At 61.2% G+C, this 56,061-nt stretch carries 59 protein-coding genes and 1 pseudogene (2 of these 60 only partly in view); 50 read left to right on the top strand and 10 right to left on the bottom strand.

The genetic code is table 11. The features are described from left to right. The 33 genes from flgK to E1K68_RS19400 form a co-directional block, all read left to right on the top strand. A protein-coding gene (gene flgK / locus E1K68_RS19560) for a flagellar hook-associated protein FlgK (RefSeq protein ID WP_032895936.1) crosses the window boundary here: on the top strand, window positions 1-1,552 show its 3' portion. The gene continues 494 nt to the left of window position 1, outside the view; only the last 1,552 of its 2,046 coding nucleotides appear in the window; its start codon lies beyond the left edge, outside the window; it ends in the stop codon at window positions 1,550-1,552. Window positions 1,553-1,566: 14 nt separating this feature from the next. Beyond that, window positions 1,567-3,177 carry a flagellar hook-associated protein 3 gene (locus tag E1K68_RS19555; protein ID WP_034136121.1) on the top strand — a complete coding sequence of 537 codons (1,611 nt, stop codon included), beginning with the start codon at window positions 1,567-1,569 and terminating at the stop codon, window positions 3,175-3,177. Window positions 3,178-3,453: 276 nt separating this feature from the next. Then, window positions 3,454-4,383 carry a ketoacyl-ACP synthase III gene (locus tag E1K68_RS19550; RefSeq protein ID WP_032895938.1) on the top strand — a complete coding sequence of 310 codons (930 nt, stop codon included), beginning with the start codon at window positions 3,454-3,456 and terminating at the stop codon, window positions 4,381-4,383. Between the two features lie 399 nt (window positions 4,384-4,782). Continuing rightward, complete coding sequence (locus E1K68_RS19545) at window positions 4,783-6,507, top strand: flagellin (protein WP_212614564.1); 1,725 nt, start codon at window positions 4,783-4,785, stop codon at window positions 6,505-6,507. 76 nt (window positions 6,508-6,583) lie between these two features. Then, on the top strand, window positions 6,584-6,931 hold the full coding sequence (locus tag E1K68_RS19540; RefSeq protein ID WP_032895940.1) for a flagellar protein FlaG: 348 nt from the start codon (window positions 6,584-6,586) through the stop codon (window positions 6,929-6,931). Between the two features lie 82 nt (window positions 6,932-7,013). Further along, window positions 7,014-8,381 (top strand): flagellar filament capping protein FliD, encoded by a 1,368-nt coding sequence (gene fliD, locus E1K68_RS19535; RefSeq protein ID WP_212614563.1) that lies wholly within the window; start codon window positions 7,014-7,016, stop codon window positions 8,379-8,381. A gap of 128 nt (window positions 8,382-8,509) precedes the next feature. After that, on the top strand, window positions 8,510-8,899 hold the full coding sequence (fliS, locus tag E1K68_RS19530; protein ID WP_014719355.1) for a flagellar export chaperone FliS: 390 nt from the start codon (window positions 8,510-8,512) through the stop codon (window positions 8,897-8,899). Between the two features lie 25 nt (window positions 8,900-8,924). Continuing rightward, window positions 8,925-9,221, top strand: a complete 297-nt coding sequence (locus tag E1K68_RS19525) for a hypothetical protein (protein ID WP_003192968.1) — start codon at window positions 8,925-8,927, stop codon at window positions 9,219-9,221. A 169-nt stretch (window positions 9,222-9,390) separates the two neighbouring features. Then, a complete protein-coding gene (locus E1K68_RS19520; RefSeq protein ID WP_003192966.1) occupies window positions 9,391-10,863 on the top strand; it encodes a sigma-54 dependent transcriptional regulator in 1,473 nt (490 codons plus the stop codon). 110 nt (window positions 10,864-10,973) lie between these two features. Continuing rightward, window positions 10,974-12,185, top strand: a complete 1,212-nt coding sequence (locus E1K68_RS19515) for an ATP-binding protein (RefSeq protein ID WP_057709780.1) — start codon at window positions 10,974-10,976, stop codon at window positions 12,183-12,185. Window positions 12,186-12,189: 4 nt separating this feature from the next. Then, window positions 12,190-13,569, top strand: a complete 1,380-nt coding sequence (locus tag E1K68_RS19510) for a sigma-54 dependent transcriptional regulator (RefSeq protein WP_212614562.1) — start codon at window positions 12,190-12,192, stop codon at window positions 13,567-13,569. A 282-nt stretch (window positions 13,570-13,851) separates the two neighbouring features. Further along, the gene (gene fliE / locus E1K68_RS19505; protein WP_003192959.1) at window positions 13,852-14,181 is read left to right on the top strand and encodes a flagellar hook-basal body complex protein FliE; all 330 of its coding nucleotides are present in this window, start codon (window positions 13,852-13,854) and stop codon (window positions 14,179-14,181) included. A 16-nt stretch (window positions 14,182-14,197) separates the two neighbouring features. Continuing rightward, window positions 14,198-15,973: a flagellar basal-body MS-ring/collar protein FliF gene (gene fliF / locus E1K68_RS19500; RefSeq protein ID WP_014719351.1), complete on the top strand. Its 1,776-nt coding sequence runs from the start codon at window positions 14,198-14,200 to the stop codon at window positions 15,971-15,973. Then, the gene (gene fliG / locus E1K68_RS19495) at window positions 15,966-16,982 is read left to right on the top strand and encodes a flagellar motor switch protein FliG (RefSeq protein WP_003192957.1); all 1,017 of its coding nucleotides are present in this window, start codon (window positions 15,966-15,968) and stop codon (window positions 16,980-16,982) included. The genes fliF and fliG overlap by 8 nt, the downstream gene beginning before the upstream one ends. Window positions 16,983-16,992: 10 nt before the next feature. Then, a complete protein-coding gene (fliH, locus tag E1K68_RS19490) occupies window positions 16,993-17,757 on the top strand; it encodes a flagellar assembly protein FliH (protein WP_003192956.1) in 765 nt (254 codons plus the stop codon). Continuing rightward, a complete protein-coding gene (fliI, locus tag E1K68_RS19485; protein WP_003192955.1) occupies window positions 17,747-19,105 on the top strand; it encodes a flagellar protein export ATPase FliI in 1,359 nt (452 codons plus the stop codon). The genes fliH and fliI overlap by 11 nt, the downstream gene beginning before the upstream one ends. A gap of 3 nt (window positions 19,106-19,108) precedes the next feature. Further along, window positions 19,109-19,558, top strand: a complete 450-nt coding sequence (gene fliJ, locus E1K68_RS19480; RefSeq protein ID WP_003192954.1) for a flagellar export protein FliJ — start codon at window positions 19,109-19,111, stop codon at window positions 19,556-19,558. A gap of 183 nt (window positions 19,559-19,741) precedes the next feature. After that, window positions 19,742-20,047: an STAS domain-containing protein gene (locus E1K68_RS19475; RefSeq protein ID WP_094773729.1), complete on the top strand. Its 306-nt coding sequence runs from the start codon at window positions 19,742-19,744 to the stop codon at window positions 20,045-20,047. Next, window positions 20,044-21,762: a fused response regulator/phosphatase gene (locus E1K68_RS19470; RefSeq protein ID WP_057709782.1), complete on the top strand. Its 1,719-nt coding sequence runs from the start codon at window positions 20,044-20,046 to the stop codon at window positions 21,760-21,762. The genes E1K68_RS19475 and E1K68_RS19470 overlap by 4 nt, the downstream gene beginning before the upstream one ends. A gap of 30 nt (window positions 21,763-21,792) precedes the next feature. Beyond that, window positions 21,793-22,149, top strand: a complete 357-nt coding sequence (locus E1K68_RS19465) for an Hpt domain-containing protein (protein ID WP_057709783.1) — start codon at window positions 21,793-21,795, stop codon at window positions 22,147-22,149. A gap of 161 nt (window positions 22,150-22,310) precedes the next feature. Then, a complete protein-coding gene (locus E1K68_RS19460; RefSeq protein ID WP_057709784.1) occupies window positions 22,311-23,594 on the top strand; it encodes a flagellar hook-length control protein FliK in 1,284 nt (427 codons plus the stop codon). Window positions 23,595-23,856: 262 nt separating this feature from the next. Then, entirely contained in the window at window positions 23,857-24,357 is a 501-nt protein-coding gene (fliL, locus tag E1K68_RS19455) for a flagellar basal body-associated protein FliL (RefSeq protein WP_003192946.1), read from the top strand. Between the two features lie 9 nt (window positions 24,358-24,366). Continuing rightward, window positions 24,367-25,335, top strand: coding sequence for a flagellar motor switch protein FliM (gene fliM, locus E1K68_RS19450; protein WP_003192943.1), 969 nt, complete (start codon window positions 24,367-24,369; stop codon window positions 25,333-25,335). A 43-nt stretch (window positions 25,336-25,378) separates the two neighbouring features. Continuing rightward, window positions 25,379-25,846, top strand: coding sequence for a flagellar motor switch protein FliN (gene fliN, locus E1K68_RS19445; protein WP_003192941.1), 468 nt, complete (start codon window positions 25,379-25,381; stop codon window positions 25,844-25,846). 1 nt (window position 25,847) lies between these two features. Continuing rightward, complete coding sequence (gene fliO / locus E1K68_RS19440; protein ID WP_212614561.1) at window positions 25,848-26,282, top strand: flagellar biosynthetic protein FliO; 435 nt, start codon at window positions 25,848-25,850, stop codon at window positions 26,280-26,282. After that, the gene (gene fliP / locus E1K68_RS19435; protein WP_003192937.1) at window positions 26,282-27,025 is read left to right on the top strand and encodes a flagellar type III secretion system pore protein FliP; all 744 of its coding nucleotides are present in this window, start codon (window positions 26,282-26,284) and stop codon (window positions 27,023-27,025) included. Before fliO ends, fliP begins: the two co-directional genes overlap by 1 nt. Before the next feature lie 4 nt (window positions 27,026-27,029). Then, entirely contained in the window at window positions 27,030-27,299 is a 270-nt protein-coding gene (fliQ, locus tag E1K68_RS19430; protein ID WP_003192936.1) for a flagellar biosynthesis protein FliQ, read from the top strand. 4 nt (window positions 27,300-27,303) lie between these two features. Continuing rightward, the gene (gene fliR / locus E1K68_RS19425; RefSeq protein ID WP_003192935.1) at window positions 27,304-28,089 is read left to right on the top strand and encodes a flagellar biosynthetic protein FliR; all 786 of its coding nucleotides are present in this window, start codon (window positions 27,304-27,306) and stop codon (window positions 28,087-28,089) included. A gap of 3 nt (window positions 28,090-28,092) precedes the next feature. Continuing rightward, window positions 28,093-29,229: a flagellar biosynthesis protein FlhB gene (flhB, locus tag E1K68_RS19420; protein ID WP_003192934.1), complete on the top strand. Its 1,137-nt coding sequence runs from the start codon at window positions 28,093-28,095 to the stop codon at window positions 29,227-29,229. A gap of 114 nt (window positions 29,230-29,343) precedes the next feature. Next, window positions 29,344-29,520 carry a cold shock domain-containing protein gene (locus E1K68_RS19415; RefSeq protein WP_122993370.1) on the top strand — a complete coding sequence of 59 codons (177 nt, stop codon included), beginning with the start codon at window positions 29,344-29,346 and terminating at the stop codon, window positions 29,518-29,520. A 145-nt stretch (window positions 29,521-29,665) separates the two neighbouring features. Further along, window positions 29,666-29,896, top strand: coding sequence for a hypothetical protein (locus E1K68_RS19410; RefSeq protein ID WP_094773733.1), 231 nt, complete (start codon window positions 29,666-29,668; stop codon window positions 29,894-29,896). An 11-nt stretch (window positions 29,897-29,907) separates the two neighbouring features. Further along, window positions 29,908-30,111: a cold-shock protein gene (locus E1K68_RS19405; protein WP_034136111.1), complete on the top strand. Its 204-nt coding sequence runs from the start codon at window positions 29,908-29,910 to the stop codon at window positions 30,109-30,111. A gap of 371 nt (window positions 30,112-30,482) precedes the next feature. After that, on the top strand, window positions 30,483-30,692 hold the full coding sequence (locus tag E1K68_RS19400; RefSeq protein ID WP_034136110.1) for a cold-shock protein: 210 nt from the start codon (window positions 30,483-30,485) through the stop codon (window positions 30,690-30,692). A gap of 156 nt (window positions 30,693-30,848) precedes the next feature. Here the strand turns inward: E1K68_RS19400 and E1K68_RS19395 are convergent, their stop codons facing one another. Then, the gene (locus tag E1K68_RS19395) at window positions 30,849-31,103 is read right to left on the bottom strand and encodes a DUF6124 family protein (RefSeq protein ID WP_034136109.1); all 255 of its coding nucleotides are present in this window, start codon (window positions 31,101-31,103) and stop codon (window positions 30,849-30,851) included. A 554-nt stretch (window positions 31,104-31,657) separates the two neighbouring features. Here E1K68_RS19395 and flhA point away from each other — a divergent pair. The 15 genes from flhA to yegS all read left to right on the top strand — a co-directional run bounded on the left by flhA (window position 31,658) and on the right by yegS (window position 47,100). Further along, entirely contained in the window at window positions 31,658-33,772 is a 2,115-nt protein-coding gene (gene flhA / locus E1K68_RS19390) for a flagellar biosynthesis protein FlhA (RefSeq protein WP_137205363.1), read from the top strand. A gap of 11 nt (window positions 33,773-33,783) precedes the next feature. Beyond that, window positions 33,784-35,100, top strand: a complete 1,317-nt coding sequence (flhF, locus tag E1K68_RS19385; protein ID WP_003192914.1) for a flagellar biosynthesis protein FlhF — start codon at window positions 33,784-33,786, stop codon at window positions 35,098-35,100. Between the two features lie 105 nt (window positions 35,101-35,205). Next, window positions 35,206-36,039: a flagellar synthesis regulator FleN gene (gene fleN, locus E1K68_RS19380; protein ID WP_003192912.1), complete on the top strand. Its 834-nt coding sequence runs from the start codon at window positions 35,206-35,208 to the stop codon at window positions 36,037-36,039. Further along, a complete protein-coding gene (fliA, locus tag E1K68_RS19375; protein ID WP_003192909.1) occupies window positions 36,036-36,776 on the top strand; it encodes an RNA polymerase sigma factor FliA in 741 nt (246 codons plus the stop codon). The genes fleN and fliA overlap by 4 nt, the downstream gene beginning before the upstream one ends. 167 nt (window positions 36,777-36,943) lie before the next feature. Beyond that, window positions 36,944-37,318, top strand: a complete 375-nt coding sequence (locus E1K68_RS19370) for a chemotaxis response regulator CheY (protein ID WP_003192908.1) — start codon at window positions 36,944-36,946, stop codon at window positions 37,316-37,318. Window positions 37,319-37,336: 18 nt separating this feature from the next. After that, complete coding sequence (locus E1K68_RS19365; protein WP_212614560.1) at window positions 37,337-38,125, top strand: protein phosphatase CheZ; 789 nt, start codon at window positions 37,337-37,339, stop codon at window positions 38,123-38,125. 11 nt (window positions 38,126-38,136) lie between these two features. Next, on the top strand, window positions 38,137-40,341 hold the full coding sequence (locus tag E1K68_RS19360; RefSeq protein WP_003192905.1) for a chemotaxis protein CheA: 2,205 nt from the start codon (window positions 38,137-38,139) through the stop codon (window positions 40,339-40,341). A gap of 48 nt (window positions 40,342-40,389) precedes the next feature. Then, complete coding sequence (locus E1K68_RS19355; RefSeq protein ID WP_212614559.1) at window positions 40,390-41,520, top strand: chemotaxis response regulator protein-glutamate methylesterase; 1,131 nt, start codon at window positions 40,390-40,392, stop codon at window positions 41,518-41,520. Continuing rightward, window positions 41,520-42,260 carry a flagellar motor protein gene (locus E1K68_RS19350; RefSeq protein WP_003192902.1) on the top strand — a complete coding sequence of 247 codons (741 nt, stop codon included), beginning with the start codon at window positions 41,520-41,522 and terminating at the stop codon, window positions 42,258-42,260. The genes E1K68_RS19355 and E1K68_RS19350 overlap by 1 nt, the downstream gene beginning before the upstream one ends. A 16-nt stretch (window positions 42,261-42,276) precedes the next feature. Then, window positions 42,277-43,164, top strand: a complete 888-nt coding sequence (gene motD / locus E1K68_RS19345) for a flagellar motor protein MotD (RefSeq protein ID WP_034136106.1) — start codon at window positions 42,277-42,279, stop codon at window positions 43,162-43,164. Window positions 43,165-43,215: 51 nt separating this feature from the next. After that, the gene (locus E1K68_RS19340; protein WP_003192898.1) at window positions 43,216-44,004 is read left to right on the top strand and encodes a ParA family protein; all 789 of its coding nucleotides are present in this window, start codon (window positions 43,216-43,218) and stop codon (window positions 44,002-44,004) included. Next, a complete protein-coding gene (locus E1K68_RS19335; RefSeq protein WP_003192897.1) occupies window positions 44,004-44,795 on the top strand; it encodes a CheW domain-containing protein in 792 nt (263 codons plus the stop codon). The genes E1K68_RS19340 and E1K68_RS19335 overlap by 1 nt, the downstream gene beginning before the upstream one ends. 79 nt (window positions 44,796-44,874) lie before the next feature. After that, a complete protein-coding gene (locus E1K68_RS19330) occupies window positions 44,875-45,357 on the top strand; it encodes a chemotaxis protein CheW (protein WP_003192896.1) in 483 nt (160 codons plus the stop codon). Next, entirely contained in the window at window positions 45,358-45,750 is a 393-nt protein-coding gene (locus tag E1K68_RS19325) for a DUF2802 domain-containing protein (protein WP_003192894.1), read from the top strand. Window positions 45,751-46,179: 429 nt separating this feature from the next. Continuing rightward, the gene (gene yegS, locus E1K68_RS19320) at window positions 46,180-47,100 is read left to right on the top strand and encodes a lipid kinase YegS (protein ID WP_034136104.1); all 921 of its coding nucleotides are present in this window, start codon (window positions 46,180-46,182) and stop codon (window positions 47,098-47,100) included. On the opposite strand, the gene E1K68_RS19315 is transcribed toward yegS, so the two are convergent. From E1K68_RS19315 to E1K68_RS19305, 3 genes are all read right to left on the bottom strand, one after another. Continuing rightward, window positions 47,059-47,718, bottom strand: a complete 660-nt coding sequence (locus E1K68_RS19315) for a response regulator transcription factor (RefSeq protein WP_094773739.1) — start codon at window positions 47,716-47,718, stop codon at window positions 47,059-47,061. The two genes, yegS and E1K68_RS19315, sit on opposite strands and share 42 nt — an antisense overlap. Next, a complete protein-coding gene (locus tag E1K68_RS19310) occupies window positions 47,715-48,608 on the bottom strand; it encodes a sensor histidine kinase (RefSeq protein WP_003192890.1) in 894 nt (297 codons plus the stop codon). Before E1K68_RS19310 ends, E1K68_RS19315 begins: the two co-directional genes overlap by 4 nt. Before the next feature lie 258 nt (window positions 48,609-48,866). After that, window positions 48,867-49,313, bottom strand: coding sequence for a hypothetical protein (locus E1K68_RS19305; RefSeq protein ID WP_003192888.1), 447 nt, complete (start codon window positions 49,311-49,313; stop codon window positions 48,867-48,869). A 549-nt stretch (window positions 49,314-49,862) separates the two neighbouring features. On the opposite strand from E1K68_RS19305, the gene E1K68_RS19300 reads away from it, so the two are divergent. Further along, entirely contained in the window at window positions 49,863-50,798 is a 936-nt protein-coding gene (locus tag E1K68_RS19300; protein WP_003192887.1) for a chemotaxis protein CheV, read from the top strand. A gap of 38 nt (window positions 50,799-50,836) precedes the next feature. Continuing rightward, window positions 50,837-51,643, top strand: a complete 807-nt coding sequence (locus tag E1K68_RS19295; protein ID WP_003192885.1) for an MOSC domain-containing protein — start codon at window positions 50,837-50,839, stop codon at window positions 51,641-51,643. Between the two features lie 49 nt (window positions 51,644-51,692). Here E1K68_RS19295 and E1K68_RS19290 read toward each other — a convergent pair whose 3' ends face one another. From E1K68_RS19290 to atuD, 6 genes and pseudogenes are all read right to left on the bottom strand, one after another. Then, a complete protein-coding gene (locus E1K68_RS19290) occupies window positions 51,693-51,977 on the bottom strand; it encodes a pyrimidine/purine nucleoside phosphorylase (protein WP_003192883.1) in 285 nt (94 codons plus the stop codon). 38 nt (window positions 51,978-52,015) lie between these two features. Next, a pseudogene (locus E1K68_RS27900) lies at window positions 52,016-52,105 on the bottom strand (outer membrane lipoprotein carrier protein LolA); the annotation flags it as partial. A 62-nt stretch (window positions 52,106-52,167) separates the two neighbouring features. After that, the gene (locus tag E1K68_RS19285) at window positions 52,168-52,710 is read right to left on the bottom strand and encodes an exonuclease domain-containing protein (RefSeq protein WP_003192881.1); all 543 of its coding nucleotides are present in this window, start codon (window positions 52,708-52,710) and stop codon (window positions 52,168-52,170) included. A gap of 74 nt (window positions 52,711-52,784) precedes the next feature. Next, window positions 52,785-54,668, bottom strand: a complete 1,884-nt coding sequence (locus E1K68_RS19280) for an acetyl/propionyl/methylcrotonyl-CoA carboxylase subunit alpha (protein ID WP_212614558.1) — start codon at window positions 54,666-54,668, stop codon at window positions 52,785-52,787. A 109-nt stretch (window positions 54,669-54,777) separates the two neighbouring features. Continuing rightward, window positions 54,778-55,539, bottom strand: coding sequence for an enoyl-CoA hydratase-related protein (locus tag E1K68_RS19275; protein WP_120248406.1), 762 nt, complete (start codon window positions 55,537-55,539; stop codon window positions 54,778-54,780). Continuing rightward, a protein-coding gene (gene atuD, locus E1K68_RS19270) for a citronellyl-CoA dehydrogenase (protein WP_032895979.1) crosses the window boundary here: on the bottom strand, window positions 55,536-56,061 show its 3' portion. Its footprint extends 632 nt past the window's final position; 526 of the gene's 1,158 nt are visible here — the last part of the coding sequence; its start codon lies beyond the right edge, outside the window; it ends in the stop codon at window positions 55,536-55,538. The genes E1K68_RS19275 and atuD overlap by 4 nt, the downstream gene beginning before the upstream one ends.

Genomic DNA, 56,061 nt, shown 5'->3' with positions numbered 1-56,061 from the left:
TGACCAGGTCAACCAATTGACCGCCTCGATTGCCTCCCTCAACCAGCAGATCTCCCAGGCCCAAGGCAGCTCCAACAGCGCCCCGGCCAACCTGCTGGACTCGCGTAACGAGGCAGTACGTTCGCTCAATGAGTTGATTGGCGTGACGGCCACCGAGAAAAACGGCCAGTTCAGCGTGACCACCGGCAGCGGCCAGTCCCTGGTGGAGGGCGGGATCTCCAACAAGATTTCCGCCGCGCCAAGCAAAACCGATAACAGCCAGTACACCATCCAGCTGGACATGAACGGCACCACCCTGGACCTGGGCTCGGTGATCAGCGGCGGCAGCATCGGCGGCCTGTTGCGCTATCGCAGCGATGCCCTGATGCCGGCCATCAATGAGCTGGGCCGTATCGCCATCGCCACGGCAGACACGCTCAACAACCAACTGGGCCAGGGCCTGGACCTCAACGGTGACTTTGGCGTTTCGCTGTTCAAAGACATCAACAGCGCCGCCGCCATTGCCTCGCGCAGCCAGGGTGCCTCGGGCAACAGCGCCGGCGCGGGCAACCTGAACGTGACGATCAAGGACAGCAGTCAGTTGTCCACGTTTGACTACACCGTGACCTTCAGCGACAAGACCGATCCTAACAAGATCACGGTGTTGCGTTCGGACGGCAAGGCCATGGGCACCTTCGACATGAGCTCAACACCGCCGCCGACCCTGGATGGCTTCACCCTGGCGCTGGACGGCAAGGGCACCATGGCGTTTGGCGACAGTTTCAAAGTCAGCCCCACCGCCACGGGCGCCAGCGGTATTGGCGTGGCGCTCACCGATGCGAACAAACTGGCGTTCGCCGGCCCGTTGGCAGGTACCAGCAGCACGACCAACAGCGGCACGGGCACCTTTACCCAGCCGGCCTTGACGGTGCCTCTGGATATCCATGGCGGCACCGACACCGCGCAGCTGCGCGCTGGTATTGAAAACTCGATGCCGGTGAAGATGGTGTTCGGCAAGCCCGCCGCCGACGGCACGCAGTCCTATACCATCAACGATTCCAAGGGCAACCCGATTGGCACTGGCTCGATCATTCCGGGGCAGGGCAACAAGATCACCGTGGACGTGCCGATGCGCGACGCCAGCGGTGCCGCCATTCCCGGCAAGAGCTTCAAGTTCGACACCACCGTCAACGGCTCGCCGGCAGACGGCGACAGCACCACCTTTGCCTTCAACAGTGGCGGCAAGTCCGACGGCCGCAATGCCCAGGAACTGCTGAACCTGCAAACCAAGGCCACTGTCGGCATGGGCGATGGCAACGCGGGCACCAGCCTGGTGGGTGCCAACAGCAAGCTGGTCTCGACCGTGGGGGCCAAGGCCAGCCAGGCCGGGGTCGACACCGCCGCCACCGGCGCGTTGCTCAGCGCCAACAAGGAAGCACGCAACTCGGTATCCGGGGTCAACCTGGATGATGAAGCGGGCGACATGATCAAGTTCCAGCAGTACTACACCGCGTCGTCGCAGATCATCAAGGCTGCGCAGGAAACCTTCACCACACTGATGAATGCTCTTTAAGGGAGGCTGGGACGATGCGTATTTCTACACAGCAGTATTTTGAGACCAGCTCTGCCAAGTACCAGAGCAACTATTCCAGCGTGGTCAAGGCCCAGGACCAGGCCAGCTCCGGTGTGCGCGTGCAGACCGCCGCGGATGATCCGGTGGCGGCGGCGCGGTTGTTGATGCTGCAGCAGCAGAAAGACATGCTGGCGCAGTTCAATGGCAACATCGACACCCTGAAAAACTCGCTGACCACCCAGGACGGCGTGCTGGAAAATATCAATATCGCGATTCAACGGGCCAGTGAGTTGGCGCTCAAGGCGGGTAACGTCGGCATCAGCGACGCTGACCGCAAGTCGACGGCCGCCGAGATTGGCGCCATTGAAGACCAGGTCCTGGGCCTGCTCAATACCAAGGACGCCAGCGGCAATTACTTGTTCTCCGGCAGCAAGACCGATACGCCGCCCTACGCCCGCAACAATGACGGCACCTACAGCTACCAGGGCGATGACACGCCGCTGAGCTTGAAGATCGCAGAGAACCTGTCGGTTGCCATGGGCAATACCGCCAAGAGCATGCTTGAAAGCTCGGCGAATACGGGCCGTACGCAAACCGCGCCAATCCTCGTGCCGCCAGCAGTCGACGATGGCAAGGTCACCGTATCTGCCGGGCTGATCGCGGCCAACAGCAGCTATAACAGCAGTTTTTCCGATGGTCAGCCGTATAAGCTGACCTTCACCAGCAGCACCCAATACGTCGTCACGGACAATGCCGGCAAGGACATCACCTCGGAGATTCCGGGCAACGGCACTTTCGACGCTACCAAGGAAGGCGGTTCGACTATCAGCCTGCGCGGGGTCAAGTTCGACATTGGCTTGAACCTGGGCAAAGACGCGCTGGGCAAAGACATACTGCCAGGCGCGCCGTCGGACGCCATCGTCAAGGACCGCGAATTCAGCCTGTCGGTCAAACCAGACACCTTCAGCGTTTCGCGCACCCCGAGCAATCCGTCAACCGCGCAACTGAGCGGCGGCACGGTGAGCGATCCGGCGGCTTACGCCAGCACCTTTCCCAATTCGGGCGTGATCGTGAAGTTCGGGGCCGCTGGCGCCTATGACCTGTATGCGCAGCCGTATAGCGCAGACAGCAAATCCATCGCCAGTGGCACCCTGGCGGCCGGCGCAACCACCATCACGGCGGCAGGGGTGACCTTTGATGTCACCACCGCACCGGCGCCGGCAGCCGGCGACCAGTTTGCGATCAGTGCCACCAGCAACAAGAACGAGAACGTCCTCGACACCCTCAGCCATCTGCGCAAAATTCTGGAAACGCCGTCAGACGGCAATCCGGCGGCGCAGAAGGAGCTCAAGGATGTGGTAGCCAAGTCGATTGGCAACTTGACCAATGCCTACGGGCAGATCGACCAGGCACGCGGCTCACTGGGCGCGCGCCTCAATGGCCTGGATATTCAGTCCAAGGAAAACGTCAGCCTGGACCTGGCCAATACCACCACCATGAATGCCCTGGGCAATGTCGACTTCGCCGAAGCCGCCGTCAACCTGAGCTTGCAGCAAACCATGTTGCAGGCTTCGCAACTGGCCTTCGTGAAAATCTCGCAGTTGAGCCTGTTCAACAAGATGTAAACGGCGTTCAGTCAAGCGGCCCGCTCTGGAAACAGGGCGGGCCGTTATCGTTTCTGGGGCTAAATTGTTGAAACGTTTTGCATAAACCACGCAAAATTGAGTGACCTGTGAGTCATAAAGCGCATCTTCACTGTATCGTGTGAAAAGGATAAGTCGTCACAGGGCCTTCATCGGGCGGCTTTCAGCGAGATTTTCATGGGGTTATCCCCTTTATTGTCAGCACTCCCGGCGTAGCCCGAGGGGTGTTCTCCAGCTATTTAGTATTGGGAAGCCACAATGATTGGCATAAAAAGCATCGCCAGTTACGTGCCGGCAGACGGGATCGATAACTACGCCCAGGGTGCCAAATTCGCCAAGGATGAAGAGTTCATCATCGGCAAGATCGGTTCGGCGTTTCTGCCGCGCAAGGAAGCTGCACAGGAAACGTCCGACCTGTGCGTCGAAGCCGTCAACGCATTGTTCGCCAATAACCCGGATTTGAAGCGCGAGTCCATCGACGCGCTGATCGTCGTCACCCAGAACGGCGATGAAGAGGGCTTGCCCCACACCGCCGCTATCGTCCAGGACAAACTGGGCCTGCCGACTCACGTGGCCGCCTTCGATATCTCCCTGGGCTGCTCCGGCTACGTCTACGGCATCTACGCGATGAAGGGCTTCATGGAAGCCGCCGGCCTGAAAAACGGCCTGCTGATCACCGCCGACCCGTATTCCAAAATCGTCGACCCGGAAGACCGCAACACCACCATGCTGTTCGGTGATGCCGCCACCGCCACCTGGATGGGCGAGGACGCGCCATGGCTGCTGGGCAAATCCAAGTTCGGTACCGACGGTTCCGGCGCACCGCACCTGAAGGTCAGCGATGGTGTGTTCTTCATGAACGGCCGCCAGGTGTTCAACTTCGCCTTGCTCAAGGTGCCAGCGCACTTGCACGAGCTGCTCAAAGAGTCGGACCTCAAGGCTGATGATATCGACGCGTTCTGCATCCATCAGGGCAGCGCGGCCATCGTCGACGCCGTGGCGCGCCGCTTTGAAGAAGCGCCGGTGGACAAGTTCATCAAGGACATGGTCGAGACCGGTAACACCGTGTCGTCGAGCATCCCGCTGCTGCTGGAAAAGCACGTGATGGACGCCACCTGGAAGCGCGTGGCAATCAGCGGCTTTGGCGTGGGCCTGTCGTGGGGCTCGGCGATTCTCTATCGTCCGTGATGCTTTAGCCGCTGCACAAAAAACGCCGATGATCCCACGATCATCGGCGTTTTTTTTGCGCCCCCCCTGTAGGAGCGAGCTTGCTCGCGAAGAACGTTAACGATAACGCGGGCATTCAGAATGCACGCGGCGTTCTCAGGTTCTTCGCGAGCAAGCGCGCTCCTACAAGGGGGGATGTCTTGAAGGCGAAGTTTTGGCGCCAGTAACCCGTGATTACGGGCGTTTCACGCCTCTATAAGCCCTTGAAATACAAGGGCTGGCACAGGGCTACTAAAAAAAATCAAAAAAATCCTCAAGCAACCGGCTACCACGACGATAACTATTACGTAGGTTCTCTAGGCCACACCCGGCGGTCGCCAGGGCCGGAAGCCGCAGTATCCAAACCACGAGGATTTCGTCATGGCATTATCAGTAAACACCAACATCACCTCCCTGGGTGTCCAGAAGAACCTGAACAAAGCTTCCGACGCTCTGAGCCAGTCGATGAACCGTCTGTCCTCCGGCCTGAAAATCAACAGCGCCAAAGACGACGCTGCCGGCATGCAGATCGCTAACCGTCTGAACAACCAGGTCAAAGGCCTGAACGTTGCCATCGCCAACGCCAACAACGGCGTGTCGATTGCCCAGACCGCTGAAGGCGCGATGCAAGAATCCACCAACACCCTGCAGCGTCTGCGTGAACTCGCCCTGCAAGCGGCCAACGGTGATAAAAGCGACGCTGACCGTGTTTCCCTGCAGCAAGAATTCACCGCTAAAGTGGGCGAACTGAACCGTATCGCCAGCACCACCACCTTCGGTGGTCGTAACCTGCTCGACGGCTCGTTCAGCAACGTAGCGTTCCAGATCGGCGCCAACGCCAACGAGACTATCTCGTTCGGTATGACCGACATCAGCTCGACTGCGCTGAAGGGTAACTACAAAGAAGCTGCTGTAAACGGCACTGCGATGTCTGGTCTGGCAGCTACTTCGACTGGCTCCGTGTTGGGCGGTACTAAGGCCACGGCAGTCGGTGGTGCCGCAGCACTGGCAACTGTTGCAACTGACGCGTTCACTATTAACGGTACTGAAATTACTCTGGGTGTTGCCGCTGCTGGTGCAGCAGCCGGTACTGCTGCCGTTACTGCTATCAACGCTCAAACAGCTACCACTGGTGTTACTGCAAGCGCTGATGCTGCCGGTGTCGTTACTCTGACCTCGAAAAGTGCTATTACCCTGGGCGCTTCCGCTACCGGCGGCGCAACACCTGGCCTTGCTAAACTCGGTCTGACTGCAGGTGCTACTCCAGCTACCAACAGCACCCCTACCGGCACCACCGCAATGGGTGTGACTGGCGGTATCTCGGTTAACGGCACTGCTGTCGCCTGGACTGCCACTGATACAATGGCTGACGTGCTGACTGACATCGCTGCTGCTGCGGGTACTGGTGCAACCGCTACCTTGGTTGATGGTCGTGTCAAAGTGACCTCCGGTGGTGGCCAGGACATCAAGCTGTCCAACACCTCTGCGGGTTCGCTGTCGCAACTGGGTCTGTCCGCGGGCACCTCCCAAGCCAAACTGACCGCTGACACCTCCATTGACGTGAACGGCGTTGAAGTCAAGTTCAAGAAAGGTGACACCGCTGACGCGATCGTTTCTTCGATCAACAGCGCCAGCACCGGTGTTCAAGCCAGCAAAAACGCTGACGGCACCCTGAACTTGTTCGCTGACAAAGACATCACCATCAAGGATGGTAGCGCCGGTACTGGCCTGGCTGCACTGGGTCTGACCGCTGTTGCAGCGGCCGGCACCAAAACCGCCGTCACCATGGAAACCAGCGTTTCCGACCTGAACATCCTGACTGCCGCTTCTTCGCAGCAGGCCATCCAGGCTCTGGACGACGCCATGCAGCAGATCGACAGCCAGCGTTCGCAGCTGGGTGCCGTACAAAACCGCTTCGCCAGCACCGTGGCCAACCTGCAGAGCATTTCGCAGAACTCCTCCGCTGCCAAAGGCCGCGTAGAAGATGCTGACTTCGCTTCTGAAGCCGCTGAGCTGACCAAGCAACAAACCCTGCAACAGGCTTCCACTGCGATCCTGTCCCAGGCCAACCAACTGCCATCGTCTGTTCTGAAGCTGCTTCAGTAATAGCGCTAGCGGTTAAATAACGGGAGGGTGCGTTTAACAACGTGCCCTTCCGTTTTTTCAGTTTGGAGGTGGTGACATGGACATGAGCATCAAGCTGACCTCGTCTTACCCCGCAGCCCCGGCCCCGGCCAACCTTGGCGCAGTGGTGACCCAGGCCAAGCCTGTGGCCAGCAATGAGCCGATCAAAAGTGAAGAGCCTCAGCGCGTTGCGCTGGAAAAGGCTGTTACCGATATGCGTGAGTTTGTGCAGGCTTCACAGCGCAACCTGGATTTTTCCATCGATGACTCTACCGGCAAGGTAGTGGTCAAGGTGATCGCCACTGACAGTGGTGAAGTGATTCGACAGATACCATCGGAGACCGCGCTGAAATTGGCGCAGAACCTGAGCGATGCCGGCAGCCTGTTGTTTGATAGCAAGGCTTGAGTTGGCACGAAACATGTTTCTGATTGCGGTCTAGGCGTATAAGCGCCAAAAAACGGCCGCTGCAGGACAAGGAGAATGGCAAATGGCTAGTTCAACGATTTCCGGCCCAGGTTCGGGCTACGACACCCAAGCAATCGTCAAGGCGCTGGTCGGGGCCGAGCAGGCACCCAAGCAGGCTCAGATCACCAACGAGCAGAAGAAAGCCACCGTGCAGTTGTCTGCCGTGGGCTCGGTCAAGACGGCGTTGGAAGCCTACCAGGCGGCGATCACCAAGTTGAACAATGCCTCGGCCTTCAACGGGCTGGCGGCGACTTCTTCGGAAGAGAAAAACGCCAAGGTCACCCTGACTGACGGTGCATCCAGCGGCAAGTACCTGTTGAAGATCGCCAACCTTGCGACCGCCTCGAAAGTCACCACGGCGGTGAACGCGGAGGGCGCGTCGGGCAAGGCCAACAGCACCGACGAAGACCAGACGCTGACCATCAACCAGTCGGGCAAAAGCTACGACGTGGTGATCCCTGGTGGCGCGACCTTGCAACAGGTGCGCGAGTCGATCAATACCCAGCTCTCGTCCCAAGGCATCAGTGCCAACGTACTGAGTGACTCCAATGGCGCACGGCTGGTACTCACCTCGACCAATATGGGTGAAGGCACCGACATCACCCTCAGCGGTGATTCGCAACTGGCTACCGGGTACGACAAAGGCACGCCGCCGACCAACGCCAAGTACTCCATTGATGGCATTGAAATGTCATCGACCAGCAACAAGATCACCTCGGCGATCAGCGGCGTGACCCTGGACCTGTTGGACACGGTAGACATCACCAAGCCGACCACCATCACCGTGGCCAGCAACACCGACACGCTGAAAACCTCGGTGCAGTCCTTCGTCAGCGCCTACAACACGCTGATGACGGCGATCAATAGCCAAACCAAGGTCACTGCCACCGGTGATGCTTCCACCACTACCGCAGGTGCGTTGACAGGCGATGCGTCGATGCGTCAATTGGTGAACAGCCTGCGTTCCGAATTGGTCAACGGCTCCGGCGCGGGCACCATGACCAGCCTGGCGCAGATGGGCATTACCACCGACCAGAAAACCGGCCTGCTGAGCCTGGATGACAAAACCTGGGACAAGGCCGTGGTCAAGGGCGCTGGCGACATTGCCAAGCTGTTCACCGGCGACTCGGGCTTGATCACCCGCATGAACAAGGCGACCAACAGCTATGTCGGCACCACCGGCACCCTGGCGACCCGGGCCACCGATCTCAACAACAAGTTGACCGACTTGACCAAAGAGACCGATGACCTCACGCGGCGCATGGATGCCTTGCAGAAGTCCCTGACCGCCAAGTACACGGCGATGGACACCATGATTGCGCAGATCAACGCCAGCAGCTCCAGCATCCTGACCACCCTCAACTCGCTGAACAATCCTAAGTCGAACTGATGAGCGGTGCGCGCCAGGGCCCTGTCCAGGGGCTCTCGCGCAGGGTGCTGGATTAAAGTTTTTATCGCCGTGGTCGAAAAACTGGTTAAGCAAACCTATTCGATTGTCGCCAGTAACGAGGTAGCAACATGAACCCGATGAGAGCCCTTCGCCAGTACCAGAAGGTCAATGCCCACGCTCAGGTCTCCGAAGCCAGCCCGCACCGCCTGGTGCAGATGCTGATGGAAGGTGGCCTGGATCGCATGGCCCAGGCCAAGGGGGCGTTGAGTCGCGGGGACATCGCGCAAAAGGGCCTGATGCTGGGCAAGGCGATCGAAATCATTTCGGGCCTGCGCGATGGCCTGGAGCCGGAAAAAGCCGAAGATCCGGCCGCGATCCAGCGTCTGGATGCCTTGTATAACTACATGGGCAATCGCCTGGTCGAGGCCAACCGAGTCAATGATGTCGAGATGATCGACGAAGTCGCCCGTCTGCTGATCACCGTCAAGACCGGCTGGGATGCCATCGCTCCACAATAAGGCCGATCGCCTTGAGGTACACATCATGAGCCACGCACTGCAACGCATCGACGAAACCCGCGAAGCCCTGATCGGCGCGCTGGCCGAGCGCAACTGGGAAGCTGTCGGCGAGTTGGACCTGGGGTGTCGAGCGGTGATTGATGAGGTGCTCAGCGAGGCGCCGGTAGATGAGGATGCACTGCGCGAAAAGCTGGAAAGCCTGCTGGTGGTGTATCGGCAGTTGCTGGAGGTGACGACCGGCGAGCGCCAGGCGATTTTCGAAGAGATGTCGCAGATCAACCAAGCGAAAAATGCGTCAAAGGTTTACCATCTGTTCGGTTGAGCGGGCGCAGTTAATCCGAACGGCGCGTCATATATTTGACTGTGCCAACATTTTTGACTTAACTAGTGCTGTTTTCAGATTTCAGACGTCTAGAAGGTAAGAAATCTTACAGACGTCTAGATTGCCCTCATTCCGGGGCAGGAAGTTTTACTAGGGAAGTTGCTATTGCATGTGGCGTGAAACCAAAATTCTGCTGATCGATGACGATAGCGTCCGCCGCCGCGATTTAGCGGTGATTTTAAATTTTCTCGGTGAAGAAAATTTACCCTGCGGCAGCCACGATTGGCAGCAGGCGGTCAGCTCGTTGTCGTCGAGCCGTGAAGTCATTTGCGTATTGATCGGGACGGTAAACGCTCCTGGCGCAGTTCTGGGCCTGTTAAAGACACTGTCTACCTGGGATGAGTTCCTTCCGGTGTTGCTGATGGGCGATATTTCTTCCGTGGACCTGCCGGAAGACCAGCGCCGCCGCGTGCTTTCCAACCTGGAAATGCCGCCCAGCTACAGCAAATTGCTCGATTCCCTGCACCGCGCCCAGGTCTATCGCGAGATGTACGACCAGGCCCGCGAGCGCGGCCGTCACCGTGAACCCAACCTGTTTCGCAGCCTCGTCGGCACCAGCCGTGCCATCCAGCACGTGCGCCAGATGATGCAGCAAGTGGCCGACACCGACGCCAGCGTGCTGATCCTCGGCGAGTCAGGCACCGGCAAGGAAGTGGTCGCGCGCAACCTGCACTATCACTCCAAGCGCCGCGACGGGCCCTTTGTGCCGGTCAACTGCGGGGCGATCCCGGCAGAGCTGCTGGAAAGCGAATTGTTCGGCCACGAGAAGGGCGCCTTTACCGGGGCGATCACCAGCCGTGCCGGGCGCTTTGAGCTGGCCAATGGCGGCACCCTGTTCCTCGACGAAATCGGCGACATGCCGTTGCCGATGCAGGTCAAGCTGCTGCGCGTATTGCAGGAGCGCACCTTCGAGCGCGTGGGCAGCAACAAGACCCAGAGCGTGGACGTGCGCATCATTGCAGCCACCCACAAGAACCTCGAAAGCATGATCGAGGTCGGCAGCTTCCGCGAAGATCTGTACTACCGCCTCAACGTATTCCCTATCGAGATGGCCCCGCTGCGCGAGCGCGTCGAAGACATCCCGTTGCTGATGAACGAACTGATCTCGCGCATGGAGCACGAAAAGCGTGGCTCCATTCGCTTCAACTCCGCGGCAATCATGTCCCTGTGCCGCCACGGCTGGCCGGGCAACGTCCGCGAACTGGCCAACCTGGTGGAGCGCATGGCGATCATGCATCCGTACGGGGTGATCGGCGTGGTCGAGTTGCCGAAGAAATTCCGCTACGTCGACGACGAAGACGAGCAGATGGACAGCCTGCGCAGCGACATGGAAGAGCGCGTGGCGATCAACGGGCATACCCCGGACTTCGGCGCCACCGCGATGTTGCCGCCCGAAGGCCTGGACCTCAAGGACTACCTCGGCAACCTGGAACAAGGGTTGATCCAGCAGGCCCTGGACGATGCCCATGGCATCGTGGCCCGCGCCGCCGAGCGCCTGCGCATCCGTCGTACCACCCTGGTGGAGAAGATGCGCAAGTACGGTATGAGCCGCAAAGAAGGTGATGAACAGGCGGATGATTGACGCCTGTTTTTCAACTACTTGATTTATAGCTAGATTTTTTTCGGCACGGGTATTGCTACAGCCCTCGCAACGTTCCGTTTAACTGACGGTCAGCCAAGCGAGAGAGCATCATGCCCCACGCCGCCCAACTATCTTCGGCCCCTGCCATCCAGGGGCTGGTTTCGCCTGTAGAACCGCCAACCCGCCAGGGCCTGGAGCACGCGTTCTCGCAGTTCAACCAGATGTCGAGCCAGCTGACCGACTCCTACAGCCTGCTTGAGGCTCGGGTTTCCGAGCTTAAAGGCGAATTGGCGGTGGTCAGCGCCCAGCGTATGCAAGAGCTGGCCGAGAAAGAGCGCCTGGCCAACCGCCTGCAAAACCTGCTCGACCTATTGCCCGGTGGCGTGATTGTCATCGACGACCAGGGCCGTGTGCGCGAAGCCAACCCGGCAGCCTGCGACCTGCTCGGCCTGCCGCTGGAAGGCGAGCTGTGGCGTGAAGTCATCACCCGCTGTTTTGCCCCCCGTGAAGACGACGGCCACGAAGTCTCCCTCAAGGACGGGCGTCGGCTGTCCATCGCCACCCGTTCCCTGGACGCCGAGCCGGGCCAGCTTGTGCTGCTCAATGACCTGACAGAAACCCGGCACCTGCAAGATCAACTGGCGCGCCATGAGCGGCTGTCGTCCCTGGGGCGTATGGTCGCTTCCTTGGCCCATCAGATTCGTACGCCGTTGTCGGCGGCATTGATCTACGCCAGCCATTTGACTGACGAGCAATTACCGGCGGCCACCCACCAACGCTTTGCCGGGCGCCTCAAGGAGCGCCTGCATGAGTTGGAGCACCAAGTGCGCGACATGCTGGTGTTTGCCCGTGGCGAACTGCCGCTGACCGATCGCGTTACACCTGCCGGCTTGATGCAGTCCCTGCAAGCGGCAGCGGCGATCCATGTGCAGGAGGCCAACCTGCGCTGGCAGTGCGACAGCCATCAGGGCGAATTGCTGTGCAACCGCGACACCCTGGTGGGCGCGCTGCTCAACCTGATCGAAAACGCCACCCAGGCCAGTGGCCCCGGGGCGCGCCTGAAAGTGCACCTGTACACCCGCGGGCAAACCCTGCGCCTGTGCGTCAGCGACAGCGGCAGCGGTATCGCCCCGCAGGTGCTGCAACGTCTGGGCGAGCCGTTTTTTACCACCAAGACCAACGGCACTGGCCTGGGCCTAACGGTGGTCAAGGCCGTGGCCCGTGCCCATCAGGGACAATTGCAGCTGCGTTCCCGCGTGGGGCGTGGCACCTGTGCATTGATGAGCTTGCCGCTGTTTACCAGTGCGGCAAGCGCGGAGTAAGAGGATGAAAACTATCAAGGTTTTATTGGTGGAAGACGATCGCGCCCTGCGTGAAGCATTGGCTGACACGCTGCTGCTAGCGGGCCATGACTACCGTGCGGTCGGCTCTGCCGAGGAAGCCTTGGAGGCGGTCGAACAGGAAACCTTCAGCCTGGTGGTCAGCGACGTCAACATGCCCGGCATGGACGGCCACCAGTTGCTCGGCCTGCTGCGGGTGCGCCAGCCGCAACTGCCGGTGCTGCTGATGACCGCCCATGGCGCGGTGGAGCGGGCGGTGGATGCCATGCGTCAAGGCGCAGCCGATTACCTGGTCAAGCCGTTCGAACCCAGGGCGTTGATCGAGCTGGTGGCCCGGCATGCCCTCGGCGTGATGCCCGCAGCCGACGGCGATGGCCCGATTGCCTTTGAACCGGCCAGCGCGCAATTGCTGGAACTGGCAGCGCGGGTAGCGCGCAGTGATTCCACCGTGCTGATTTCCGGCGAGTCCGGCACCGGTAAAGAAGTGCTGGCGCGGTATATCCACCAGCAATCGGGCCGTGCCAAGCAACCGTTCATTGCGATCAACTGCGCGGCGATCCCCGACAACATGCTCGAAGCTACCTTGTTCGGCCATGAAAAGGGCTCGTTCACCGGCGCCATCGCGGCCCAGGCCGGCAAGTTCGAACAGGCCGACGGCGGCACCATCCTGCTCGACGAAATCTCGGAAATGCCCCTGGGCCTACAAGCCAAGTTGCTGCGCGTATTGCAGGAGCGTGAAGTAGAGCGCGTGGGTGCACGCAAGCCGATCCAGCTGGATATCCGCGTGGTCGCCACCACCAACCGCGACCTCGCGGGCGAAGTAGCGGCGGGGCGCTTTCGTGAAGACCTGTTCTACCGGCTGTCGGTGTTCCCGCTGGCCTGGCGCCCATTGCGCGAGCGCCCGGCGGATATCATCCCCTTGGCCGAGCGCCTGCTGAACAACCACGTCAAAAAAATGAAGCATGCCCAGGCGCGTTTATCACCCGAGGCCCAGGCGTGCCTGGTCAGTTATCCATGGCCGGGCAACGTGCGCGAGCTGGACAATGCGATCCAGCGTGCGTTGATTTTGCAGCAGGGCGGTTTGATCCAGCCGCAAGACTTTTGCCTGGCCATGGGCAATGGCGCTGCGCCGCTGCCGAGCCTGGCCCCGACTCCCGTGGTCGCCGAGGCAGAATCGGCCGGAGCCCTGGGCGATGACCTGCGCCGCCGTGAATTCCAGATGATCATCGACACCCTGCGCGCCGAACGCGGCCGCCGCAAAGAAGCGGCCGAGCGCCTGGGCATCAGCCCGCGCACCTTGCGCTACAAGCTGGCGCAGATGCGCGATGCCGGGATGGACGTGGAAGCCTATCTTTTCGCCACCTGACCTCGCGCCAATCCCGTGTGTAGGAGCGAGCTTGCTCGCGAAGAATCCATAGGCGCCGCGGGCATTCTGGAAGCGCGCGTTATCGTTGACGTTTTTCGCGAGCAAGCTCGCTCCTACAAAAAACGTGCGGGAAGAAGGGCGCAAAAAACTTGCGGTAACAAGTTCGACAAGCTTTGTCGCCTTTTCTTACGAGTTGCTCCAGAGCTGGCACCCTTGTTGCTACCACCCCTGGTAACCGCTGCGTAGTGTCAAAAAATTGCGGGTCGTCGGAGAGAGAAGGTCATGAGCCAGGGTATTGAGTTCAATCGGTTGATGTTGGATATGCGCGCCATGCAAATGGATGCCATGGCTCAACCGAAATCCGTCGCGCCAGCGCCGGAATTGGGCCAAAGCAATTTTGCCGACATGCTCGGTCAGGCAATCAATAAAGTCAGCGATACCCAGCAGGCGTCCAGCCAGTTGGCGACGGCCTTCGAGATCGGTAAAAGCGGCGTGGACCTCACCGATGTGATGGTCGCTTCGCAGAAGGCCAGCGTGTCCTTCCAAGCCTTGACCCAAGTGCGTAACAAGCTGGTTCAGGCGTATCAAGACATCATGCAGATGCCGGTTTAAGGACGAGATTTAAGTCATGGCTGAAGCAGTCTCCGACAACCTCCCCGCCAAGGCCGACGGCAAGCCGCCGTTGTTTGGCCTGTCGTTCCTGGAAAACCTCTCGGAAATGACCATGCTGCGTCAGGTGGGCCTGATGGTGGGCCTGGCAGCCAGCGTGGCGATTGGTTTTGCCGTGGTGCTGTGGTCGCAGCAACCCGATTACCGCCCCCTGTACGGCAGCCTGTCGGGCATGGATTCCAAGCAGATCATGGAAACCCTCGCCGCCGCCGACATCGCCTACACCGTGGAGCCCAACTCCGGCGCCTTGCTGGTCAAGGCCGATGATGTGGCCCGTGCACGGATGAAGCTGGCCGCCGCTGGCGTGGCGCCGTCCGACAGCAATATCGGTTTTGAAATCCTCGACAAAGACCAGGGCCTGGGCACCAGCCAGTTCATGGAAGCCACCCGTTATCGTCGTGGTCTGGAAGGCGAACTGGCGCGCACCATTTCCAGCCTGAATAACGTCAAGGCTGCCCGTGTGCACCTGGCGATTCCGAAAAGCTCGGTGTTCGTGCGTGACGAACGCAAGCCCAGCGCCTCGGTCTTGGTCGAGTTGTTTGCTGGCCGCTCCCTGGAGCCTGGTCAGGTACTGGCGATCGTCAACCTGGTGGCCACCAGTGTTCCCGAATTGAGCAAGTCGCAAATCACCGTGGTGGACCAGAAGGGCAACCTGCTGTCCGACATGGCCGAAAACTCCGCGCTGACCCAGGCCGGCAAGCAATTCGACTACAGCCGCCGCATGGAAAGCATGCTCACCCAGCGCGTGCATAACATCCTGCAACCGGTACTGGGCAACGACCGCTACAAGGCTGAAGTGTCGGCCGATGTGGATTTCAGCGCCGTCGAGTCCACTTCCGAGCAGTTCAACCCCGACCAACCGGCCCTGCGCAGCGAGCAGTCCACCAGCGAACAACGCACTGCCAGCAATGGCCCCCAAGGTGTGCCGGGCGCTCTGAGCAACCAGCCGCCTGCGCCGGCCTCGGCACCGCAGACCACCGGTGGCGCCGCCGCTACCGCTGGCGCGATCCAGCCTGGCCAGCCGTTGCTGGACGCCAACGGCCAGCAGATCATGGACCCGGCCACCGGCCAGCCGATGCTTGCGCCGTACCCTGCGGACAAGCGTAACCAGTCCACCAAGAACTTCGAACTCGACCGTTCCATCAGCCACACCAAGCAGCAACAGGGCAAGATCAATCGCCTGTCGGTGTCGGTGGTGGTCGATGACCAGGTCAAGGTCAACCCAGCGGACGGCGCGGTGACCCGTGCGCCGTGGACGGCTGACGAACTGGCCCGTTTCACCCGCCTGGTGCAGGACGCCGTTGGCTTCGACGCCAGCCGTGGCGACAGTGTCAGCGTGATCAACATGCCGTTCTCCGCCGAGCGCGGTGAAGTCATCGCTGACCCGGCGTTCTACACCCAGCCGTGGTTCTGGGACATCGTCAAGCAAGTACTGGGCGTGTTGTTTATCCTGGTGCTGGTGTTTGGCGTATTGCGCCCGGTGCTCAACAACATCACCGGTGGCGGCAAGAAGCAACTGGCACTGGCCGGTGGCGACGTCGAGTTGGGTGGCATGGGCGGCCTGGACGGCGAACTGGCCAACGACCGGGTCAGCCTCGGCGGCCCGCAAAGCATCCTGTTGCCAAGCCCGAGCGAAGGCTATGACGCTCAGTTGAACGCAATCAAGAGTCTGGTGGCAGAAGACCCGGGCCGTGTGGCCCAGGTCGTGAAAGAGTGGATTAACGCAGATGAATGATCGAGCCGCTGTGGCCAAGCTGTCCCGGGTCGACAAAGCCGCCGTGCTGCTGCTGTCCCTGGGTGAAACCGACGCGGCCCAAGTGCTGCGCCACATGGGCCCCAAAGAGGTCCAGCGTGTCGGCGTGGCCATGGCGCAGATGCGCAATGTGCACCGCGAGCAAGTCGAGCAGGTGATGAGCGAGTTCGTCGAGATCGTCGGCGACCAGACCAGCCTGGGCGTCGGCTCCGACAGCTACATTCGCAAGATGCTCACCTCGGCCCTGGGCGAAGACAAGGCCAACGGCCTGATCGACCGCATCCTGCTGGGTGGCAACACCAGCGGCCTGGACAGCCTCAAGTGGATGGAACCGCGGGCAGTGGCCGACGTGATCCGCTACGAGCACCCACAGATCCAGGCGATCGTGGTGGCCTACCTGGACCCGGACCAGGCCGGCGAAGTGCTCGGCCACTTCGACCATAAAGTGCGCCTGGACATCATCCTGCGCGTGTCGTCGCTCAACACCGTGCAGCCGGCGGCGCTCAAAGAACTCAACACCATTCTGGAGAAGCAGTTCTCCGGCAATTCCAACGCCTCGCGCACCACCCTGGGTGGCATCAAGCGCGCGGCCGACATCATGAACTTCCTCGACAGCTCGGTGGAAGGCCAGTTGATGGACTCGATCCGCGAGATCGACGACACCCTGTCCGGCCAGATCGAAGACCTGATGTTCGTGTTCAACAACCTGGCCGATGTCGACGACCGTGGCATCCAGGCGCTGCTGCGCGAAGTGTCCTCGGACGTGCTGGTGCTGGCGCTCAAGGGCTCGGACGAAAACGTCAAAGAAAAGATCTTCAAGAACATGTCCAAGCGCGCCTCGGAGCTGTTGCGCGACGATCTGGAAGCCAAGGGCCCGGTGCGCGTCAGCGACGTGGAAACCGCCCAGAAGGAAATCCTCACCATTGCCCGCCGTATGGCCGAAGCCGGAGAAATCGTTCTCGGCGGGAAGGGCGGCGAAGAAATGATCTAAGGCGCCTTGCATGTCGAATAAAGATGAGGCGCCTAGCGATCTGATTCGCGCGCGGGATGTCGGCGGCTTTGACATCTGGTCGCTGCCCAGCTTCGACCCCCATGTGCCGGAGCCCGAGCCTGAACCGGTGGAGGAACCACCGGCGGAAATGGAAGAAGTGCCGCTGGATGAAGTCCAGCCACTGACCCTCGAAGAGTTGGAAACCATCCGCCAGGAGGCCTATAACGAAGGCTTTGCGGCGGGGGAAAAAGACGGCTTTCGCAGCACCACCCTCAAGGTTCGCCAGGAAGCCGAGGCGGCGCTGGCCACCAAGCTGGGTAGCCTGGAGCGCCTGATGGGTAACCTGTTCGACCCTATCGCCGAACAGGACTCACAGCTGGAAAAATCCATGGTCGGCCTGGTGCAGCACATCGCGCGCCAAGTGATCCAGCGCGAACTGGTGCTCGACTCCAGCCAGATCGAAGCGGTGATGCGTGAAGCCCTCAAGCTGCTGCCCCTGGGCGTCGGCAATGTGCGGCTGTACATCAACCCCCAGGATTTCGAACAGGTCAAAGCCCTGCGCGAGCGCCATGAAGAAACCTGGCGCATCGTCGAAGACGCTTCGTTGCAGCCCGGCGGTTGCCGCGTCGAGACCGAACACAGCCGCATCGATGCGACGGTGGAAACCCGCATCAGCCAGATCATGGCCAAGTTGTTCGATCAACTGCATGAACAAGCCCTGCACCCCGCCGAACCGGATCTGAGCGTTGACCTGGACGCCACCGATGCGCCTTGATCGCACCAGCTTCGCCAAGCGCCTGGGCAGCTACGCCGAGGCCACCGAGTTGCCCGGCCAGCCGATCCTCGAAGGGCGCCTGTTGCGCATGGTCGGCCTGACCCTCGAAGCCGAGGGCCTGCGCGCCGCCATGGGCAGCCGCTGCCTGGTGATCAACGACGACAGCTACCACCCGGTGCAGGTCGAAGCCGAGGTGATGGGCTTTTCGGGCAGCAAGATCTTCCTGATGCCGGTCGGCAGCCTCGCCGGCATTGCCCCTGGCGCCCGCGTGGTGCCGCTGGCCGACACTGGCCGCCTGCCCATGGGCATGAGCATGCTGGGCCGCGTACTCGATGGTGCCGGTCGTGCGCTGGACGGCAAGGGCGGCATGAAGGCCGAAGACTGGGTGCCGATGGACGGCCCCACCATCAACCCGCTCAAACGCAACCCCATCAGCGTGCCGCTGGACGTGGGCATTCGCAGCATCAACGGTTTATTGACGGTCGGTCGCGGCCAGCGCCTGGGCCTGTTCGCCGGTACCGGCGTGGGTAAGTCGGTGTTGCTGGGCATGATGACGCGCTTTACCGAGGCCGACATCATCGTGGTGGGGCTGATCGGCGAGCGGGGCCGCGAAGTGAAGGAGTTCATCGAGCACAGCCTCGGTGAGGAAGGGCTCAAGCGTTCCGTTGTCGTCGCTTCTCCGGCAGACGATGCACCGCTGATGCGATTGCGCGCGGCGATGTACTGCACGCGCATCGCCGAATATTTTCGCGACAAGGGCAAGAACGTCCTGTTGCTGATGGACTCGCTCACGCGTTTCGCCCAGGCCCAGCGCGAGATCGCCCTGGCCATCGGTGAACCGCCCGCGACCAAAGGTTACCCGCCGTCGGTATTTGCCAAGTTGCCCAAGCTGGTGGAGCGTGCCGGTAATGCCGAAGCCGGCGGTGGCTCGATCACCGCGTTCTATACCGTGTTGTCTGAAGGCGACGACCAACAGGACCCGATTGCCGACTCGGCCCGGGGCGTGCTCGACGGCCACATCGTGCTGTCGCGGCGCCTGGCGGAAGAGGGGCATTACCCAGCCATCGATATCGAAGCGTCCATCAGCCGGGTGATGCCGGCGGTGGTCACGCCGGAGCATATGGCTCGTGCCCAGCAGTTCAAGCAGCTGTGGTCGCGCTACCAGCAAAGCCGTGACCTGATCAGCGTCGGCGCCTATGTGGCCGGTGGCGACCGCGACACCGACCTGGCCATCGCCTTGCAGCCGCAACTGGTGACCTACCTGCGCCAGGGTCTCAACGACAAGATCACCATGGGCGAGAGCCAGTCGCACTTGCAGTCCATCTTCGCCCCGGCGCCGGGCGGCTAAGCCATGGCCAACAGCCGCGCCGCGCGCCTGGCCCCAGTGGTGGACATGGCCGAAAAGGCCGAGAAAGCCGCCGTACAGCGCCTTGGCTACTTCCAGGGCCAGGTGCGTTTGGCCCAAAGCAAGCTGGGCGACCTGGAGCGCTTTCGTGGCGAGTACCAGCAACAGTGGATCGAGCGCGGCAGCCAGGGTGTGTCCGGCCAGTGGCTGATGGGATACCAGGGCTTTCTCAATCAGCTTGAAACCGCCGTTGGTCAGCAACGCCAGAGCCTGGCCTGGCACGAGGCCAACCTCGACAAAGCCCGCGAGGCCTGGCAACAGGCGTTTGCCCGGGTCGAGGGGCTGCGCAAACTGGTGCAGCGCTACATCGACGAAGCGCGCGCCATCGAAGACAAGCGCGAGCAAAAGCTGCTCGATGAATTGTCCCAACGCCTTCCCCGACCAGAACAGTTCTAATCGGCACTACAAACCCAGTGTGGGGGCTGGCTTGCCTGCGAAAGCGGTGGTTCAGTTAAAGATTCCGTGGCTGACACGCCGCCATCGCAGGCAAGCCAGCTCCCACAGTTGATTCACTGTGTTGCTCAGATGCTCTTCAGCTGCTACACCTTGTGTCTAGTGCAACGACAAGGAAGCAGTCACATGACAGTCGAGTCAGAAGTATCCCTGGATGGGAAGAAGTTGACGATCGCAATCAGGGGCCGGTTCGATTTCGGCAGCCACCAGGCGTTTCGGGAGGCCTACGAGCGTTTCTACAAGGTCCCCGAGATCTATATCGTCGATCTCAAGGAGGCCACCTACATGGACAGTTCAGCCCTCGGCATGCTGCTGTTGCTACGTGATCATGCCGGCGGCGATGACGCCGAGGTCCGCGTGACGAACAGCAACTCCGACGTTCGCAAGATCCTCGCCATCTCCAACTTCGACAAGCTGTTCGACATCAGTTGAGCGCCCTGGCCCCGGTCCTGGAAGCGCTGACCATCCTGATCGCCGAAGACAGCGCCGCCGACCGCCTGTTGCTGGCGAGCATCATCCGCCGCCAGGGCCATCAGGTGCTGACTGTCAGCAATGGCGCCGAAGCGATTGAGGTGTTTGCCCGTGAGCGCCCGCAACTGGTGTTGATGGACGCGCTGATGCCGGTGATGGACGGCTTTGAAGCCGCGCGGCAGATCAAGCAATTGGCGGGGGAGGCGCTGGTGCCGATCATCTTCCTCACCTCGCTGCGCGAAAGCGAAGCCCTGGCCCAGTGCCTGGACGCCGGTGGCGATGACTTTTTGCCCAAGCCCTATAACCCCTTGATCCTGGCGGCGAAGATCAACGCCATGGACCGCCTGCGCCGCCTGCAGGCCACGGTTTTGCAACAGCGTGACCTGATCGCCAAGCATCACGAACACCTGATGCATGAACAGCGGGCGGCCAAGGCGGTGTTCGACAAGGTCGCCCATTCCGGTTGTATCAACGCCGCGCCGAATATTCGCTACCTGCAATCGCCTTATGCGCTGTTCAACGGTGACTTGTTGCTGGCGGCCTACACGCCATCGGGTGACATGCACGTGCTGCTCGGGGATTTCACCGGCCATGGCTTGCCGGCCGCCATCGGCGCCATGCCCCTGGCCGAAGTGTTCTACGGCATGACCGCCAAGGGCTACGGCCTCACGCAGACCCTGCGGGAAATGAACGCCAAGCTCAAGCGCATCCTGCCGGTGGACATGTTCTGCTGCGCCACCTTGCTGTGCCTGAGCGCCCAGCGGCGGGCGGTGGAAGTGTGGAACGGCGGCATGCCCGAAGGCTATGTGCATGAAGTCGCCACCGGCAGGCGCACGCCGTTGATGTCGCGGCACCTGCCCTTGGGGGTGTTGTCGGCAGAGGCGTTCGATGACAGTACCGAGGTCTGGCCCATGGCGTTGGGCGACCGGGTGTTTTTGCTCTCCGATGGTGTGCTGGACACCGCTGACGCCAACGATCAACTGTTCGGCGCCGAGCGCTTGCAGCAGGTGTTCGCCGCCAACCGCGAGCCTGACCGCCTGTTCGAGGACATCGAGCAGGCCCTGGCGGCCTTTCGCGGCCAGGCGCGCGATGACGTCAGCATGGTCGAGATCACGTTGCAGGCAGGCCAGCCCTTGCGGGCGGCCGAGCCGATGTATGCTGACAGCGGCCAGTCGTGCCCGCTGGATTGGTCGGTGAGTTTCGAATTTCGCGCCCAGACCCTCAGAACCTACAACCCGCTGCCGTACCTGCTGCAACTGCTGCTGGAGATCCACGGCCTGCGTGAGCAGAGTGGGGCGCTTTACAGCGTGATGGCCGAGTTGTATTCCAACGCGCTGGAGCATGGCGTGCTGGGCCTGGACTCACGGCTCAAGCGCGATGCCCAGGGGTTTGCGCAGTATTATCGCCAGCGCCATGAGCGGCTGGCGCAGTTGGACAGCGGTTACGTGCGCGTGCATGTGCAGGTGGTACCCACCGACAAGGGCGGCAAATTGACCTTGCGCGTCGAAGACAGCGGGCAGGGTTTTGATGTGGAACAGGAGCTGGCCCGCCCCGTGGACATCGACCGTCTGTCTGGTCGGGGTCTTAGCCTGGTGCGTCAACTGAGCAGCGCTGTAGGCTGGTCCGATGGCGGGCGCAGTGTCTGCGTGGAGTTTTGTTGGGAGGCTCTGGCATAATCCGCCGATTCTTGATCAAGGAGCGAGCAAGTGGCTGAGATTCATTTGGACCCCGACGTGTTGTCGGACTTGCAGGAAGTAATGGAGAGCGAGTACCCGACGTTGCTCGACACCTTTATCGAGGACTCGCAAGAGCGCGTCGCAGCACTGCGCAAGGCTGGAGGCGACGCCAAAACGTTGGGGCGGATTGCCCACAGTTTCAAAGGCAGCAGCGGCAATCTAGGGGCGGTGCGTTTGGCCCAATTGTGTGAGTTGCTGGAGGCCGAGGCCGTCGAGGCGGCCTCGGATCTAAGTGCACTGGTTGATCAGATTGATCATGAGTTCGCGCTGGTCAAGCCACTGTATGAATGTAGGAGCGAGCTTGCTCGCGAAAAACGTCAACGATAACGCGTACTTCCTGGATGAATGCGGCGCCTGTGAGTTTTTCGCGAGCAAACTCGCTCCTACATTGAATCGGATATGTCCAGGCATTTTGTAAACCTGGCCCGACTCTTGCTCTACCTCCATAGACTGCATCCCCGACCCCCATGCAGTGGAGACCCTTACTTATGCCAGTCGCCCCCCATTCGCTCCTTCAGGCTGCCACCGCGGCCAAGCCTCAAGCGCCGGCCGCCACGCCTGCGGTAGCGCCTGCGGCCCCGCGGGACAAGGGCGCTGGCTTCGCTCAAGTGTTTGCCAAGCAAGCTGCCAAACCGCAGGCCAAGAGCGACGACGCGCCAGCCAAACCCGTGCGCGACAAAGCGGCTGAAGCCAGCGATAAACCTGCCGCCAGCGCGCCAGCGGTTGCCGATAGCGGCAATCCCTTGCCTGCCAAGCCGGCCAAGAGCGACGACCACGCCGACAGTGAAGGCGAGCCACCGGCCGACCCGTCCCTGGCGCAGCAACCGGTGGCCGACCCGGCGCTGGTTGCCACCGTAACGCCGGTGGCGGTCCCTGTGCCCGTACAAGCGCCTGCCGTCGCTGCCGAAGATGACCAGGCCCTGCCGCTCATCGCGGTGACCGAGGAGCCCAAGCAGCCGGCCTTCGACCCCGAGGCTGACCCGCTGGATTCGATGCCGGCCGTGCGCCTGGCGATGGAGCAGGGCGGTCACGTCTCGGCCAGCAGCCAGGCGCCGCAGAAAGCCGCGCCCACCACCCAGGACCAACCGACCGCTGCGCAGAACTTTGCCGCTGGCCTGGCCAACATGGTTGACCAGCAAGCCACCAAGGACAGCACCGACCAAGGCGGTGACAAGGCCTTCGGCGCGCTGATCGATGACGGCCTCAAGGACCTCAAGAACGCCAGCAGCGACACCCGTGTGGACGACTTCGCCAACCGCCTGGCCGCGCTGACCCAGGCGGCCACACCGAAAACCGCGAATGCCTTGCCGCCCGTCACCAATGCGCCCCTGGCCATGCACCAGAGCGGCTGGACCGAAGAGGTGGTCAACCGCGTGATGTACCTGTCCAGCGCCAACCTCAAGTCGGCCGAGATCCAGTTGCAGCCCGCTGAGCTGGGGCGCCTGGATATCAAGGTCAACATGACGGCGGATCAGCAAGCCCAGGTCAACTTCATGAGCGGCCATGCGGTGGTGCGTGAAGCGCTGGAGAGCCAGTCGGGGCGTTTGCGCGAGATGTTTGCCCAGCAGGGCATGGGGCAGGTGGATGTGAATGTCTCCGACCAATCGCGGGGGCAGGACCAGCAGCAACAGCAGGGCCAGGCGCGGGGCGTCAGTGGCAGCGGCAGGCGTGCTGACAGCGGCGACGCCGGTGGCCCTGTGGACGTGGCCGAAGTGGCGGCGCCAGTGAGTCAGAGCGTGATTGGCTCCAGCGCGGTCGACTACTACGCCTGACTTCCTGTTCAAACCCGGTCAGTGTGGGAGCTGGCTGATCGTTCCCACGCTCTGCGTGGGAATGCCACCCCGGACGCTCCGCGTCCCGAAGTCGGCGATGTTTTCGACCGTTGCGCACGGTGACGCGTAGCGTCACAGGATGCATTCCCACGCAGAGCGTGGGAACGATCATCTTCCTGCGCCTGCCAGCCAACTCTGGCATAACACTTGCTCTTGCCTTGCCATAGATCTACGAATCCCCGAATAGTGACGGATTATTGGCATGGCGAAGAGCGACGACGCAGCAACTCCCCCCGCAGGCAAAGGCAAGCTCAAGCTGATCCTGTTGATTGTGCTGGGCCTGCTCCTGGCCATCGGCGCCTCGGTGGGCGGCACCTGGTACATCATGCACAGCAGTGCGAGCAAACCGGCGCCCGCCGCCGAAGCTGCCACCAACGTCAAGCAACCGGCAATCTTCGAGCAGATGCTTCCGGCCTTTGTCGCCAACTACAACCAGAATGGTCGCCAACGCTATCTGCAGGTGAGCATCACCTTGCTGGCGCGCAACCAGGCGGACCTCGATGCCCTCAAGGTGCATATGCCGGTGATCCGCAACAACCTGGTGATGCTGTTCTCCGGGCAGAGCTTCGACAGCCTGGCCACGCCAGTCGGCCAGGAAATGCTGCGCCAGAAGGTCACTGCCAGCGTGCAGGAAGTGGCCCAGAAAGAACTCGGCAAAGTCGTGGTCGAGCAGGCGCTCTTCACTAACTTCGTATTGCAGTAGGATCACGACATGGCCGTGCAAGACCTGCTGTCCCAGGATGAAATCGACGCGCTGTTGCATGGCGTGGACGATGGTCTGGTACAGACCGAAATGGCTGCCGAACCCGGCAGCGTCAAAAGTTACGACCTGACCAGCCAGGATCGCATCGTACGGGGACGCATGCCGACCCTGGAGATGATCAACGAACGCTTTGCCCGCTACACCCGCATCAGCATGTTCAACATGCTGCGCCGCTCGGCGGACGTGGCCGTGGGCGGTGTGCAGGTGATGAAGTTCGGTGAATACGTGCACTCGCTGTACGTGCCCACGAGCCTCAACCTGGTCAAGATCAAGCCATTGCGCGGCACTGCGCTGTTTATCCTCGACGCCAAACTGGTGTTCAAGTTGGTGGACAACTTCTTCGGTGGCGACGGCCGTCACGCCAAGATCGAAGGGCGTGAATTCACCCCCACCGAACTGCGCGTGGTGCGCATGGTGCTGGAGCAGGCCTTCATCGACTTGAAGGAAGCCTGGCAGGCGATCATGGAAGTCAATTTCGAGTACATCAACTCGGAAGTGAACCCGGCCATGGCCAACATCGTCGGCCCCAGCGAAGCCATTGTGGTGTCGACCTTCCACATCGAACTCGATGGCGGTGGCGGCGACCTGCACGTGACCATGCCGTATTCGATGATCGAGCCGGTGCGCGAAATGCTCGACGCCGGTTTCCAGTCCGACCTCGACGACCAGGACGAACGCTGGGTCAAGGCCCTGCGCGAAGACCTGCTGGACGTCGACGTGCCGCTGAGCGCCACCGTGGCCCGCCGCCAGTTGCGCCTGCGGGATATTTTGCACATGGCGCCTGGGGACATCATCCCCGTCGACTTGCCGCAAGAGCTGATCATGCGCGCCAACGGCGTGCCGTCATTCAAGGTCAAGCTCGGTTCCCACAAGGGCAACCTGGCGCTGCAAGTGGTTGAGCCGATCAACCGCCGCTGATTCAACCCTAATTCATGATTGTTTGCTGCGCCGAGGACATGTAATGGCTACCGAACACGAAAACACTTCCGCCGAAGACCAGGCCCTGGCTGACGAGTGGGCTGCGGCCCTGGAAGAAACCGGCGATGTTGGCCAGGACGACATCGACGCGCTGCTGGCCGCCGACGCCGCCACCGCGCCGGCTGGCAACCGCCTGGCCATGGAAGAATTCGGCAGCGTGCCGAAGAACAACGACCCGGTGAGCCTCGACGGCCCGAACCTGGATGTGATCCTCGACATCCCGGTGTCGATTTCCATGGAAGTGGGCAGCACCGAAATCAACATCCGCAACCTGTTGCAGCTCAACCAGGGCTCTGTGATCGAGCTGGACCGCCTGGCCGGCGAGCCGTTGGACGTGCTGGTCAACGGCACCCTGATTGCCCATGGCGAGGTGGTGGTGGTCAACGAGAAGTTCGGCATCCGCCTGACCGACGTGATCAGCCCGAGCGAACGCATCAAGAAGTTGCGCTGAGATGAAGTACTCGATGGCGGGACTGTTGCTGGCGCTGCCATTGAGCGCCCTGGCGGCGGAGCCGGTGGCGCAGGTGGCTGCGGCGCCAGCGGTCGGTAGCGTCAGCGGGCAGTTGACGCAACTGGTGCTAGGCCTGTTGCTGGTGATCGGCCTGATTTTCCTGCTGGCCTGGTTGATGCGCCGCGTACAGCGCATCGGCCCGGGCAACGGCCAGGTGATCGAGCTGGTGGGCTCGCGCGCCCTCGGCCCGCGTGACCGGCTGGTGCTGGTGCAGGTGGGCGAGGAGCAAATCCTGCTCGGCATCACCCCTGGCCGCATCACCCCGCTGCATGTACTCAAGACCCCGGTGGATGCGGTCAAGACCGAAGCCGCCACGCCAGAATTCGCCCAGCGCCTGATGGAGTTGCTGGGCAAGGATCAGAAGGATAAGAAGTAATGCGCGTTTTGTTGACGCTCATGCTGTTGCTGGCCGCACCGATGGCCCTGGGCGCCGACCCGTTGTCGATCCCGGCGATCACCCTGGGCACCAACGCGGCGGGCGCGCAGGAATATTCGGTCAGCCTGCAGATCCTGCTGATCATGACGGCGCTGAGTTTTATCCCGGCGTTCGTCATGCTGATGACCAGCTTTACGCGGATCATCATCGTCTTCTCGATCCTGCGCCAGGCCCTGGGCCTGCAGCAGACGCCGTCGAACCAGATCCTCACCGGCATGGCGCTGTTTTTGACGCTGTTCATCATGGCGCCGGTGTTCGACAAGGTGAACCAGCAAGCCCTGCAACCTTATCTGGCAGAAAAGCTCACGGCCCAGGATGCCATCGACAAGGCCCAGGGCCCGATCAAGGACTTCATGCTGTCGCAAACCCGCTCCAGCGACCTTGAGCTGTTCATGCGCCTGTCCAAGCGCACCGACATCGCCACCCCGGACCAGGCACCGCTGACCATCCTGGTGCCGGCGTTCGTCACCTCTGAACTGAAGACCGCGTTCCAGATCGGCTTCATGATCTTCATCCCGTTCCTGATCATCGACCTGGTGGTGGCGAGCGTGTTGATGGCCATGGGTATGATGATGCTGTCGCCTTTGATCATCTCGTTGCCGTTCAAGATCATGCTGTTTGTGCTGGTGGACGGCTGGGCGCTGATCATTGGCACCCTGGCCGGCAGTTTCGGAGGGGTATAGCGCTATGACGCCAGAAGTCGCCGTCGACCTGTTCCGTGAAGCGCTGTGGCTGACCACCCTGATGGTTGCCGTGCTGGTGGTGCCGAGCCTGTTGGTCGGCCTGCTGGTGGCGATGTTCCAGGCGGCCACCCAGATCAACGAACAAACCTTAAGCTTCCTGCCGCGCCTGCTGGTAATGCTGGTGACCCTGATTGTCGCCGGCCCATGGCTGGTGCAAACCTTCATGGAATACATCCTGCAGTTGTACGGCAGTATTCCGCAGTTGATCGGCTGAGCCGATGCAATCCTTGCTGGCCTTGACCGACACCCAGATCAGTACCTGGGTGGCCTCGTTCATCCTGCCGCTGTTTCGCGTCACGGCCATGCTGATGGCCATGCCGGTGTTCGGCACCACCCTGGTACCGCGTCGCGTGCGTTTGTATTTTGCCGTGGCGATCACCGTGGTGATCGTGCCTGGCCTGCCGCCGATGCCGCCGGTGAACGCCCTCGACCTGAGCGCCTTGCTGCTGATTGCCGAGCAGATCCTGATCGGCGCCATGCTGGGGTTTTCCCTCACGTTGTTCTTCCAGGCGTTTGTGATCGCCGGGCAAATCATCTCGATCCAGATGGGCATGGGCTTCGCGTCCATGGTCGACCCTACCAACGGGGTGTCGGCGGCGGTGATCGGGCAGTTTCTGACCATGCTGGTGACCTTGCTGTTTCTGGCCATGAACGGTCACCTGGTGGCGTTCGAAGTCTTGACCGAAAGCTTCACCACCTTGCCGGTGGGCTCGGGGTTGGTGGTCAACCATTTCTGGGAGCTGGTGGGGCGCCTCGGTTGGGTGTTGGGCGCAGCGCTGTTGCTGGTGCTGCCGGCGATCACGGCGCTGCTGGTGGTCAATATCGCGTTTGGCGTGATGACCCGTGCGGCGCCGCAACTGAACATCTTCTCGATTGGCTTCCCCTTGACCCTGGTGTTGGGCATGGGGATTTTCTGGGTCGGCCTGGCTGACATTCTCAATCAGTATCAACCGCTTGCGAGCGAAGCCTTGCAGTTCTTACGTGATCTGGCACGGGCGCGCTGAGCCATGGCCGAGAGCGAGAGTGGTCAGGACAAAACAGAAGACCCCACGGAGAAACGTAAAAAGGACTCCAGGGAAAAGGGCGAGATCGCGCGCTCCAAAGAGCTCAACACCTTCGCCACCATGATCGCTGGCGCCGGCGCCTTGCTGATCTACGGCGGTGGCCTGGCGCTGGACCTGCTGGAGATGATGAAACATAACTTCAGCCTGCCGCGCGAAGTGTTGCTCAACCCCGACGCCATGGCCCAGTACCTGCTGCACTCGGGCAAGATCGCGTTGCTGGCGGTGCAGCCGATTCTGATCACCTTGTTGCTCGCCGCGCTGATCGGCCCGGTGGCTCTGGGCGGCTGGCTGTTTGCTGCGGGCAGCATGGCGCCCAAGTTCAGCCGCATGAACCCCGGGGCGGGGCTCAAGCGCATGTTTTCGGTCAAGGCCCTGGTGGAATTGCTCAAGGCCCTGGCCAAGTTTTTCCTGATTCTGTTCGTGGCCCTGGCGGTGTTGTCGTCCGACATCGATGATTTGCTGCGCATCGCCCATGAGCCGCTGGAGTCGGCGATCATCCACAGCGTGCAGGTGGTGGGCTGGAGCGCGCTGTGGATGGCGCTCGGGCTGATCCTGATCGCCGCCGTGGATGCGCCGATCCAGTTGTGGGAAAGCCACAAGAAACTGCTGATGACCAAGCAGGAAGTGCGCGACGAACACAAGGACCAGGAAGGCCGCCCCGAGGTCAAGCAACGCATCCGCCAACTGCAGCGGGAAATGTCTCAGCGCAAGATGATGGCCTCGGTGCCCGACGCCGACGTGGTCATCACCAACCCGACCCACTACGCCGTGGCCCTCAAGTACGACCCCGAGAAAGGCGGCGCGCCGATGCTGCTGGCCAAGGGCAGCGACTTTACCGCGTTGAAAATCCGCGAAATCGCGGTGGCCAACGACATTCTGTTATTGGAGTCGCCAGCATTGGCGCGTTCGATTTTCTACTCCACCGACCTCGACCAGGAAATCCCGGCCGGCCTGTACCTGGCGGTGGCGCAGGTGTTGGCCTACGTGTACCAGATCCGCCAATACCGCGCCGGCAAGGGCAAGCGGCCTGATCCGCTCAAAGACCTGCCGATCCCGCCAGACCTGCGCCGCGATTCCTGACCGCTCCTACAGAAAGGGCCGTCTACCTGTCAACTTTGACAGTAGCCATTACGCCGCCTTCACTGTTTGATACAGCGATGAGGCGCGCAACCGTGCGCGGCTCGGGAGGCGGTGATGGATAGGGGTACGGTCAAGTGGTTTGATGCGGTCAAAGGCATCGGCTTTATTGCCCGGGATCGCGATGGCAACCCGGTTGCCGTCCAATCGGCAGGCACGCAATGCAGTGACTTGCCACCCACCCCTGCCAAGCCGCGAAAACCCCGCAAGCGCAAGAAATCATCGGATGCATGAATCGTCTGCTGTTCCACCGCTACCACCCATCGGCAGCTCGCGTCTACCTGTCAACTCTGACAGTAGCCAAACCACGTTTCCCATTGTTTTATGGATGAACCAAACACTGCACGTATGTAGTCAACGAGAGGCAGGGAGAGCGGGATTGAGCGAGGTCAAAGGGACTGTCAAATCCTACGACTGGATCAGGGGCGATTGGCTGGTCGAATTGGATGAGGGGACAGAAGAGGTATTTATCAATCGCAAGGATTGGCGCTGCACCGCGCTGTCGGTGGGTAAGCGTCTGAGGTTTCAAATGGTCCATCGGCCCAAGGGCATCTATGCGGTGCCCGTCAGAGGGCATGATCGAGGTGGATTGGGTTCTGAGGAAGGGTAAGGAGAGCGGCAATGGCAACGGGTACTGTGAAGTGGTTTAGCACGGAGAAGGGGTTTGGTTTTATTACCCCGGAGGATGGAGGGGCGGACGTGTTCGCCCATCACTCGGCAATTGCGTCGAGTGGGTTTCGATCTTTGGAAGAGAACCAAAAAGTAGAGTATGACCTCACACAAGGTCCAAAAGGCCCACAAGCTGAGAATATACGGCCAGTTTAAAAACTGAATCACATGTGGGAGCTGGCTTGCCCGCATTATCCGCTGCTTGCGTTTGATCGTTCCCAGGCTCCCGCGTGGGAAGGCATCGCGTGACGCTCTGCGTCACCCTTGCGCAGAGCTCAAGTCGTACGTCTGGCTCGAGACGCGGAGCGTCCCAGGCGGCATTCCAGCGCGGGGCGTGGGAATGATCGAGGGGGCCGCGTTATTGAAGAGGTATTTATCAATCGCAAGGATTGGCGCAAGACGGCGCTGGCGGTGGGGAGGCGTCTGAGGTTTCAAATGGTCCATCGGCCCAAGGGTATCTATGCGTTGCCCGTCAGAGGGCATCATCGAGGTGGGTTGGGTTCTGAGTAAGGGTAAGGAGAGCGGCAATGGCAACGGGTACGGTCAAGTTCTACAACAAACCCAAAGGGTATGGGTTTATTACTCCGGACGACGGTGGAAATGACGTTTTTGTGCATGTTTTAGTAGTTGAACGTTCGGGTTTGCGAGAGCTTTCAGAAGGGCAAAAGGTGCAATACGATCTCGTAGTTGGGAGGGATGGAAAGGTCACTGCGGAAAATCTTCAAAGCTTGACGTAAATATTATTGATCGTTCCCACGCTCCCGCGTGGGAATGCATTGCGTGACGCTCTGCGTCGCCCTTGCGCAGTGCTCAAGTCGCGCGCCTGGCTCGGGACGCGGAGCGTCCCAGGCGGCATTCCCACGCGGAGCGTGGGAACGATCGAGGGGGCTGCGTTATCCGCTGTGTGCGGTGTCCAACATTCCGCCTTCACCGTGCAAGCGATCAGCCAGTAACTGCGCCAGTTCGATCAACTGCGCAACACCGAGCAATTCCTCTCGTTTCGAACCTTCCAAGTCAAAGGCCAGGTCACAGCTCAAGGCATTGGCCGAAGCGAGTGTTTCGCTGAGGTTGACCAGCAGGTCTTCGCTGCTGATGCCGTCGGCTACGGTAAACAGCCGGGTGGGGGGATTTGGGGTAGGTTTGATCACTGTGAAGCTCCTTATGAAAGTGAAGCCGCCACTGATCGCCGCGACGCGATGGAGGGTGGCAGCTGTACGCAGGTTCGCGGACCGGTGAAGGAGCAACCCGGCATACCCGAAGGTATCCCGCGCACAGCCGCCATAGCGCCGCACAGTAGACGATAAAAAACCGCTTACTGAAAGGGAGATGGTGCTTTTGCTCCGTTGTGAACCGGGCCGCGACGCCCGTCCGCTGCGTTTGCAGCGGTGTACGGAGACTAGAGATCACATTTCCTAGGGGCAACCCCAAATCCATGTCGGAAATTTCCTCGATATCCACGATGCACACAAATCCAAATGTGGGAGCTGGCTTGCCTGCGATGGCTGACTCGCAGCCACTATCCCAGTGGCTGACACACCGCAATCGCAGGCAAGCCAGCCCCCACACTCGAATCGGTTACCACCCGACGATCACTCCAAAAGCAAAGTTGGAAGGCTTCTTGCAACCCCGCCTCCAAGTCGCCCTCCAGCGTCAAAACTTTGCTTCAAGGACCCGAGGAATACCGGTGGTAGATCGCTCTCAAATGCTCAACACGGCCCGTGGCACCCTGACTGACTTGTCGCGGGGCAATCTGGGTGTGCCGTTGTTGTTGCTGGTGATGCTGGCAATGATGATGTTGCCGATGCCGCCGTTCCTGCTCGACGTGTTCTTTACCTTCAACATTGCCCTGTCCGTCGTAGTCCTGCTGGTGTGCGTGTACGCCCTGCGGCCGCTGGATTTTGCGGTATTCCCGACGATTCTGCTGGTGGCTACCCTGTTGCGCCTGGCATTGAACGTGGCTTCCACGCGGGTGGTGATGCTCCACGGCCAGGACGGCCACGCGGCCGCCGGTAAGGTGATCCAGGCGTTCGGTGAGGTGGTGATCGGCGGTAACTACGTGGTTGGTATCGTGGTGTTTGCGATCCTGATGATTATCAACTTCGTGGTGGTGACCAAGGGCGCTGGGCGAATTTCCGAGGTGAGCGCGCGGTTTACCCTCGACGCCATGCCCGGCAAGCAGATGGCCATCGACGCCGACCTCAACGCCGGCCTGATCGACCAGAACCAGGCCAAGTCGCGCCGGGCCGAAGTTGCTCAGGAAGCCGAGTTCTACGGCTCCATGGACGGCGCCAGCAAATTTGTGCGCGGTGACGCCATCGCTGGCCTGTTGATTCTGTTTATCAACCTGATCGGCGGCATGGCGGTCGGTATCTTCCAGCACGGGATGACCTTCGGTGATGCCGGCAAGGTGTACGCCTTGCTGACCATCGGTGACGGTTTAGTGGCGCAATTGCCATCACTGTTGTTATCCACAGCGGCGGCCATCATGGTTACCCGTGCTTCGGGCTCCGAAGACATGGGCAAGCAGATCAGCCGGCAGATGTTCGCTTCGCCCAAGGCCCTGGCCGTGGCGGCGGGCATTATGGCGATCATGGGTATCGTGCCGGGCATGCCGCACTTCTCGTTCCTGAGCATGGCGGCCCTGGCGGGTGGCGCGGCGTACCTGTTCTGGAAGAAGCAGAACCAGGTCAAGGTCCAGGCCGAGCAGGAGATCGCGCGTCAACAGGAGCTGCTGCCATCCCCGGCCCGTGCCCAGGAAACCAAGGAACTGGGCTGGGATGACGTTACGCCCATCGACATGATCGGCCTGGAAGTCGGCTACCGCCTGATCCCACTGGTCGACCGCAACCAGGGCGGGCAACTGCTGGCGCGAATCAAGGGCGTGCGCAAGAAGCTGTCCCAGGACTTGGGCTTCCTGATGCCCACCGTGCATATTCGCGACAACCTCGACCTGGCCCCCAGCGCCTATCGCCTGACGCTGATGGGGGTGATCCTGGCCGAAGCCGAGATCTACCCAGACCGCGAACTGGCGATCAACCCAGGGCAAGTGTTCGGTACGCTCAACGGCATCACCGCCAAAGATCCGGCTTTCGGCCTGGAAGCGGTGTGGATCGAAGTGAGCCAGCGCAGCCAGGCGCAGTCTTTGGGTTACACCGTGGTGGATGCCAGCACCGTGGTCGCCACGCACCTCAACCAGATTCTCTACAAGCACTCCCACGAGTTGATCGGTCACGAGGAAGTCCAGCAATTGATGGGCTTGCTGGCCAAATCGTCGCCGAAACTGGCCGAAGAACTGGTGCCGGGCGTGTTGTCGCTGTCGCAGTTGCTCAAGGTGTTGCAAGCGCTGTTGGCCGAACAGGTGCCCGTGCGCGACATTCGCAGCATTGCCGAGGCCATCGCCAACAATGCCGCCAAGAGTCAAGATACTGCCGCTCTGGTGGCGGCGGTGCGTGTCGGCGTGTCCCGCGCAATCGTGCAAAGCATTGTAGGGACTGAGTCCGAGCTGCCTGTGATCACCTTGGAACCCAGGTTGGAACAAATATTGCTCAATAGTATTCAGAAGGCAGGGCAAGGCCAGGAAGAGGGCGTTTTACTGGAGCCAAGCATGGCTGAAAAGCTGCAGCGTTCGTTGATCGACGCCGCACAGCGCCAGGAAATGCAGGGCAACCCGGTGATCCTGCTGGTGGCCGGCCCGGTTCGCGCGATGTTGTCGCGGTTTGGACGCCTGGCTGTACCGAATTTGCACGTGTTGGCTTACCAGGAAATTCCTGACAATAAGCAAGTGACTATCGTCGCGACAGTTGGGCCCAATGGCTGAGGTAGTGGGTTATGCAAGTTAAGCGTTTTTTCGCCGCCGATATGCGTCAGGCCATGAAATTGGTCCGCGATGAGCTGGGCGCCGATGCCGCGATTATCGGTAACCGTCGGATTGCCGGCGGTGTCGAGCTGACGGCTGCCCTGGATTACACACCCCAGGCGCTGGCCCCGCGCGTACCGAACATGGAACTCGAAGACGAGCTGCGCAAGACCGCCTCGCGCATTGTGTCGGCCCAGGCTGAACTGAGCATGCGTGGCGACAGCGATGCCAGCACCAATCGCCAGTTGTTTGCCGGCCTGCCGCTGACCGCCGCCGAGCCGCTGGTTGAGCCCACCTTTGTCGAACCGCCGCGTCCTGCAGCGCCTGCCCCGGCTGCCGCAGTTGACCAGCGCGTGATCGACTCGATGCGTTTTGAACTCAACGGCCTGCGTGAATTGCTCGAAGTGCAGCTGGGCTCGCTGGCCTGGACCCAACTGCAAGGCAGCAAGCCGCAGCAAGCCAACCTGTGGCGTCGCCTGCAGCGTATCGGCCTGTCCGGCCCGTTGTCCCGCGACCTGCTGGCCTTGACCGCTGAAGTCGAAGAGCCCCGCCAGGCCTGGCGCATGCTGCTGGCGCACTTGGCGCGCATGATCGCCACGCCGGAAATCGAACCCCTGGAAGAGGGCGGTGTGATCGCCATGGTCGGCCCCGCCGGCATGGGCAAGACCACCACCCTGGCCAAGCTGGCTGCCCGTTATGTGCTCAAGTACGGCGCGCAGAATATCGCGCTGGTGAGCATGGACAGTTACCGCATCGGCGCCCAGGAGCAGCTCAAGACCCTGGGTCGCATCCTCAACGTGCCGGTGACTCATGTCGACCCGGGCCAGTCCCTGGCCAATGCCCTCGACCCGCTGCTGCGCAAGCGCGTGGTGCTGATCGACACCGCCGGCCTGCAAGCCAGCGACCCGGCCCTGCGCATGCAACTCGAAAGCCTGGCCGGCCGTGGCATAAAATCGAAAAATTACCTGGTGCTTGCAACCACCAGCCAGAAACAGGTTCTTACCGCTGCCTATCACAGTTACAAGCGTTGCGGCCTGGCCGGTTGCATCCTCACCAAGCTCGACGAAACCGCGAGCCTGGGCGAGGTATTGAGCCTGGCCATCAGCCATGAATTACCGGTTGCCTACCTCACCGACGGGCCGCGGATCCCGGATGATTTGCATCTGCCGCGCCGTCATCAGTTGGTCAGCCGTGCCGTGAGTGTGCAAATGCAAGACGAGCCTAGCGAGGAAGCGATGGCCGATATGTTCGCCGACCTTTACCACCACCCGGCTAAACGGGTGGGTTGAGGCAGGATGAACACCGTGAAATGTACCTACATCGATGGTCTGCAAGCGATTCACGCGGCCAAGCCATGTAGCCTGCGTCTAAGCAAGACAAGGTAAAGAAATAAAATGGGCAGCATGCATCCCGTACAGGTGATCGCGGTGACCGGCGGCAAAGGTGGCGTCGGGAAAACTAACGTGTCAGTGAATTTGTCCCTGGCCCTGGCAGAGCTTGGCCGTCGCGTCATGCTGCTGGATGCTGACCTGGGTTTGGCGAACGTGGACGTTCTGCTGGGGCTGACACCCAAACATACCCTGGCCGATGTAATCGAGGGCCGCTGTGAGCTGCGCGATGTGCTGCTCCAGGGCCCCGGAGGCATCCGCATCGTGCCGGCGGCCTCGGGCACCCAGAGCATGGTGCACCTGAGCCCCGCGCAGCATGCCGGGTTGATCCAGGCGTTCAGCGACATCGGCGACAACCTCGACGTGCTGGTGATCGACACCGCCGCCGGCATTGGCGAATCCGTGGTCAGCTTTGTGCGCGCTGCGCAAGAAGTGCTGCTGGTGGTGTGCGACGAACCCACCTCGATCACCGATGCCTACGCGCTGATCAAACTGCTTAACCGTGACTACGGCATGAACCGCTTTCGCGTGCTGGCCAACATGGCCCAGAGCCCGCAGGAAGGGCGCAACCTGTTCGCCAAGTTGACCAAGGTCACGGATCGCTTCCTCGATGTGGCTTTACAATACGTCGGCGCAGTTCCCTATGACGAGTGTGTGCGCAAGGCCGTGCAAAAGCAGCGTGCGGTCTATGAAGCGTTCCCTCGTTCGAAATGTGCACTGGCGTTCAAGGCCATTGCCCAGAAGGTCGATACCTGGCCGTTGCCCGCCAACCCGCGGGGGCATCTGGAGTTTTTCGTCGAGCGTTTGGTGCATCAGACGAGCGCAGGACCGGTGCTATGACATCCAGCGGCTACAACCTTTACAAAAAGTCGGCACGTGACAGCCAGGGCGAATTGATCGAGCGCTATGCGCCGTTGGTCAAGCGCATTGCCTATCACCTGTTGGCGCGCCTGCCCGCGAGTGTGCAGGTCGAAGACTTGATCCAGGCCGGCATGATCGGCTTGCTTGAAGTGTCGACCAAATACGACGCCAGCAAGGGTGCCAGTTTCGAAACGTATGCGGGTATCCGTATCCGTGGCGCGATGCTCGATGAAGTCCGTAAAGGCGATTGGGCGCCGCGTTCGGTACACCGCAATACGCGCATGGTCAGTGATGCAATTCGTGCAATTGAAGCAAAAACCGGTCGTGACGCTAAAGATCATGAAGTTGCGGCCGAACTCCAATTGAGTCTCGACGATTACTACGGGATTTTGAACGATACCTTGGGCAGCCGCCTGTTCAGTTTCGACGACCTTTTACAGGACGGCGAACACGAAGGGCTGCACGAGGACGGCGCGAGCGCGCATACGGAGCCGTCGCGCGACCTGGAAGACGAACGTTTCCAGGGCGCGTTGGCCGATGCAATCGCCAATCTGCCGGAGCGTGAGCGGCTGGTGCTGGCGCTGTACTACGACGAAGAGCTGAACCTCAAGGAAATCGGTGAGGTCCTGGGGGTCAGCGAATCGCGTGTCAGCCAGTTGCATAGCCAGTGCGCAGCCCGCTTGCGGGGGCGATTGGCCGAGTGGCGCGCGCGCTGACAGGCAGTGTGGGGACACTGCAGACGCTACCGTGAAACCGCAGGGTTTTGCGGGTGAGTACCGTGGTGCCCTGGGCAGTCCTTTTTGTGTAATGCCTGTTGATTGAAATGGCGCGTCCAGGTGCTGGGCGCGTTTAAGACTGCTTGGAGGTCGAATTGGACAAGAACATGAAAATCCTCATCGTTGATGACTTCTCAACGATGCGGCGGATCATTAAAAACCTGTTGCGTGACCTTGGGTTCACCAACACGGTCGAGGCGGATGACGGCCTGACGGCCATTCCGATCCTCAACAGCGGGAGCATCGACTTTCTGGTAACCGACTGGAACATGCCGGGCATGACCGGTATCGACCTGCTGCGCCATGTGCGCGCCGATGAAAAACTGCGCAGCCTGCCTGTGCTGATGGTGACCGCCGAAGCCAAGCGCGAACAGATCATCGAAGCCGCCCAAGCCGGGGTCAACGGTTACGTGGTCAAGCCATTCACGGCACTGGCCTTGAAAGAGAAGATCGAGAAAATCTTCGAACGCATCCACGGCTAATGCCATCGCGGGGGAGCTATGGAGCATAACGAAACGTCACAGGGCGACTTTGAGTCGACCCTGAAAAAACATGCTCACCAGTTGGTCGACAGCCTGGAAAAAGGCCAGTTCGCCGATGCGGTGCAGTTGATCCATGAGCTTAACCAGACCCGTGACCGCGGCCTGTACCAGGAAGTGGGCAAGCTCACACGCGAGCTGCACAGCGCAATCGTCAATTTCCAGATTGACCCGCGCATGCCCCAGGCCGAAGAAATTTCCCAGATCACTGATGCCACTGAGCGCCTGTCCTATGTGGTCCGGCTGACTGAAGCGGCGGCCAACCGCACCATGGACCTGGTGGAAAACGCCACGCCCCTGGTCAACGGCATGGCCACCGAAGCCCAGGCCTTGAGCCAGGACTGGGGCCGCTTCATGCGCCGCGAAGTCGGTGCTGAAGAGTTTCGTGAATTGGCGCGTCGCGTCGACGGGTTCTTGTCGCGCAGCGAACAGGAAAACCGCACGGTGGCCAGCAACCTCAACGACATCCTGCTGGCCCAGGATTACCAGGACCTTACCGGCCAGGTGATCAAGCGCGTGACCCAGTTGGTCACCGAAGTGGAAAGCAACTTGCTCAAATTGGTGCTGATGGCCGGCCAGGTCGATCGTTTTGCCGGCATCGAACATGACCGCGAAGCGATCCTCTCGGAAAAAGATCCACAAAAACATCTCGCCAAGGGTGAAGGTCCGCAGATTCATGCCGATAAACGTGAAGACGTTGTGTCAGGTCAGGATGACGTAGATAACCTGTTATCCAGTTTAGGCTTCTAAGGAGCACCCACATGAGCTTCGGCGCCGATGAAGAAATCCTTCAGGATTTCCTTGTAGAGGCCGGCGAAATTCTAGAGCAACTGTCCGAACAACTGGTCGAGCTGGAAAGCCGACCGGATGATGCGAACCTGCTCAATGCAATTTTTCGCGGTTTTCACACTGTAAAAGGGGGCGCCGGCTTCCTCCAGCTCCATGAGCTGGTGGAGTGCTGTCACATCGCCGAGAACGTGTTCGACATCCTGCGCAAGGGTGAGCGTCACGTCGACTCGGAACTGATGGACGTGATTCTCGAAGCACTGGATGCGGTCAACGGCATGTTCAGCCAGGTGCGTGAACGTGCGCCTATCACCGCCGCCACACCGGAACTGCTGGCCGCCCTGGCGCGCCTGGCCGAACCTGCCGACACCGCGGCTGCGCCGGTGGTCGAGGCCGCGCCGGAGCCGGTGGCGCAAGCCGAGCCGGACGTGACCGACAGCGAGTTCGAACAACTGCTCAACTCCCTCAGCGCGGTCAAGGCCGAAGCTGAATCGCCGGTGCAGCCTGCCGCGACGCCGAGCAGTGAAGACATTACCGACGCTGAGTTCGAGTCGTTGCTCGACCAGTTGCACGGCAAAGGCCAGTTCGCAGCAGATGCCGTGGCACCGCCTGCGGCAGCGCCAGAAGCACCCGCTGCCAACGCCAGCACCGACATTACCGACGACGAATTCGAGGCACTGCTCGACCAACTGCATGGCAAAGGCACCTTTGTGGCCGAAGCCCTGCCCGAGGTTGCAGCGACTGCCGCCGCCGCTGCGCCAGCGGCCAGTACCGCACCGGCCGGTGACGGGTTGATCTCCGACCACGAATTCGAAGCCCTGCTCGACGAGTTGCACGGCAAAGGCAAGTTCAGCGAAGTGGCCCCGGCCGCTGCCGCCCCGGTTGCAGCGCCAGCCGCTGCTACTGCGGCACCGGTTGCTGCCAAACCTGCGCCGGCTGCCAAGCCAGCACCCGCCGCCGCCCCTGCGCGTGCAGCGGCGCCGGCTGTTGCGGAAAAGCCCGCCAGCGAAGCCGAAACCACCGTGCGTGTGGATACCGCGCGCCTGGACGACATCATGAACATGGTGGGCGAACTGGTGCTGGTGCGTAACCGTCTGGTGCGCCTGGGCCTGAACAGCGGCGACGAAGCCATGCAGAAGGCCGTGTCGAACCTTGACGTGGTCACCGCCGACCTGCAAACCGCGGTGATGAAAACGCGGATGCAGCCGATCAAGAAAGTCTTCGGCCGTTTCCCACGCCTGGTTCGCGACCTGGCGCGCCAGCTCAAGAAAGAAATCAACCTGGAACTGGTGGGCGAAGAAACCGACCTCGACAAAAACCTTGTCGAGGCCCTGGCCGACCCGCTGGTCCACTTGGTGCGCAACGCGGTCGACCACGGCGTAGAAACCCCGGAAGAACGCGAAGCCGCCGGCAAGTCCCGCAACGGCAAAGTGATTTTGGCGGCGGAGCAAGAGGGCGACCACATCCTGCTGTCGATCACCGATGACGGCAAAGGCATGGACCCGACCATCTTGCGCAATATCGCGGTCAAGCGCGGTGTGATGGACAAGGACGCCGCCGACCGCCTGACCGACACCGAGTGCTACAACCTGATCTTCGCCCCGGGGTTTTCGACCAAGACCGAGATCTCCGACGTGTCCGGGCGTGGCGTGGGCATGGACGTGGTGAAGACCAAGATCAGCCAGCTCAACGGCTCGATCAATATCTACTCGACCAAGGGTCAGGGCTCCAAGATCGTCATCAAGGTGCCGTTGACTCTCGCGATCATGCCGACCCTGATGGTGATGCTGGGCAACCAGGCGTTCGCCTTCCCGCTGGTCAACGTCAACGAGATCTTCCACCTCGACTTGTCGCGCACCAACGTGGTGGACGGCCAGGAAGTGGTGATCGTGCGCGACAAAGCGTTGCCGCTGTTCTACCTCAAGCGTTGGCTGGTGGCCTCGGCTGCCCATGAAGAACAGCGCGAAGGCCATGTGGTAATTCTGTCCGTGGGCACCCAGCGCATCGGCTTTGTGGTCGACCAACTGGTGGGCCAGGAAGAAGTGGTGATCAAGCCTTTGGGCAAGATGTTGCAGGGCACCCCAGGCATGTCGGGCGCAACCATTACCGGTGACGGTCGCATCGCACTGATTCTCGATGTTCCGAGCATGCTCAAGCGTTACGCCGCACGGCGTATTTGATTCTGGTGGGGCAGGGCGGTCATGCCCGCCCCGCCTAACGGAGTGTTTATGGCAGTCAAGGTCCTGGTGGTGGACGATTCGGGTTTCTTCCGCCGCCGCGTCTCGGAAATTCTTTCCGCTGATCCAACGATCCAGGTGGTCGGCACGGCCACTAACGGCAAAGAGGCGATCGATCAAGCCATTGCCTTGAAGCCGGACGTGATCACCATGGACTACGAGATGCCGATGATGGATGGCATCACGGCCGTGCGCCACATCATGCAACGCTGCCCCACACCGGTATTGATGTTTTCCTCGCTGACTCACGAAGGCGCGCGGGTGACCCTCGACGCCTTGGACGCCGGCGCGGTGGATTTTTTGCCGAAGAATTTCGAAGACATCTCGCGCAACCCCGACAAGGTCAAGCAGATGCTGTGCGAGAAGGTGCACAGCATTTCCCGCAGTAACCGTCGCAGCCTGTTCAGCACACCCGCGCCAGCCCCTACGCCTGCGCCCGCCGCAGCGGCGCCGAGCTCATCGTTTGCGCGCCCGGCGCTTGCGCCCGTGGCCCGGCCTGCGGTAGCGCCGGTACGTGCCGCCGCAGCGCCGAGTGCGCATTCGCCGGCACCCAAGCGCAAGGCTTACAAGCTGGTCGCCATCGGCACCTCCACCGGTGGCCCGGTGGCCTTGCAGCGGGTGCTGACCCAACTGCCGGCTAACTTCCCGGCGCCGATTGTGCTGGTACAACACATGCCGGCGGCGTTCACCAAGGCGTTCGCCGAGCGCCTGGACAAGCTGTGCCGTATCACCGTCAAGGAAGCCGAGGATGGCGACATCCTGCGCCCTGGCCTGGCACTGCTGGCGCCGGGCGGCAAGCAGATGATGGTGGACGGGCGTGGCGCGATCAAAATCCTGCCGGGCGATGAGCGCTTGAACTACAAGCCGTGCGTGGACATCACCTTCGGTTCGGCAGCCAAGTCCTATGGCGACAAAGTTCTGGCGGTGGTGCTCACCGGCATGGGCGCCGATGGCCGTGAAGGTGCGCGCCTGCTCAAGCAGGGCGGCAGCGCCATCTGGGCCCAGGATGAGGCCAGTTGCGTGATCTATGGCATGCCCATGGCTATCGTCAAGGCTGACCTGGCCGATGCGGTCTACAGTCTGGACGACATCGGCAAGCACCTGGTGGAGGCCTGCCTCTGATGGATGTCTTGAGCCTGATCGGCATCACCATGGCGTTTGTCGCCATCATTGGTGGCAACTACCTGGAAGGCGGCCACCTCGGCGCCTTGGCCAACGGCCCGGCAGCCCTGATCGTGATCGGTGGTACCGTGGGTGCGGCGTTGTTGCAGTCGCCCCTGAGCTCGTTCAAGCGTGCCATGCAGATTCTGGTGTGGATCATTTTTCCGCCACGGGTCGACCTGGCAGGCGGCATCGACCGCGTGGTCAATTGGAGCCTCACCGCCCGCAAGGAAGGCCTGCTGGGCCTGGAAGGCGTGGCGGATGCCGAGCCTGACAGCTACGCGCGCAAGGGCCTGCAACTGTTGGTCGATGGTGCCGAACCGGAAGCGATCCGCAGCATCCTCGAAGTGGATTTCTACACCCAGGAAAGCCGTGACATCAATGCGGCCAAAGTCTTTGAAAGCATGGGCGGCTACGCGCCGACCATCGGCATTATCGGTGCGGTGATGGGCCTGATCCACGTGATGGGCAACCTGGCCGACCCCTCGCAACTGGGCAGCGGCATTGCCGTGGCGTTTGTCGCGACCATCTACGGCGTGGCCAGTGCCAACCTGGTGTTGCTGCCGGTGGCCAGCAAGCTCAAGTCGATTGCCATGCGCCAGTCGCGTTATCGCGAAATGCTGCTTGAAGGCATCCTGTCGATTGCCGAGGGCGAAAACCCGCGCTCCATCGAATTGAAGCTTCAGGGCTTCATGGATTGATGGGGAGGAACTGCCTGTGAGCCGTCGCCGTCGCGAGCCCGAGGAACACGTCAACCACGAACGCTGGTTGGTGTCCTACGCGGACTTCATCACCTTGCTGTTCGCGTTTTTTGTGGTGATGTACTCGATCTCGTCGATCAACGAAGGCAAGTACAAGATCATTTCCCAGGCGCTGGTGGGTGTATTCAACGATTCCGAGCGGGCGCTCAAGCCGATCCCCATCGGCGAAGAGCGGCCCAAGACCGTGACCCCGGCCAAGCCTCTGGTCAATGACAGTGATGAAACCGCCGCCGGCATCCAAGGCACCAGCGACCCGCTCAAAAGCATCGCCGACGATATCAGTGCTGCCTTTGGCGACTTGATCAGTTCCAACCAGATGACCGTGCGCGGCAATGAGCTGTGGGTGGAGATCGAATTGAACTCCAGCCTGTTGTTCGCCAGTGCCGATGCGTTGCCCAGTGACCAGGCATTCACCATCATCGACAAGGTCGCGGCAATCCTCAAACCGTTTGAAAACCCGATCCATGTGGAAGGCTTCACCGACAATTTCCCTATCAGCACTGCGCAGTATCCGACCAACTGGGAACTGTCCTCGGCCCGTGCGTCGAGCATCGTGCGCATGTTGGCCATGCAGGGCGTGAACCCCCAGCGCCTGGCGTCGGTGGGCTATGGTGAATTCCAGCCGGTGGCCAATAACGCCACGGTCGAAGGCCGCGCCCGTAACCGCCGGGTGGTGCTGGTGGTCTCGCGCAACCTGGATGTGCGTCGCAGCCTGACCGGAACCGGCACCGCCAATGCCACCCCGGATGCGGCGTTGAAGCGTGCTGGCACACAAACTGCACCGCCCGTTGTCAAGCCGCCGGTCCGACCGAGTAACGTCAATTCTCCGTCGCCGGCTCAATAACCGTATGCAATGTCTCGGTCGCGCCTGTGCCCGCCGGGAGGAACCAACCGAATGAGAGTCTGGGCAGTTGCCAATCAAAAGGGTGGAGTCGGCAAGACCACCACTTCCATCGCCTTGGCCGGTTTGCTGGCCGAAGCGGGCAAGCGTGTGGTCGTGGTCGACCTGGACCCCCACGGTTCCATGACCAGCTATTTCGGCTACGACCCGGATGCGCTGGAACATAGTTGCTATGACCTGTTTTTGCACAAGGGCAGCGTGCCGGCGGATCTGCCTGGGCAACTGCTGTTGCCCACCAGCAACGACAGTATTTCCCTGCTGCCGTCGAGCACCGCCCTGGCCACCCTGGAGCGCCAGTCGCCAGGCCAGAGCGGCCTGGGCCTGGTGATCGCCAAGACCCTGGCGCAGCTTTGGCAGGACTTCGATTACGCGATCATCGACAGCCCGCCGTTGCTCGGCGTGCTGATGGTCAACGCGTTGGCGGCCAGCCAGCAATTGGTGATCCCGGTGCAGACCGAGCACTTGGCGGTCAAGGGCCTGGAGCGCATGGTCAGCACCCTGGCGATGATCAACCGCTCGCGCAAGCAGGCGCTGCCGTTCAGCATCGTGCCGACCTTGTTCGACCGTCGCACTCAGGCGTCCCTCGGTACCTTGCGCGTGTTGCGCGATGCCTACCCGGACACCATCTGGAACGGCTACATCCCGGTGGACACGCGCCTGCGTGACGCCAGCCGTGCCGGGCTCACACCGTCGCAGTTCGACGGCAAGAGCCGTGGCGTGCTGGCCTACCGTGCGTTGCTCAAGCACCTGCTGTCGCAACAACTTGTGGCGCAGGTGGCGTGATGAACCGTCCTGTCGAATTCAAGACCCGGCCGCAACTCGCACTGGAATCCTACCTGGATGCCTTGCTGCAGGACGCGACGGCCGAGGAACTGCCAGAACCGATTCTGGTGCTTGAGCCTGCTGTTGAGCCCGACAGCCCGCTGGATGAATTCCAGCAGGCAGTGATGGAAGAGCAGGCGCGGGATGCGAAGGGGGTGGAGGCGCCCGTCGTGGTGCCGAGCGCTCCGGCAGTGGTGGCGCCCCCGGTGGTCGAACCGCTGGTGGACGTGCACCTGCCGCCCAGCATCACGCCGCCACCGGTGACGGGCGACGGTCGCCCTTCGTGGGCTGCCGAGCCGTTCGAGTGCCTGCTGTTCGACGTCGCCGGGTTGACCCTGGCGGTGCCGTTGGTGTGCCTGGGCTCGATCTATTCCCTGGAAGGCCAGGAGCTGACGCCGTTGTTCGGGCAGCCAGAGTGGTTCCTCGGCATCCTGCCCAGCCAGGCCGGCAACCTCAAGGTGCTGGACACGGCGCGCTGGGTGATGCCCGACCGCTACCGCGATGATTTTCGCCAGGGCCTGCAATACGTGATCTCCGTGCAGGGCTACGAGTGGGGGCTGGCAGTGCATCAAGTCAGCCGCTCGTTGCGCCTGGACCCCAATGAAATCAAATGGCGCAGCCACCGTGGCCAGCGGCCGTGGTTGGCGGGCACTGTGATCGAACACATGTGCGCGTTGCTGGATGTCGCCGAACTGGCCGAGTTGATCGCCAGCGGTGCGGTGAAGGCGATGCCACAGAACAAACGCAGTTGATTGAACAATAAGGGCCGTGCGGTTGCGCGGCCCACTTGCACACACGCCGTCGATAGCGGCATTTGAAGGGGTCAGATGAATGAACAAGTCAGCGTCCGCACAAGGTTTGGATGATCCGATCCTGCAATGGGTGACCTTCAAGCTGGACAACGAAACCTACGGCATTAACGTGATGCGCGTGCAGGAAGTGCTGCGCTACACCGAGATCGCCCCGGTTCCAGGCGCGCCAAGCTACGTGCTGGGCATCATCAACCTGCGCGGCAACGTGGTGACGGTGATCGACACCCGCCAGCGTTTCGGCCTGGACACGGTTGAAGTCAGCGACAACACCCGTATCGTGATCATCGAGGCCGACAAGCAAGTGGTCGGCATCCTGGTCGACAGCGTGGCCGAGGTGGTTTACCTGCGCCAATCGGAAGTGGAAACCGCACCGAACGTCGGTAACGAAGAGTCGGCCAAGTTCATCCAGGGCGTGTGCAACAAGAACGGCGAACTGCTGATTCTGGTTGAGCTGGACAAGATGATGAGCGAAGAAGAGTGGTCGGAACTGGAGAGCATCTGATTGTTCCTTGAGGCAGCGGTGATTGTCCTGGCCCTGTTATGGGCCGGGACCTTGGCGTTTGTGCTGCGCTATGTGCGCCAGCAGCGGGAGTTGGCCTTGCAACAGGCCGAGCGCGATGCGGTGCGTGACCGGCGCATTCTGGAACTGGTCAAGCGCGTTGATCATTACCAGCAAAGTGCGGTGCGGGTGGGGGATGAGGTGCATGAACTGCGTGCGATGCTTGCGCCGTTGCCGGACAGGTTGGTGCAGTTGGAGCAGCGTGATCCGTCGAACCTGTCGTTTGCCCAGGCGGCCAAGCTGGTTGGCATGGGGGCGACGGTGGATGAGCTGACCCAGTCGTGTGGGTTGACCCAGGCTGAGGCGCAGTTGATGAGCAAGTTGCACAAGAGCTGATTCTCGACGCGGCCTGGCCGCCGCAGCGATCCAACTGTGGGAGCTGGCTTGCGATGACGGCCTGCCAGCCGCCCCATATCTACCTGACACCCCACAATCTAACTGTGGGAGCTGGCTTGCCTGCGATGACGGCCTACCAGCCGACATCTATCTACCTGATACCCCACAATCCAACTGTGTGCGGGCTTGCTCGCGAAGGCGGCCTGAGATCAAAAGCAGATCAAGATCAAGAGCGGCTCGCTTCGCATCGCGGTTACCGTTGGGTGGCAGATTTGAGATGTTTGTCGATTGAGCTGCCGCCATCGCAGGCAAGCCAGCTCCCACAATTTTGATCTGTGTACTTCAATCAATTTTCTTCAGCCCACAGACTTTTCCTGTTCCTCAAAGGTCAACATCCTTCAAGCACCTAGACCCAGGAGATACCCTCAAATGACCGCCCCCAAAGCCCTGTTGATCCTTCACGGCAAACAAGCCCTCAACGAGGATGTGCGCGCTGCCGTGCTGGCGCGGCGGGAGCAGGGTGGGGAGTTGGCCGTGCGGGTGACGTGGGAGGGCGGCGATGCTCAGCGCCTGGTCAATGAAGCCTTGGCCGCGGGCTACACCCACATCATTGCCGGCGGTGGCGACGGCACCTTGCGCGATGTGGCTGAAGCCATGGCCCATGCCAACACTGACGCCAGCCTGGTGCTGATGCCCCTGGGCACCGCCAATGATTTCGCCAAGGCGGCCGGCGTGCCGTTGGAGCCGGCTGGTGCGTTGGCCTTGCTGGACGTGCAGCCCAGGGCCATCGACCTTGGCCAGGTGGGTGGGCAAATCTTCCTGAATATGGCCACCGGTGGTTTTGGCAGCCAGGTCACGGCCAATACCTCCGAAGATTTGAAGAAGGTTTTGGGCGGTGCCGCTTACCTGTTCACCGGTTTATCCCGCTTCAGTGAATTGAAAGCCGCCTACGGTGAATTGGAAGGCCCGGATTTCCATTGGAAAGGCGAGTTGCTCGCGCTGGGCATCGGTAACGGTCGCCAGGCCGGTGGCGGGCATGTGTTGTGCCCCGGTGCATTGGCTGATGACGGGCTGCTGGATGTCAGCATTCTGCCGGCGCCCCAGGAAGTGGTTGGCACGCTGCGTGAGTTGATGAACAACGGCTGGGGCCTGGACACCATGTTTGTGCGCGCACGCCTGCCGTGGGTGAAGATCAAGGTGGCACAGGGCTTGTACATCAACCTCGACGGTGAGCCGCTGGAAGGCGACGACCTGCATTTCGAGGCACTGCCCAAGGCCCTGCGCGTGCACTTGCCGCTGGGCTCGCCGTTAGTCGTCCAGGCTGATGATCTGCTCACGCACGGCAAATAACACCAGGCCCGCCACGTCAAAAATCTGCAAGCGCTTCATGATCTGCGAGCGGTGGGCTTCGACGGTCTTGATACTCAGGCCCAGACCGTGGGCAATTTCCCGGGTGGATTTACCGCGCACGATCAAGCGCAAAATCTCCAGTTGCCGCGCCGTCAGGTTGTGGCTGTGGGCGACAGGCGCGTTGGGGACCTGGCTACGGATCAGCGCCTGGTTGATCACTGTGTGGGCGATGGCGGGGCTCAGGTAGCGTTCGTTGTTGCGCAGGGCCAGCAGGGCGTGTTCCAGCTCATTGGCGGTGGTGTCCTTGAGCAGGTAGCCGTGGGCGCCGGACTCCAGTGCGCGCATGATCAGGTCCGGCTCGGTGTGCATCGACAGAATCAGTACCTTGCACGTGGGGTAAAAACGCTTGAGTTGCTGCAAGGCATTCAGCCCGCCGGTGTGCTTCATCGACAGGTCGAGCAGCACGATATCCGGCTGCAAGGCACTGTATTGCTCCAGCAATTGCGCGCCATCGCTGGCTTCGCCGATGACGCTGTAGCCGGGAATATCCAGAATCAGCGCGCGCACGCCGGCGCGAATCAGTGCGTGGTCGTCTACCAGGAGTAAATTGCAGGTCACTCGAGAACCTTAGGGGCGCTAGCCCGTTCGAGAGCGCGGGGCGCCCAAGGGAAAAGTGCGTTGATGCGTGTACCTTTGCCGGGCTCGCTGCTGACGGAAAAGGAGCCTCCCAGCTGGTGTGTTCGTTCGCACATACCGGCCATGCCCCGTTGGCCTTCCCGGCCCGGATCGAGGGCAGGCAAGAACCCCTGGCCGTCATCGCAGATCATCAGCGACAAGCCTTCAGGCAGGCGTTGCAGACGCACCAGCAGGTTGCGCGCCTTTGCATGGCGAAGCATGTTGGTCACCGCTTCCTGAGTGACGCGAAAGGCCGCCACGGCCATTTCTTCGGGGATGCCGGTGAGCCGTTGGTGGCACTCCAGGCTCCAGCACACCTGGGTGTTTTCCAGGGCCTTGAGCAGGTGCGCGCGCAGGCTGGCTTCCAGGCCCAGGCTGGTCAGTTGGCGCGGGTTGAGGATGGCGGATACGTCACGTACCTTGGCCAGGGTTTCATTGAGGGTATTGCACAGCACCGAGCAATGGTCTTGCAGATCCTGGGGCAGGCGGCGCTGCAGCCATTCACTTTGCAGCTTGGCGGCTGTCAGTAACTGGCCGATGTCATCATGCAGTTCGCGGCTGAGCCGGTGACGTTCGTTCTCCTGAACTTGCAGCAGGCGGGCGGCCAGTTCCTGGGGCTCGAACTTGATAGCTCTGCGCGAGCGCCACTGTTGCAGGCCCACCACCATCAGCGTGGCGAGGTTGAGCAGCACGATCAGCAATGGCAGCGGCGCGCCCATCAGATAGGCCCACAGGCTGGCCAACAACGAGCACAGGCACAGCGAAAGGGCAAGGTGGCACGCGTGGCTGCGGGACAAGGACCTGACGATAAGTGACTTGAAACTGGCGTACATAGCGGATGGAGCCAATGAGGGTTCACTGCGGGGAGGCCGGTTGACCGGGCTCTGTTTGGAGTGCGCTGCCAAATCGTTTTTAAGCCTGTTGAAGTTAAATCACTTCGGGGGCGCATAGTAACACCCCTATTAGCGTTGGTCGTCTGATTGGGTTATGACCCACGCGAGTACTCTGGGCGGGCACCCCAGAGTTCAAAATGGAAAGTTGTATTAATGAAGTTGGTTTGTATCGTTATTGCATTGATAGCTAATTGATATTTATTGGGCGCGCCGATCATGCTGCGCAGTGTATTGGTGGGCTTTTTGCGGGATCTGCAAGCTGACCGCCTCAATCAACGATGATTGCTCTTCTTCATCCAGACTAAGCTTGCCAGTACGGATATCGATCAGTTCCAGTTGCCAGGCCAGTAGCGTCAAGCAGTCATGCAAGGCATCCAGCGCCTGGTCATGCAATTGCACCGGGCTCACGGCATTGGCAATCAAGTATTGAATCTGCCGGGAAAACTCGCTAATGGCCTGCAATGCAAGGCAGTCTGCGCTCTCGGCGAGCTTGTTCAGGCTGGCTTTCATGCAGTCGATAGCGTCACTGTCGTTTCGAATCAAATGCAGGTGGTTCAAGCACTCTTCTGACCTGATCAGCAGCTTTTCAGCCTCGTGCAGGAACTCGGGAAGTGCAAGTTGCCACTCGTTACCGTCGTTCATCATGCAGGTCTCCGCAACGTAAGGTCGGGTGATGAGATGTCGCACCGGGTGAATGGCGTAAAACTAGCGCTGAAATACGGCTCGGACTTGTAGGTCGATTCTGATATTTCAGTAGGACATTTAGTGAAATGCTCACGAAAGTCGTATGTAGCCCCGGTTGTGCGGGATGACACGACTTCAGTTGCCGGTACGTGAGTGCCTGAAAGGCCCGTGGGCCAAGGGCTGGGGATGGCAAACAAAAGCCTGACTCCATTCATGCAATGAGAATGGCGTCACATTAATGGCTATTAGATATCGCGAATATCAGGTTGGGCCTGATTGCGCATAGGGGAATCCCCTATGTCGTGGAACTGCACGTCAATTCGACTGTCGCGCAAGGGGGGCTTGAAAGAGGCTCAAGGGCCCAAGCAGTAAAGCATGATGTCAGTGTGACATCAATGGGTTTGCATGGCATTTTATTGGGGTCAAGGTCCGGCGCTTGCCGCCGATAACGTGCTTATACAGCTGCACACCCTTTCAACGCGCCTGCGGCGTGTACACCAGGAGTTTTTAATGGCCGGCATTCTCGACACGGTAGATCAACGCACGCAATTGGTGGGTGAGAATCGCCTGGAAATTCTCATGTTCCGCCTCTTCGGACGGCAGTTGTTCGCGATCAACGTGTTCAAGGTGCAGGAAGTCCTGCAACTGCCCAAGCTGACCCTGATGCCCCAGCGCCACCCGTTCGTGTGCGGGGTGGTCAACCTGCGTGGCCAGACCCTGCCGGTGATCGACCTGTCCCAGGCCATCGGCATGCGCCCTTTGGTGCCGGGCCCCAACAGCACCATTATCGTCACCGAATATAATCGCTCGGTGCAGGCGTTCCTGGTGGGTGGCGTCGACCGCATCGTCAACATGAACTGGGAAGCCATCCTGCCGCCGCCGACCAGCGCCGGTCGCCAGCACTACCTCACCGCCATCAGCAAGGTCGATGAGCAACTGGTGGAAATCATCGACGTGGAAAAAGTCCTCGCCGAGATCGTGCCCTACAACGCCAAGGTCTCCCGGGACAAACTTGAAGACCCGGTGCTGGAGCGTGCCCGTGGCCGCGAAGTGCTGCTGGTGGATGATTCCAACGTGGCCTTGTCGCAGTTGCGTGACACCCTGGGCCAGTTGGGCGTGAAGATGCACATTGCCAGCGACGGCCTCAAGGCACTGAATATGCTCAAGGCCTGGGCCGACAGCGGCCAGGTGATGACCGACAAACTGCTGATGATCTTCACCGACGCCGAAATGCCCGAAATGGATGGCTACCGTCTCACCACCGAGATCCGCAACGACCCGCGCCTGCGTGGCCTTTATGTGGTGATGCACACCTCGTTGTCGGGCAGCTTCAACGACTCCATGGTCAAGAAGGTCGGCTGCGACAATTTCCTCTCCAAATTCCAGCCGGACAAGCTGGTGGACGTGGTGCGCCAGCGACTGATGTTGGACGAAATGCCCGCCTGACTTTAGGATGACACTTTGTTTCCTAGGAAGGCAGGCCCATGCTGCGTCTCAGCGCGTTGTACCGTTACCCCTTGAAGTCCGGCAAGGCCCAAGCCTTGCAGCAGATTGGCCTGGATAAACTCGGGTTGGACGGGGATCGACGCTGGATGCTGGTGGATGAAGCCAGCGGGCGGTTCCTGACGCAACGGGCGGTGGCGAAGATGAGCCAGCTCATCGCGTTGTGGAACAGCAGCGGGGGCCTGACTCTGAGTTCGCCGGGCTACGCGCCGCTGGACGTGGCAATGCCTGGCAGCGCCAGCGAACTGCGCGGTGTGACCATCTGGCGTGACACCCTGCGTGTGCCGGATGCTGGCGATGCGGCCGCAGCCTGGGTCAGCGAGTTCATTGGCAAGCCGACGCGCCTGGTGCAACTGCCCCTGGAACGTGCGCGCACCACCGAAGCCGGGTATGGCAAGGATGACGACAAGGTCGGCTTCGCTGACGGCTACCCGTTGCTGTTGATCGGCCAGGGCTCCCTCGACGACCTGTGTACGAAGATCGGCCGCCCGATGGAGATGCTGCGTTTTCGTCCCAACCTGGTGATCGAAGGCGCCGAGGCCTTCGCCGAAGATGGCTGGAAGCGCGTGCGCATTGGCGACGTGGAGTTTCGGGTGGTCAAGCCGTGCTCGCGGTGCATCCTCACCACCATCGACCCCCAGACCGGTGAGCGCAGCCCCGACCGCGAGCCCTTTGCGACGCTGGAAACCTACCGCAAGACCGAAAAGGGCGCGATGTTCGGCCAGAACCTGGTCAACGATGGCATTGGGCGCCTGGAAGTCGGCATGCCGGTAACGGTGTTGGAATAAAAAAGCCCGTCTCGTGGGAGACGGGCTTTTTTGTGTGTCGGGTAGTGCCTTAGCCGCGGTATTCACACAGGTAAGCGGTGTCCACCGCGACCTTCAACTGGAACTTGCTGTTGGCCGGGACGTGGAACTGGCTGCCGGCAGCGAAGGTTTCCCAGTCGCTGCTCTCAGGCAGCTTCACGGTCAGGGCGCCGGAGACCACGTGCATGATTTCGCGTTGGGCGGTGCCGAATTCGTATTCACCCGGAGCCATCACGCCGATGGTCGCCGGACCTTCTGCGGTGCCGAAAGCGATCGACTTGACGGTGCCGTCGAAGTACTCGTTGACTTTGAACATGGGTGAATCCTCGGAAAAAGGTCAAGGCTTACGCCAACCACTGTAGGCGCGAGCTTGCTCGCGAAAAACCTGAGAACACTGCGTTTAACCAGAGGCGCTGCGTTATCATCGGCGATCTTCGCGAGCAAGCTCGCTCCTACAGGGCAGCAGGAAAATGGCTGGCCAGTATGCCCAAGGCTGCAAGCGCTGCCTAGACCGGCAAAATCAAGGGCAGCAGGCGCGCGGTATTGCGGGCATCCTCCAGGGCGCGATGCTGCTGGCCATGGAACTGCATCCCCGCCAATTGCAGCGCACCATTGAGCCCCAGCGGTTTGTCCAGGCGCCGGGCCTTGGCAAAGCGTTGCTTGAGGTTCACATGCGGGGTGTCGCCCAGGGCGCTGGCGAGGCCATGGCGCTGCCACTCCAGCTCAAGCTGCACGCGGTCATAATCCCCCCAACTGGCCCAGCCTTCCAGGCGTGGCTGATGTTGGCCCAGCCAGCGCTCGAACAGCGGCCACACCTCGGTGATCGGCGCGGCCATGTCGATATTGGCCTGGGTGATATGGGTGAGTTTGCGGCAAAAGGGCGTCAGCAAGGGCCGCCGCAAGGGCCGCACAAAGCGCTGGAAGTGGTCCAGTTCGCGGCCCTGGCGGTTGACCAGGCTGGCGCCGATCTCGATGACTTCCATCTCTGTCACGGGCCAGCCGCCGTCATCCGTTGTGGCTTCAAGGTCAATAATCAGCCAATGAGGCATGTGCAGGTTCCCGTACTCGTCCCTTCCTGATGGGGATAGAGCGTAGCCCGGCCCTGTAGTTCCGCCTAGGGGCGTTATTCGATCTCGAGCAAAACCTGGCGGTTGCGTACCTGATCGCCCGTCACGACCCGCAGTTCCTTGACCGTGCCATCGATACCGGCCTTCAACGGGTGCTCCATTTTCATCGCTTCGAGCACCAGCAAAAGCTGGCCTTTGCTGACGCTTTCACCGACGCACACCCGTATATCGACGATGGCGCCGTCCATGGGTGCCTGGACCGTGCCACTGCTGGCGTCGGCCGGGCGGCTGGCGACTTGCTGGGTGCGGTCGGTGACGGTCAGCCCTGGCAGCCACAGCCGGTTGCCGTCCAGGTGATAGGCGATGCGGCGGCGAACCCCCTTGATGACAAAGGTGGCGTGGCGACCGTCGGTGGTGAGTGGCAGGTCGTCAATGGTCACGCTATGGAGTTGGCCGTTGATCTCCAGGCGGTATGTCACCGGGGCACTCGCCGTGTTGCGCCAGCGCGCGAGGGGGTGTGAGTGCTGGTTGGCGCTGTGTTGATAAAACAGCCCGGCGGCCAGCGAGAGCTGTTCAGCGGTCGCTTTGTGCTGTGGGATGACGCTGAAGTGTTCGGCGATCAAGCCCGTGCTGAAGTCGCCGGCGATAAAGTCCGGGTGCTTGAGCAGGTCGATGAGCAAGCGCTGGTTGGTCGCCACGCCGAGTAACACCGTGTCTTCCACGGCCCGCAGCAATTTGCGCCGGGCTTCTTCGCGGCTGGCGCCGTGGGCGATGATCTTGCCCAGCATCGGGTCGTAGAACGGGCTGATGGTTTGGCCTTCACGCAAGCCATGGTCGATGCGCACGCCGGGGGCGGGTTCCCAGCGCAACACGTCACCGGTTTGCGGCAGGAAGCCCTGGGCCGGGTCTTCGGCGTACAGGCGCACTTCCATGGCGTGGCCGGTCAGGGTCACCTGTGATTGGGTAAGTGGCAGCGCTTGCCCGGCGGCGATCTGCAACTGCCAGTCCACCAGGTCGAGGCCGGTGATCATCTCGGTAACGGGATGTTCCACTTGCAGGCGCGTGTTCATTTCCAGGAAATAGAACTGGCCGTTGCGGTCGAGCAGAAACTCCACGGTGCCTGCGCCCACATAATTCACCGCCCGCCCGGCCTTGAGTGCGGCCTCGCCCATGGCCTGGCGCAGTTCGGGCGTCATCACGGGGCAGGGCGCTTCTTCGATGACTTTCTGGTGGCGGCGCTGGATCGAACAGTCGCGCTCGCCGAGGTAGATGAGGTTGCCATGGCTGTCGCCGAACAGTTGCACTTCCACGTGGCGCGGGTCGATCAGCGCCTGTTCGAGGATCAGCTCGTCGCTGCCGAACGCATTCATGGCTTCCGAGCGTGCGGTGCGCAGTTGCTCCAGCAGCTGTTCGCGCTGGTACACCAGGCGCATGCCACGCCCACCGCCACCGGCGCTGGCTTTGATCATCAGCGGGAAGCCGATGCGTTCGGCTTCCTGTTGCAAGGTGGCGTCGTCCTGGGCACTGCCCTGGTAGCCGGCGATGCAGGGCACGCCGGCGTCGAGCATGGCGAGTTTGGACAGGCGTTTGCTGCCCATCAGTTCGATCGCCTCGACACTGGGGCCGATGAAGGTGAGCGTGGCCTGCTGGCAGGCGCGGGCGAAGTCGGGGTTTTCCGAGAGGAAGCCGTAGCCGGGGTGAATGGCATCGGCGCCGGTCAGTTGGGCGGCGGCGAGGATGGCCTGTGTGTTCAGGTAGGACTGGTGTACGGGCGCCGGGCCGATGTGTACGGCTTCGTCGGCCATCTGCACGTGCAGGGCATCGGTATCCGCGTCGCTGTACACGGCCACGGTGCGGTAGCCCAGGGCCTGGGCAGTGCGCTGGATGCGGCAGGCGATTTCGCCGCGGTTGGCGATCAGGATCTTGCTGAATGCGGGCATTGGGTTATCCCTTGATGAATGTGGCGTGTGTTGGGGCCTCTTCGCAGGCAAGCCAGCTCCCACATTTGAAATGTGTTCCCCTGTGGGAGCTGGCTTGCCTGCGATGGCGTCATCGAGACCAACTCGGCTTTCGCTTCTGCACAAACGCCTGCGTCCCCTCAACCCCTTCCTCACTCCTCACCGCCTCGGCAAACCACTGCGCCCCGCGATCCAGCACGGTCTCAAGCGGCTCATCCAGGCTGGCCAGCAACAGCGCTTTAGTCCGTGCGTTCGCCCCCGGCGCACACTGCAACACCTGCCCCAATACCTCATCCACCCGCTGCGCCAATGCCTGCGAGTCGTGCTCGACAAAATGCACCACCCCCAGCCGCCCAGCCTCCACCCCATCAAACCGCGCCGCCGTCAGCGCCAGGCGCCGCGTGTGGGTAAGGCCAATACGCTTGACCACAAACGGCGCAATCTGCGCCGGCAGCAACCCGAGGCGGGTCTCGGGCAAGCCGAACTGCGCCTGGCCCGCTGCAATCGCAATATCACTTACGCACGCCAGCCCGAACCCACCGCCCAGTACCGCGCCTTGCAGCACCACGATCACCACCTGCGCCAGCGCCTGAACCTCTTGCAGCAAGGTGCCAAACGCGCGGTTCAATGCTTGCAACTGCCCCCCGGCGCCGGCCAGGTCCTTCACATCGGCCCCCGCGCAAAAATGCCCGCCCGCGCCGCTGATCACCACGGCGCGCACCTGGCTGTCCAACTGCGCCAGTACCGCACGCAGTTCATTGACCATTTCAAGGCTCATCGCATTGCGACATTCGGGGCGGTTGAGGGTGATGTGCAGCACGCCGTTATGGGCTTCGAGCAGCAAGGTATTCATGGCTTTTTACCGGGCAGGGTGCCCATCAGTTTGCAGATGATGCCCAGCATGATTTCGTCGGCACCGCCGCCAATCGACACCAGGCGCACGTCGCGATAGGCGCGGGCTACCGGGTTGTCCCACATGAAGCCCATGCCGCCCCAATATTGCAGGCAACTGTCGCTGACCTCACGGCCCAGGCGCCCGGCCTTGAGCTTGGCCATGGAGGCCAGCCGCGTGACGTCCTGGCCCTTGATGTACTGCTCGGTGGCCTGGTAGACCAAGGCGCGCAGGCATTCGATTTCGGTGGCCAGTTCTGCCAGGCGAAAGTGGATCACCTGGTTATCAATGAGCGCTTTGCCGAAGGTCTGGCGCTCTTTGCAGTATTCGATGGTGCTGTCGATGCAGTGCTCCAGGCCCTTGATCATATTGGCCGCGCCGAACAGGCGTTCTTCCTGGAACTGCAACATCTGCATCATGAAGCCCGCGCCTTCATGGCCGATGCGGTTGCGTTGCGGCACGCGCACGCCGTCGAAAAACACC

The sequence above is a fragment of the Pseudomonas sp. B2021 genome (assembly GCF_018135665.1).
Classification (GTDB): domain Bacteria; phylum Pseudomonadota; class Gammaproteobacteria; order Pseudomonadales; family Pseudomonadaceae; genus Aquipseudomonas; species Aquipseudomonas lactis.
Note: the sequence above shows the minus strand (reverse complement) of the source record. Positions and strands in the feature narration are given on the sequence as shown.

Excerpts from the sequence above, each read along its gene's own strand:
- E1K68_RS19285 (WP_003192881.1), bottom strand. The coding sequence starts at position 52,710 with ATGCCTCATTGGCTGATTATTGACCTTGAAGCCACAACGGATGACGGC.
- flhB (WP_003192934.1), top strand. The coding sequence starts at position 28,093 with ATGGCCGAGAGCGAGAGTGGTCAGGACAAAACAGAAGACCCCACGGAG.
- fliL (WP_003192946.1), top strand. The coding sequence starts at position 23,857 with ATGGCGAAGAGCGACGACGCAGCAACTCCCCCCGCAGGCAAAGGCAAG.
- fliE (WP_003192959.1), top strand. The coding sequence starts at position 13,852 with ATGAGCCAGGGTATTGAGTTCAATCGGTTGATGTTGGATATGCGCGCC.
- E1K68_RS19305 (WP_003192888.1), bottom strand. The coding sequence starts at position 49,313 with ATGATGAACGACGGTAACGAGTGGCAACTTGCACTTCCCGAGTTCCTG.
- E1K68_RS19520 (WP_003192966.1), top strand. The coding sequence starts at position 9,391 with ATGTGGCGTGAAACCAAAATTCTGCTGATCGATGACGATAGCGTCCGC.
- E1K68_RS19370 (WP_003192908.1), top strand. The coding sequence starts at position 36,944 with ATGAAAATCCTCATCGTTGATGACTTCTCAACGATGCGGCGGATCATT.
- fliN (WP_003192941.1), top strand. The coding sequence starts at position 25,379 with ATGGCTACCGAACACGAAAACACTTCCGCCGAAGACCAGGCCCTGGCT.
- fliS (WP_014719355.1), top strand. The coding sequence starts at position 8,510 with ATGAACCCGATGAGAGCCCTTCGCCAGTACCAGAAGGTCAATGCCCAC.
- E1K68_RS19275 (WP_120248406.1), bottom strand. The coding sequence starts at position 55,539 with ATGAATACCTTGCTGCTCGAAGCCCATAACGGCGTGCTGCACATCACC.
- E1K68_RS19300 (WP_003192887.1), top strand. The coding sequence starts at position 49,863 with ATGGCCGGCATTCTCGACACGGTAGATCAACGCACGCAATTGGTGGGT.
- E1K68_RS19400 (WP_034136110.1), top strand. The coding sequence starts at position 30,483 with ATGGCAACGGGTACGGTCAAGTTCTACAACAAACCCAAAGGGTATGGG.
- E1K68_RS19525 (WP_003192968.1), top strand. The coding sequence starts at position 8,925 with ATGAGCCACGCACTGCAACGCATCGACGAAACCCGCGAAGCCCTGATC.
- E1K68_RS19510 (WP_212614562.1), top strand. The coding sequence starts at position 12,190 with ATGAAAACTATCAAGGTTTTATTGGTGGAAGACGATCGCGCCCTGCGT.
- flhA (WP_137205363.1), top strand. The coding sequence starts at position 31,658 with ATGCTCAACACGGCCCGTGGCACCCTGACTGACTTGTCGCGGGGCAAT.
- E1K68_RS19545 (WP_212614564.1), top strand. The coding sequence starts at position 4,783 with ATGGCATTATCAGTAAACACCAACATCACCTCCCTGGGTGTCCAGAAG.
- fliO (WP_212614561.1), top strand. The coding sequence starts at position 25,848 with ATGAAGTACTCGATGGCGGGACTGTTGCTGGCGCTGCCATTGAGCGCC.
- E1K68_RS19475 (WP_094773729.1), top strand. The coding sequence starts at position 19,742 with ATGACAGTCGAGTCAGAAGTATCCCTGGATGGGAAGAAGTTGACGATC.
- fliJ (WP_003192954.1), top strand. The coding sequence starts at position 19,109 with ATGGCCAACAGCCGCGCCGCGCGCCTGGCCCCAGTGGTGGACATGGCC.
- fliP (WP_003192937.1), top strand. The coding sequence starts at position 26,282 with ATGCGCGTTTTGTTGACGCTCATGCTGTTGCTGGCCGCACCGATGGCC.
- fliD (WP_212614563.1), top strand. The coding sequence starts at position 7,014 with ATGGCTAGTTCAACGATTTCCGGCCCAGGTTCGGGCTACGACACCCAA.
- fleN (WP_003192912.1), top strand. The coding sequence starts at position 35,206 with ATGGGCAGCATGCATCCCGTACAGGTGATCGCGGTGACCGGCGGCAAA.
- fliQ (WP_003192936.1), top strand. The coding sequence starts at position 27,030 with ATGACGCCAGAAGTCGCCGTCGACCTGTTCCGTGAAGCGCTGTGGCTG.
- fliR (WP_003192935.1), top strand. The coding sequence starts at position 27,304 with ATGCAATCCTTGCTGGCCTTGACCGACACCCAGATCAGTACCTGGGTG.
- E1K68_RS19330 (WP_003192896.1), top strand. The coding sequence starts at position 44,875 with ATGAACAAGTCAGCGTCCGCACAAGGTTTGGATGATCCGATCCTGCAA.
- E1K68_RS19550 (WP_032895938.1), top strand. The coding sequence starts at position 3,454 with ATGATTGGCATAAAAAGCATCGCCAGTTACGTGCCGGCAGACGGGATC.
- E1K68_RS19360 (WP_003192905.1), top strand. The coding sequence starts at position 38,137 with ATGAGCTTCGGCGCCGATGAAGAAATCCTTCAGGATTTCCTTGTAGAG.
- fliH (WP_003192956.1), top strand. The coding sequence starts at position 16,993 with ATGTCGAATAAAGATGAGGCGCCTAGCGATCTGATTCGCGCGCGGGAT.
- E1K68_RS19365 (WP_212614560.1), top strand. The coding sequence starts at position 37,337 with ATGGAGCATAACGAAACGTCACAGGGCGACTTTGAGTCGACCCTGAAA.
- E1K68_RS19540 (WP_032895940.1), top strand. The coding sequence starts at position 6,584 with ATGGACATGAGCATCAAGCTGACCTCGTCTTACCCCGCAGCCCCGGCC.
- E1K68_RS19280 (WP_212614558.1), bottom strand. The coding sequence starts at position 54,668 with ATGCCCGCATTCAGCAAGATCCTGATCGCCAACCGCGGCGAAATCGCC.
- E1K68_RS19515 (WP_057709780.1), top strand. The coding sequence starts at position 10,974 with ATGCCCCACGCCGCCCAACTATCTTCGGCCCCTGCCATCCAGGGGCTG.
- E1K68_RS19355 (WP_212614559.1), top strand. The coding sequence starts at position 40,390 with ATGGCAGTCAAGGTCCTGGTGGTGGACGATTCGGGTTTCTTCCGCCGC.
- flhF (WP_003192914.1), top strand. The coding sequence starts at position 33,784 with ATGCAAGTTAAGCGTTTTTTCGCCGCCGATATGCGTCAGGCCATGAAA.
- E1K68_RS19295 (WP_003192885.1), top strand. The coding sequence starts at position 50,837 with ATGCTGCGTCTCAGCGCGTTGTACCGTTACCCCTTGAAGTCCGGCAAG.
- E1K68_RS19335 (WP_003192897.1), top strand. The coding sequence starts at position 44,004 with ATGAACCGTCCTGTCGAATTCAAGACCCGGCCGCAACTCGCACTGGAA.
- yegS (WP_034136104.1), top strand. The coding sequence starts at position 46,180 with ATGACCGCCCCCAAAGCCCTGTTGATCCTTCACGGCAAACAAGCCCTC.
- fliI (WP_003192955.1), top strand. The coding sequence starts at position 17,747 with ATGCGCCTTGATCGCACCAGCTTCGCCAAGCGCCTGGGCAGCTACGCC.
- fliF (WP_014719351.1), top strand. The coding sequence starts at position 14,198 with ATGGCTGAAGCAGTCTCCGACAACCTCCCCGCCAAGGCCGACGGCAAG.
- E1K68_RS19555 (WP_034136121.1), top strand. The coding sequence starts at position 1,567 with ATGCGTATTTCTACACAGCAGTATTTTGAGACCAGCTCTGCCAAGTAC.
- E1K68_RS19290 (WP_003192883.1), bottom strand. The coding sequence starts at position 51,977 with ATGTTCAAAGTCAACGAGTACTTCGACGGCACCGTCAAGTCGATCGCT.
- fliM (WP_003192943.1), top strand. The coding sequence starts at position 24,367 with ATGGCCGTGCAAGACCTGCTGTCCCAGGATGAAATCGACGCGCTGTTG.
- E1K68_RS19340 (WP_003192898.1), top strand. The coding sequence starts at position 43,216 with ATGAGAGTCTGGGCAGTTGCCAATCAAAAGGGTGGAGTCGGCAAGACC.
- fliA (WP_003192909.1), top strand. The coding sequence starts at position 36,036 with ATGACATCCAGCGGCTACAACCTTTACAAAAAGTCGGCACGTGACAGC.
- E1K68_RS19460 (WP_057709784.1), top strand. The coding sequence starts at position 22,311 with ATGCCAGTCGCCCCCCATTCGCTCCTTCAGGCTGCCACCGCGGCCAAG.
- E1K68_RS19415 (WP_122993370.1), top strand. The coding sequence starts at position 29,344 with ATGGATAGGGGTACGGTCAAGTGGTTTGATGCGGTCAAAGGCATCGGC.
- E1K68_RS19310 (WP_003192890.1), bottom strand. The coding sequence starts at position 48,608 with ATGTACGCCAGTTTCAAGTCACTTATCGTCAGGTCCTTGTCCCGCAGC.
- E1K68_RS19405 (WP_034136111.1), top strand. The coding sequence starts at position 29,908 with ATGGCAACGGGTACTGTGAAGTGGTTTAGCACGGAGAAGGGGTTTGGT.
- fliG (WP_003192957.1), top strand. The coding sequence starts at position 15,966 with ATGAATGATCGAGCCGCTGTGGCCAAGCTGTCCCGGGTCGACAAAGCC.
- E1K68_RS19350 (WP_003192902.1), top strand. The coding sequence starts at position 41,520 with ATGGATGTCTTGAGCCTGATCGGCATCACCATGGCGTTTGTCGCCATC.